This window comes from Actinomadura latina NBRC 106108, from assembly GCF_001552195.1.
Classification (GTDB): domain Bacteria; phylum Actinomycetota; class Actinomycetes; order Streptosporangiales; family Streptosporangiaceae; genus Spirillospora; species Spirillospora latina.
This window is the reverse complement of sequence record NZ_BCQS01000020.1, coordinates 115,002-172,672: the sequence shown is the minus strand read 5'-3', so window position 1 is coordinate 172,672 and position 57,671 is coordinate 115,002. Positions and strand designations below refer to the sequence as shown.

The 57,671-nt window shown below is 71.1% G+C and carries 43 protein-coding genes, 1 other RNA gene and 1 pseudogene (2 of these 45 cut by a window edge); 30 read left to right on the top strand and 15 right to left on the bottom strand.

Annotated features, from left to right (window positions below):
- Positions 1–40, top strand: the 3' end of a protein-coding gene (locus AL2_RS25595) for a winged helix-turn-helix domain-containing protein (protein WP_067637792.1). Its footprint begins 1,241 nt before the window's first position; 40 of the gene's 1,281 nt are visible here — the last part of the coding sequence; the start codon falls outside the window, past its left edge; its stop codon occupies positions 38–40.
- Between the two features lie 38 nt (positions 41–78).
- Here AL2_RS25595 and AL2_RS25590 read toward each other — a convergent pair whose 3' ends face one another.
- Positions 79–414, bottom strand: coding sequence for an HGxxPAAW family protein (locus AL2_RS25590; RefSeq protein WP_067637789.1), 336 nt, complete (start codon positions 412–414; stop codon positions 79–81).
- Between the two features lie 185 nt (positions 415–599).
- Between AL2_RS25590 and secA the strand changes: the two genes are divergently transcribed.
- Positions 600–3,479: a preprotein translocase subunit SecA gene (gene secA / locus AL2_RS25585; protein ID WP_067637787.1), complete on the top strand. Its 2,880-nt coding sequence runs from the start codon at positions 600–602 to the stop codon at positions 3,477–3,479.
- 45 nt (positions 3,480–3,524) lie between these two features.
- On the opposite strand, the gene AL2_RS25580 is transcribed toward secA, so the two are convergent.
- The 3 genes from AL2_RS25580 to AL2_RS25570 all read right to left on the bottom strand — a co-directional run bounded on the left by AL2_RS25580 (position 3,525) and on the right by AL2_RS25570 (position 6,377).
- On the bottom strand, positions 3,525–3,893 hold the full coding sequence (locus AL2_RS25580; protein ID WP_157438358.1) for an Rv3235 family protein: 369 nt from the start codon (positions 3,891–3,893) through the stop codon (positions 3,525–3,527).
- Positions 3,894–4,244: 351 nt separating this feature from the next.
- Positions 4,245–5,615 carry a PTS transporter subunit EIIC gene (locus AL2_RS25575; RefSeq protein WP_067637782.1) on the bottom strand — a complete coding sequence of 457 codons (1,371 nt, stop codon included), beginning with the start codon at positions 5,613–5,615 and terminating at the stop codon, positions 4,245–4,247.
- A 21-nt stretch (positions 5,616–5,636) separates the two neighbouring features.
- On the bottom strand, positions 5,637–6,377 hold the full coding sequence (locus AL2_RS25570; RefSeq protein ID WP_067637780.1) for a GntR family transcriptional regulator: 741 nt from the start codon (positions 6,375–6,377) through the stop codon (positions 5,637–5,639).
- A gap of 389 nt (positions 6,378–6,766) precedes the next feature.
- Here AL2_RS25570 and nagA point away from each other — a divergent pair, with 389 nt between their 5' ends.
- The 7 genes from nagA to ptsP are packed head-to-tail and all read left to right on the top strand — an operon-like array spanning position 6,767 to position 12,361.
- Positions 6,767–7,927, top strand: a complete 1,161-nt coding sequence (gene nagA, locus AL2_RS25565) for an N-acetylglucosamine-6-phosphate deacetylase (RefSeq protein ID WP_067637778.1) — start codon at positions 6,767–6,769, stop codon at positions 7,925–7,927.
- On the top strand, positions 7,924–8,964 hold the full coding sequence (locus AL2_RS25560) for an SIS domain-containing protein (RefSeq protein WP_083946893.1): 1,041 nt from the start codon (positions 7,924–7,926) through the stop codon (positions 8,962–8,964). Before nagA ends, AL2_RS25560 begins: the two co-directional genes overlap by 4 nt.
- Before the next feature lie 29 nt (positions 8,965–8,993).
- Positions 8,994–9,227, top strand: coding sequence for a PTS sugar transporter subunit IIB (locus tag AL2_RS25555; RefSeq protein WP_067637776.1), 234 nt, complete (start codon positions 8,994–8,996; stop codon positions 9,225–9,227).
- A gap of 17 nt (positions 9,228–9,244) precedes the next feature.
- A complete protein-coding gene (locus AL2_RS25550) occupies positions 9,245–9,694 on the top strand; it encodes a PTS sugar transporter subunit IIA (protein ID WP_067637774.1) in 450 nt (149 codons plus the stop codon).
- Between the two features lie 16 nt (positions 9,695–9,710).
- A complete protein-coding gene (locus AL2_RS25545; RefSeq protein ID WP_067637772.1) occupies positions 9,711–10,391 on the top strand; it encodes an HAD family hydrolase in 681 nt (226 codons plus the stop codon).
- 11 nt (positions 10,392–10,402) lie between these two features.
- Positions 10,403–10,675 (top strand): HPr family phosphocarrier protein, encoded by a 273-nt coding sequence (locus AL2_RS25540; RefSeq protein ID WP_067637769.1) that lies wholly within the window; start codon positions 10,403–10,405, stop codon positions 10,673–10,675.
- Positions 10,676–10,678: 3 nt separating this feature from the next.
- Positions 10,679–12,361, top strand: coding sequence for a phosphoenolpyruvate--protein phosphotransferase (gene ptsP / locus AL2_RS25535; RefSeq protein WP_083946892.1), 1,683 nt, complete (start codon positions 10,679–10,681; stop codon positions 12,359–12,361).
- A 77-nt stretch (positions 12,362–12,438) separates the two neighbouring features.
- Here the strand turns inward: ptsP and AL2_RS25530 are convergent, their stop codons facing one another.
- The 4 genes from AL2_RS25530 to AL2_RS36755 all read right to left on the bottom strand — a co-directional run bounded on the left by AL2_RS25530 (position 12,439) and on the right by AL2_RS36755 (position 18,611).
- Entirely contained in the window at positions 12,439–12,936 is a 498-nt protein-coding gene (locus tag AL2_RS25530) for a hypothetical protein (protein WP_067637765.1), read from the bottom strand.
- A gap of 74 nt (positions 12,937–13,010) precedes the next feature.
- The gene (locus tag AL2_RS25525; RefSeq protein WP_067637762.1) at positions 13,011–14,660 is read right to left on the bottom strand and encodes a glycoside hydrolase family 3 protein; all 1,650 of its coding nucleotides are present in this window, start codon (positions 14,658–14,660) and stop codon (positions 13,011–13,013) included.
- Positions 14,661–14,761: 101 nt separating this feature from the next.
- Entirely contained in the window at positions 14,762–16,939 is a 2,178-nt protein-coding gene (locus AL2_RS25520; protein ID WP_067637760.1) for a transglycosylase domain-containing protein, read from the bottom strand.
- Positions 16,940–17,309: 370 nt separating this feature from the next.
- The gene (locus AL2_RS36755) at positions 17,310–18,611 is read right to left on the bottom strand and encodes an N-acetylglucosamine kinase (RefSeq protein ID WP_245666912.1); all 1,302 of its coding nucleotides are present in this window, start codon (positions 18,609–18,611) and stop codon (positions 17,310–17,312) included.
- A gap of 61 nt (positions 18,612–18,672) precedes the next feature.
- On the opposite strand from AL2_RS36755, the gene AL2_RS25510 reads away from it, so the two are divergent.
- Both AL2_RS25510 and AL2_RS25505 read left to right on the top strand, forming a co-directional pair.
- Positions 18,673–19,650 (top strand): MurR/RpiR family transcriptional regulator, encoded by a 978-nt coding sequence (locus AL2_RS25510; protein ID WP_245666910.1) that lies wholly within the window; start codon positions 18,673–18,675, stop codon positions 19,648–19,650.
- Complete coding sequence (locus AL2_RS25505) at positions 19,647–20,543, top strand: N-acetylmuramic acid 6-phosphate etherase (protein WP_067637758.1); 897 nt, start codon at positions 19,647–19,649, stop codon at positions 20,541–20,543. Before AL2_RS25510 ends, AL2_RS25505 begins: the two co-directional genes overlap by 4 nt.
- A 230-nt stretch (positions 20,544–20,773) precedes the next feature.
- Here the strand turns inward: AL2_RS25505 and AL2_RS25500 are convergent, their stop codons facing one another.
- Positions 20,774–21,970 carry an acyl-CoA dehydrogenase family protein gene (locus tag AL2_RS25500; protein ID WP_067637756.1) on the bottom strand — a complete coding sequence of 399 codons (1,197 nt, stop codon included), beginning with the start codon at positions 21,968–21,970 and terminating at the stop codon, positions 20,774–20,776.
- Positions 21,971–22,030: 60 nt separating this feature from the next.
- On the opposite strand from AL2_RS25500, the gene AL2_RS25495 reads away from it, so the two are divergent.
- The 5 genes from AL2_RS25495 (at position 22,031) to AL2_RS25475 (ending at position 28,363) form a co-directional block, all read left to right on the top strand.
- Positions 22,031–22,678, top strand: a complete 648-nt coding sequence (locus AL2_RS25495; protein ID WP_067637753.1) for an HAD family hydrolase — start codon at positions 22,031–22,033, stop codon at positions 22,676–22,678.
- A 24-nt stretch (positions 22,679–22,702) separates the two neighbouring features.
- Entirely contained in the window at positions 22,703–23,254 is a 552-nt protein-coding gene (locus AL2_RS25490; protein WP_067637751.1) for a DUF6912 family protein, read from the top strand.
- A 290-nt stretch (positions 23,255–23,544) separates the two neighbouring features.
- Positions 23,545–25,176, top strand: coding sequence for an L-glutamate gamma-semialdehyde dehydrogenase (pruA, locus tag AL2_RS25485; RefSeq protein WP_067637749.1), 1,632 nt, complete (start codon positions 23,545–23,547; stop codon positions 25,174–25,176).
- 198 nt (positions 25,177–25,374) lie between these two features.
- Positions 25,375–26,085, top strand: a complete 711-nt coding sequence (locus AL2_RS25480) for an HAD family hydrolase (protein ID WP_067637747.1) — start codon at positions 25,375–25,377, stop codon at positions 26,083–26,085.
- Between the two features lie 322 nt (positions 26,086–26,407).
- Complete coding sequence (locus AL2_RS25475; protein ID WP_067637745.1) at positions 26,408–28,363, top strand: acetoacetate--CoA ligase; 1,956 nt, start codon at positions 26,408–26,410, stop codon at positions 28,361–28,363.
- Here AL2_RS25475 and AL2_RS25470 read toward each other — a convergent pair.
- Positions 28,353–28,952 (bottom strand): hypothetical protein, encoded by a 600-nt coding sequence (locus AL2_RS25470; RefSeq protein ID WP_067637742.1) that lies wholly within the window; start codon positions 28,950–28,952, stop codon positions 28,353–28,355. The genes AL2_RS25475 and AL2_RS25470 overlap by 11 nt on opposite strands.
- Before the next feature lie 202 nt (positions 28,953–29,154).
- Between AL2_RS25470 and AL2_RS25465 the strand changes: the two genes are divergently transcribed.
- Positions 29,155–30,741, top strand: a complete 1,587-nt coding sequence (locus tag AL2_RS25465) for a serine/threonine-protein kinase (protein ID WP_067637738.1) — start codon at positions 29,155–29,157, stop codon at positions 30,739–30,741.
- 179 nt (positions 30,742–30,920) lie between these two features.
- Positions 30,921–35,762 carry an NAD-glutamate dehydrogenase gene (locus tag AL2_RS25460; RefSeq protein WP_067637736.1) on the top strand — a complete coding sequence of 1,614 codons (4,842 nt, stop codon included), beginning with the start codon at positions 30,921–30,923 and terminating at the stop codon, positions 35,760–35,762.
- Between the two features lie 52 nt (positions 35,763–35,814).
- Here the strand turns inward: AL2_RS25460 and AL2_RS25455 are convergent, their stop codons facing one another.
- The 3 genes from AL2_RS25455 to prfB form a co-directional block, all read right to left on the bottom strand.
- Positions 35,815–36,717: a DUF8094 domain-containing protein gene (locus AL2_RS25455; protein WP_157438357.1), complete on the bottom strand. Its 903-nt coding sequence runs from the start codon at positions 36,715–36,717 to the stop codon at positions 35,815–35,817.
- A 143-nt stretch (positions 36,718–36,860) separates the two neighbouring features.
- The gene (locus tag AL2_RS25450; protein ID WP_067637732.1) at positions 36,861–37,835 is read right to left on the bottom strand and encodes a DUF8094 domain-containing protein; all 975 of its coding nucleotides are present in this window, start codon (positions 37,833–37,835) and stop codon (positions 36,861–36,863) included.
- Between the two features lie 113 nt (positions 37,836–37,948).
- Complete coding sequence (gene prfB / locus AL2_RS25445; protein ID WP_067637730.1) at positions 37,949–39,058, bottom strand: peptide chain release factor 2; 1,110 nt, start codon at positions 39,056–39,058, stop codon at positions 37,949–37,951.
- A 148-nt stretch (positions 39,059–39,206) separates the two neighbouring features.
- Between prfB and AL2_RS25440 the strand changes: the two genes are divergently transcribed.
- Positions 39,207–40,265, top strand: a complete 1,059-nt coding sequence (locus tag AL2_RS25440) for a DUF8094 domain-containing protein (RefSeq protein WP_067637728.1) — start codon at positions 39,207–39,209, stop codon at positions 40,263–40,265.
- A gap of 15 nt (positions 40,266–40,280) precedes the next feature.
- Here the strand turns inward: AL2_RS25440 and AL2_RS25435 are convergent, their stop codons facing one another.
- Positions 40,281–40,466, bottom strand: coding sequence for a hypothetical protein (locus AL2_RS25435; RefSeq protein ID WP_067637909.1), 186 nt, complete (start codon positions 40,464–40,466; stop codon positions 40,281–40,283).
- Between the two features lie 411 nt (positions 40,467–40,877).
- On the opposite strand from AL2_RS25435, the gene ftsE reads away from it, so the two are divergent.
- The 8 genes from ftsE (at position 40,878) to AL2_RS25395 (ending at position 49,204) form a co-directional block, all read left to right on the top strand.
- Positions 40,878–41,567: a cell division ATP-binding protein FtsE gene (ftsE, locus tag AL2_RS25430; protein ID WP_067637726.1), complete on the top strand. Its 690-nt coding sequence runs from the start codon at positions 40,878–40,880 to the stop codon at positions 41,565–41,567.
- Positions 41,568–41,697: 130 nt separating this feature from the next.
- On the top strand, positions 41,698–42,603 hold the full coding sequence (gene ftsX / locus AL2_RS25425; protein WP_067637724.1) for a permease-like cell division protein FtsX: 906 nt from the start codon (positions 41,698–41,700) through the stop codon (positions 42,601–42,603).
- A gap of 91 nt (positions 42,604–42,694) precedes the next feature.
- Positions 42,695–43,894, top strand: a complete 1,200-nt coding sequence (locus AL2_RS25420; RefSeq protein WP_245666908.1) for a S41 family peptidase — start codon at positions 42,695–42,697, stop codon at positions 43,892–43,894.
- A 4-nt stretch (positions 43,895–43,898) separates the two neighbouring features.
- Positions 43,899–44,402, top strand: a complete 504-nt coding sequence (gene smpB / locus AL2_RS25415; RefSeq protein WP_067637722.1) for an SsrA-binding protein SmpB — start codon at positions 43,899–43,901, stop codon at positions 44,400–44,402.
- A 9-nt stretch (positions 44,403–44,411) separates the two neighbouring features.
- Positions 44,412–46,355 carry a penicillin-binding transpeptidase domain-containing protein gene (locus AL2_RS25410; RefSeq protein ID WP_083946890.1) on the top strand — a complete coding sequence of 648 codons (1,944 nt, stop codon included), beginning with the start codon at positions 44,412–44,414 and terminating at the stop codon, positions 46,353–46,355.
- A gap of 306 nt (positions 46,356–46,661) precedes the next feature.
- Positions 46,662–47,034, top strand: a transfer-messenger RNA (tmRNA) gene (gene ssrA / locus AL2_RS25405).
- A 346-nt stretch (positions 47,035–47,380) separates the two neighbouring features.
- Complete coding sequence (locus AL2_RS25400) at positions 47,381–47,905, top strand: GNAT family N-acetyltransferase (RefSeq protein WP_067637720.1); 525 nt, start codon at positions 47,381–47,383, stop codon at positions 47,903–47,905.
- A gap of 36 nt (positions 47,906–47,941) precedes the next feature.
- Complete coding sequence (locus tag AL2_RS25395; RefSeq protein WP_312032889.1) at positions 47,942–49,204, top strand: FxsB family cyclophane-forming radical SAM/SPASM peptide maturase; 1,263 nt, start codon at positions 47,942–47,944, stop codon at positions 49,202–49,204.
- Positions 49,205–49,210: 6 nt separating this feature from the next.
- Here AL2_RS25395 and fxsT read toward each other — a convergent pair whose 3' ends face one another.
- A complete protein-coding gene (gene fxsT / locus AL2_RS25390) occupies positions 49,211–51,748 on the bottom strand; it encodes an FxSxx-COOH system tetratricopeptide repeat protein (RefSeq protein WP_245666906.1) in 2,538 nt (845 codons plus the stop codon).
- A gap of 637 nt (positions 51,749–52,385) precedes the next feature.
- Between fxsT and AL2_RS25385 the strand changes: the two genes are divergently transcribed.
- The 3 genes and pseudogenes from AL2_RS25385 to AL2_RS25375 form a co-directional block, all read left to right on the top strand.
- On the top strand, positions 52,386–54,038 hold the full coding sequence (locus AL2_RS25385) for an nSTAND1 domain-containing NTPase (protein ID WP_369688517.1): 1,653 nt from the start codon (positions 52,386–52,388) through the stop codon (positions 54,036–54,038).
- Positions 54,039–54,258: 220 nt separating this feature from the next.
- Positions 54,259–55,894: pseudogene (locus AL2_RS25380) on the top strand (IS1634 family transposase).
- A gap of 411 nt (positions 55,895–56,305) precedes the next feature.
- Positions 56,306–57,671: the 5' portion of an MFS transporter gene (locus tag AL2_RS25375; protein ID WP_083946889.1), read on the top strand. It continues 128 nt past the right edge of the window; 1,366 of the gene's 1,494 nt are visible here — the first part of the coding sequence; it begins with the start codon at positions 56,306–56,308; its stop codon lies off the right edge, out of view.

Genomic DNA, 57,671 nt, shown 5'->3' with positions numbered 1-57,671 from the left:
CTTGATCGACACCGCCCTGAAGGCCGCCGAACCGTCCTGAACACTCTCGCCGTGGGCCGGCCTCAGGTGGGGGACGGGTCAGCCGTGCGGGGTCTGCTCGGTGTCGGTCGAGACCGGGGTGTTGATGACCTCGCCCTGGTCGCCGCCGCGGCGCTTGGCGGAGCGCGAGCCGAACAGGGAGTAGTCGACGATCTCGGGGATGACGCGGGGCGCGTCCACGACGACGTCGGCGAACAGGTGGACCATCCAGCTGACGATGAAACCGGCGACCACGATGCCGGCGCCGACCCAGAACATGATCCACAACGGGCCGAGGCAGAGTGCGACGCCGCCGACGACGAAGCCGGCGAAGATGATGGTGACGGCGATCCACGAACTGAGCTGGCCGGCGTGCGAACCTGACCCTTCGGACATTGCGCCTCCCCTCCTGTGCGGTGTGAGAGATCCTCTCCGGGACCCGGAAAGTCAAACGGAACGCGCTGTGGATTGCGCTGCGGAGTGACCTAGACCATTCTGGGTCTCGCCTACGATGGGCATCGTACGTGTGGTGTGCGTGCCGCCTTGAGCGGTGAACCACGATCTGCAAGGAGCCTTCGAGAGTGCCGCCAGTCATCGACAAGATCCTTCGTGCGGGCGAGGGACGAACCCTGCGCAAGCTCAAGAAGCTCGCGGATCAGGTCAACTCGATCGAGGATGACTTCCTCGAGATGAGCGACGCCGAGTTGCGCGAGCTGACCGACAAGTACCGGGAACGAATCGCCGACGGCGAGTCCCTGGACGACCTGCTCCCGGAGGCTTTCGCGACCGCACGCGAAGCCGCCAAGCGCGTCCTCGGCCAGCGCCACTACGACGTCCAGCTCATGGGCGGCGCGGCGCTGCACCTCGGGAACATCGCCGAGATGAAAACGGGTGAGGGCAAGACCCTGACCTGTGTGCTCCCCGCCTACCTGAACGCGCTCTCCGGCGGCGGCGTCCACGTGGTCACGGTGAACGACTACCTGGCCAAGCGCGATGCCGAGTGGATGGGGCGCGTCCACCAGTTCCTCGGTCTCGAGGTCGGCGTCATCCTCCCGCAGATGACCCCGGACGAGCGCCGCGTGGCCTACAACTGCGACATCACCTACGGGACGAACAACGAGTTCGGCTTCGACTACCTGCGCGACAACATGGCGTGGAGCCTGGAGGAGTGCGTCCAGCGGGGCCACAACTTCGCGATCGTGGACGAGGTCGACTCCATCCTCATCGACGAGGCCCGGACCCCACTGATCATCTCGGGTCCGGCCGAGCAGAACTCCAAGTGGTACTCGGAGTTCGCCAAGATCGTCCCGCGGCTGAAGCGCGCCGAGCTCGTCAGCACCGCCGGCCAGGTCGACGAGTACGGCCCCGGCGACTACGAGGTGAACGAGAAGAAGCGCACGGTCGGCATCACCGAGTCCGGCGTCGAGAAGGTCGAGGACTGGCTCGGCATCGACAACCTGTACGACTCGGTGAACACGCCGCTGGTGAGCTTCCTCAACAACGCGCTGAAGGCCAAGGAGCTCTACAAGCGCGACAAGGACTACGTCGTCATGAACGGCGAGGTCCTGATCGTGGACGAGTTCACCGGCCGCATCCTGCACGGCCGCCGCTACAACGAGGGCATGCACCAGTCCATCGAGGCCAAAGAGGGCGTGGCGATCAAGGACGAGAACCAGACGCTCGCCACGATCACCCTGCAGAACTACTTCCGCCTCTACAACAAGCTGTCCGGCATGACCGGCACCGCCGAGACCGAGGCGGCGGAGTTCAACAAGACCTACAAGATCGGCGTCGTGCCGATCCCGACGAACAAGCCGATGATCCGCGACGACGTCGCGGACGTGGTCTACAAGACCGAGCAGGCCAAGTTCGAGGCCGTTGTCGACGACATCGCCGAGCGGCACGAGAAGGGCCAGCCGGTGCTGGTCGGCACCACGTCGGTGGAGAAGTCCGAGAAGCTGAGCAAGATGCTCAAGCGGCGCGGCGTCCCGCACCAGGTGCTGAACGCCAAGCACCACGAGCAGGAGTCGGCGATCGTCGCGGAGGCGGGCCGCAAGGGCGGCGTCACCGTCGCGACGAACATGGCGGGCCGCGGCACCGACATCATGCTCGGCGGCAACCCCGACTTCCGCGCCGACCTGGAGCTGCACCAGCGCGGCCTGAACCCGCTGGAGACGCCCGAGGAGTACGAGTCGGCCTGGCCGGAGGCGCTGGAGAAGGCCAAGGAGGCCGTGAAGGGCGAGCACGAGGAGGTCGTCGACGCCGGCGGCCTGTACGTCCTCGCGACGGAGCGGCACGAGTCCCGGCGCATCGACAACCAGCTGCGCGGACGGTCCGGCCGGCAGGGCGACCCGGGCGAGTCCCGGTTCTACCTGTCGCTGGAGGACGACCTGATGCGGCTGTTCAACTCGGCCCGCGTCGAGTCGATCATGACCCGGCTGAACATCCCGGACGACACCCCCATCGAGTCCAAGATCGTCAGCAACGCCATCAAGTCGGCGCAGAGCCAGGTCGAGCAGCAGAACTTCGAGATGCGCAAGAACGTCTTGAAGTACGACGAGGTCCTGAACCGGCAGCGCAAGGTCATCTATGCCGAGCGCCGCAAGGTGCTGGAGGGCGAGGACCTGCACGAGCAGATCCGCGGCATGATCGACGAGGTCGTCGCGGGCTATGTCGCGGGCGCCACCGGCGAGGGTTTCGCGGAGGACTGGGACCTCGACAAGCTGTGGAAGGCGTTCAAGCAGCTCTACCCGATCTCCATCTCCGCGGAGGACCTGGCCGAGGGCGACGAGGGCGACATCTCCGGGCTGGACGCCGAGACCCTTGCCGAGAAGATCCGCGAGGACGCCCAGGCCGCCTACGCCAAGCGCGAGGAGGAGCTCGGCGCGGAGGTCATGCGCGAGCTGGAGCGGCGCGTCATCCTCTCGGTGCTGGACCGCAAGTGGCGCGAGCACCTCTACGAGATGGACTACCTCCAGGAGGGCATCGGCCTGCGGGCCATGGCGCAGCGCGACCCGCTGGTGGAGTACCAGCGCGAGGGCTACGACATGTTCAACGCGATGCTCGACGGCATCAAGGAGGAGTCGGTCGGCTACCTGTTCAACCTCGAGGTCGAGGTCGAGGACCAGCCGGAGGCTCCGACCGTCGGCGCCGCGCCCGTCTCCGTCGCCAAGTCGGCCCCCGCGGCCGGCGCGGACGAGGACGAGGCGGAGGCCGCCGCCGCCGACGTGGCGGAGGCGGACGAGCACCCCTCGATCAAGGCGAAGGGGCTGGAGAAGCCGTCCCGTCCGAAGAAGCTGGAGTACTCGGCCCCGACCGTCGACGGTGAGGGCGGCGTCGAGCTGCACAGCGAGGAGACCGGCGACGAGTACGCGGGCGTGAACCGCAACGACCCGTGCCCCTGCGGCTCGGGCAAGAAGTTCAAGCGCTGCCACGGCGACCCGCGCAACAAGAGCAAGTAGCACCGCGCGAAGCGGCCTCCCACTGAGGGAGGCCGCTTCCGCGTGTCAGGGGGCGGTCGTCTCCAGCGCCGTGCACCGCCACCGTCCCCGCATGTGCTCAAGCCGCAGCGCCAGCGCGTGGACGCGCCCGGACACGGCCACCACGGCGACGGCCTCCGCGACCGCCGGCGACGGCCGCTGCACCCTGCTGGACAGCACCTTCGGCGGGACGACCCGCCCGCCGCGCGATCCCGCGCCCCCGTGCGGGGCCACCGCGCGGCACACCGCCGGGACGGCGACCAGCGACAGCTGATGCGCGGGCCGCGTCCCCGCCAGCACCTCCACGACGAGCCGCACGGCAGCGTCGGCGACGGCCCGGACCTCGGCCTCCACCCCGTCCCCGGGCCGCACGACCCGCAGTCCGGGCCCCCGCACCGGCGCCACCGCGGGGCGAAGCGCCAACGCACCCTGCGTGGCCCCCACCGGCTGATACCGGATGATGCGAACCGCCGCGCCCGTGCTCGTACGTCGACGCATGAGAACCTCCCGACTCGTTTATGAACAGGAGTCGGAAGCGCGCCGGAAAATACGTCCTGGCCACCTCCGGCCTCTCCTGTAACACAAGAAGGCGGCGGGACGCTGGGGGCGTCCCGCCGCCTTCTTGGGAGCAGGTCCCGGATGGGTGCGGGGAGTCCGGGACCTGTGGGAGCCGGGCCGGTGGTCCGGCCGGCCCTGGGCGGGGCGCCGCGGACGAACGAGGGGGTTCGCGGCGCCCCGGGGAGCGGGTCAGCCGGCCGGGGCCTCCTCGGGCTCGGCGGTGCCCTTGCGGCCCCGCTTCTTCTTCTCGCCGCCGGCGAGGTCGGGATCGACGGCCGGGTCGATGGCGCTCGACTCCTCGTCGTCGGGTTCCCGGCCCGGCGTCGCGAAGTTGAACTTCGTGATCATGAACTTGAAGATGAAGTAGTAGAGGAAGAAGTACAGGACGCCCATGCCGAGGATCAGCCAGATGCCCTCGGTGTTGTCCTTGCGGGCGTTCAGCAGCAGGTCGATGAGGCCCGCGGAGAAGCCGAAGCCGAGTTGCGCGCCGGCCGCCTCCAGGATCGCCATCGAGATGCCGGTGAGGACGACGTGCACGCCGTACAGGACGGGCGCGACGAACATGAACGCGAACTCGATCGGCTCGGTGACGCCGGTGACGAACGCGGTGAGCGCGGCGGACAGCATGATGCCGCCGACCGCGGCACGCCGGTGCGGGGGAGCGGTGCGCCAGATGGCGAGGGCGGCGCCGGGCAGGCCGAACATCAGGACCGGGAAGAACCCGGCGAGGAAGCCGCCCGCGTGGGGGTCGCCGGCCAGGTAGCGGTTGATCTCGCCGTGGACGGCGCCGTCCGGGCCGTTGTAGGTGCCGAACACGAACCAGATGAGCGAGTTCGGGATGTGGTGCAGGCCGAAGGGCAGCAGGAGGCGGTTGATGACGCCGTAGATGCCGGCCCCGGCGGCGCCCGCCCCGGTGATCCACTCGCCGAAGTCGGTGAGCCAGTTGCCGAAGACCGGCCAGATGAAGCCGATGGCGATGCCGAGCGCCAGGCCGGCGACGGCGGTGATGATCGGGACGAACCGGCGGCCGCCGAAGAACGCGAGCCAGGTCGGCAGCTTGATCCGGTAGTACCGCTGGTACAGCAGGGCGGCGATGAGGCCCATCAGGATGCCGCCGAGCACGTCCGTCGGGTTCTTGGCGCCCCAGTCGATGACCTGCGCCTGTGCCCCGTCCGCCACCTTGGTGATGAGGACGTTGCCCTGCAGTTCGTCGGAGTGCGAGAACATGATCTTGGAGACCCGGTCGAAGACCAGGTAGCCGACCACGGCGGCCAGTGCCGTGGAGCCGTCGGACTTCTTGGCGAAGCCGATCGCGACGCCGACGGCGAAGAGCAGCGGCAGGGCGGCGAACAGCGCGTTGCCGGCCTCACCGACGATCTCGGCGACGCGGTCCCAGCCGAGGCCGTCCGCGCCGAGCATGTCGGCCTGGCCGAAGCGCAGCAGCAGCGCGGCGGCGGGCAGCACGGCGATCGGCAGCATCAGGCTGCGGCCGATCCGCTGCAGCACCGCGAGGGCGCTCGACCCTCGGCGCGGTGCGGAGTCCACTGTTGTCGCAGTCATCGCGAGGTTCCTCCTCAGGGGTTAGGAGTGCGGCGGGGGGTTTCCGAGGGCCGTGTGGATCTGGTAGCGGTCCGCCCTGTAGGTCGACACGCCCAGCTCGGCGCACACACCTCCGGTGTACGAGCGGCGTTGCAGGAGCAGCACGGCACTGCCCCGGGCGATCTGCAGGTGCCTGGCGTCCGCGGCGTCGGCCAGGCTGGCGTCGATGGTCTGGTCGCCCGCGTCGAAGACCAGCCCGTACACCGCTTCGAGGACGCCGTACAGGGAGCGGTCGGCGAGCCGGCGGTCGAGCAGGTCGGGGGCGAGGGCGGCCAGGATGTGCGCTCGTTCGAGGGCCATGGGCTCCCCGTCGGCGGTGCGGAGGCGTTCGATGACGTGGATCTCGGTGCCGGGTTCGACATCGAAGATCCGGGCGAGCCGCGCGTCGGCCGGGACGGTCCGGCGGTCGAGGTCGATCGCGCCCGGCCGCAGCCCGCGGGCCAGCATGTCCTCGGTGAACGAGACGAGCCGCAGCGGCATCTCGATCTTGGGACGGGCGACGAACGTGCCCTTCCCCGGGACGCGGTAGAGCCGCCCCTCGGAGACGAGCTGGTCGACGCCCTGCCGGACGGTCATGCGGGACAGCTCGTACCGGACGCACAGCTCGCGCTCCGAGGGGATCGGGGCGTCGACGGGCAGTTCCGCGCTCTCGATGAGGTCGAGCAGGATCGCGCGGAGCTGGAAGTACTTCGGTACGGGGCTGTGCGGATCGATGGTGGTCACGGGGGTCCTCGATGGCCGGGGGCCGGATCGACGGGGTTCGCCGGGTTTCGACGGATGCGGTGGATGCGGTGGATGCGGTGGACGGGGTGGACGGGGTGGATGGGGTGGTGGTCAGACGGCATGAATTCGGTTTGTACTGGTCTAGGCCGGACTAGACCACAGGTCCGAAAGGCATGTCAATGCACGAATTTGTAACAACCCGATCACGTCGTCACGACGTCAAGATCGGAGAACTCGCAGGTCAGGACGGCCTCGCGGACGAGTTTCGCCTCGCATCTTCTTCTCCATCCGATTCGTGGAGTATGGTGCGTACTGGTCTAGTCCGGACTAGACCAGTTGAACTCGGAGGAAACGACCCGCGATCATCGCGTCACAGAGAGCGCGCACCCATGGCATCACTCCTGATCACGGCCGACCGCATGATCATCACCCCCGCGGGCAGTTCTACCCGCGTCGTCTCCCCGGGATACGTCCGGCTGGCGGATGGAGTGATCGCTGAGGCCGGCGAGGGCCGTCCCGCCGCGGAACCCGACGTCGACCTCCCCTCCGGCCTGCTCGCGCCCGGCCTCGTCGACCTCCAGGTCAACGGCTTCTTCGGATACGACATGGCCGACGCCGGCGAGGAAGGCTGGCGGACCGTCGTCTCCCGCCTCCCCGAGACCGGCGTGACCGCGTTCCTCCCCACGTTCATCACCGCGCCGGTCGAGTCCCAGGCCGCGGCCCTGCGCAGCACGCGCGACCTCCTGCCCGGCCTGCCGGACGGGACGCGGGTCCTCGGCGTCCACCTTGAGGGCCCGTTCCTGTCCGAGAAGCGCAAGGGCGCGCACAACGCCGTGTACCTCACCGACCCGGTGCCCGGCGCGATCGACACCCTGCTGGAGACCGGCCTCGTCAAGCTCGTCACCCTCGCGCCCGAACGGAACGGCGCGCTCGACGCGATCCGCACGCTCACCGGGGCGGGCGTCCTGGTCAGCGTCGGGCACAGCGACGCCACCGCCGCGCAGACCGGGGCCGCGGCCGACGCCGGCGCCCGCATGGTCACGCACATCTTCAACGCGCAGAGCGGCGTCCACCACCGCGATCCGGGCGTCGCCGCGCAGGCGCTCATCGACGACCGGCTCAGCCCCGGCCTCATCCTCGACCTGCACCACGTCGCGGCCGAGGTCGCGCGGCTGGTGTTCCGCGCCGCGCCGGGGCGGGTCGTGCTCGTCACCGACGCCGCGGCGTCCGCCGGGATGCCGCCCGGCGTCTACGACCTCGGCGGCGAGCCCATCACGATGCCCGCGGAGGGCCCGCCGCTGCGCGCCGACGGCACCATCGCGGGCTCCGGCCTGCGGCTGGACGAGGCGGTCGGCAACGCGATCGGCCTCGGCCTCGACCCGGCCGCCGCGGTGGACGCCGCGACCCGGGTTCCGGCCGACCTCATCGGACGTTCCGACCTCGGCCGGATCGCGCCCGGCGCCGCCGCCGACCTCGTCTGGCTGGGGCCGGACCACCGGGCGCGTACCACGTGGGTCAACGGGCAGAAAGTCTTCGGAGGGGGATCATGACCAGTCAGATGCGCGCCGAGATCGGTGAGCAGCCGGACGCGCTGCGCCGGACGATCGACGCGCTTCTCCCGCGCACCGCCGACGTCGCGGCGCTCGCGCGGGAGACCCGGCAGGTGCTGTTCATAGCGCGCGGGTCGTCCGACAACGCCGCGGTGTACGGGCGTTACCTGGTGGAGTCGCACGCCGGCCGGCTGGCCACCCTCGCCGCCCCGTCCATCGCGACGACCTACAAGCGCAGACTGGACCTGGACGGCGTGCTCGCCGTGGCGATCAGCCAGTCCGGCAAGACCGAGGAGATCGTCGAGACCCTCGACTGGGCGAAGGACTGCGGCGCCCGGACGGTCGCGGTCACCAACGGTGCCGGCTCCCCGCTCGCCGAGGCCGCCGAGGTCGCGCTGGTCACGGACGCGGGCGACGAGATCGCCGTCCCCGCCACCAAGACGTACACGACGCAGCTCGCCGCGCTGTCGGTCGTCGGTCTCGGGCTCGGCGCCGACGTCGTCGCGGACGACCTGCGCCGCGTCCCCGACGAGGTCGCCCGCGTCATCGCGCTGACCGAGGAGTCCCCGGCGCTGCCGGAGGTCGTCGAGGAGCTGGCGAAGGTCCCGGGCGCGGTCGTGTCCGGGCGCGGCATCGCGTTCGGCACCGCGCTGGAACTGGCGCTGAAGATCAAGGAGGCGTGCTACCTGCACGCCATGGGCCTGTCGTACGCCGACCTGCTGCACGGCCCCATCGCCGTCGTGGACGCGCAGACCCCCGCGCTGCTGGTCGCCGCCGACTCCGGCCCGACGCTGGCCGGGACCGTCGCGCTGGCCAGGCGGGTCGAGGGCGCCGGCGCCCGCGCGTACGGCGTCGGCGGCGGCGCCGAGCTGGCGGACGCGTGCTCGGCCGCGCTGCCCGGCCCGGCCCTGCCCGAGTGGCTGGCGCCGCTCGGCCTCATCGTCCCCGGCCAGATCATGGTCGAGAATCTGGCCCGCAGGCTCGGCGTCGACCCCGACGTCCCCAGGGGCCTGAACAAGGTCACCCAGACCGACTGACAGCCCACCCCGAGCGAGAGAAGAGAGACATGGACAAGGCCGAGGCCATCGTCGCCGCGCTGGGCGGCGCCGACAACATCATCGAGATCGAGCCGTGCGCGACCCGGCTGCGCACCGAGGTCGAGGACGCCGCCAAGGTCGACGAGGCGGCGCTGAAGAAGGCGGGCGCGCACGGCGTCATGCGCAGCGGGACCGTCGTGCAGGTCGTGGTGGGTCCCGAGGCCGACACCATCGCCACCGACATCGAGGACATCCTCGACTGACCCGGAAGGCCCCTCCAATGACCCGAGTACTGTCCCCCGTCACCGGCCGGGTCGTCGGCCTCGCCGGCGTCCCGGACCCGGTCTTCGCCCAGGCCATGGTGGGTCCGGGCACGGCGGTCGACCCCGAGCGCGGCCCCGGCCACGCCATCGCCCCCGTCACCGGGAAGATCGTCAAGCTGCATCCGCACGCCTACGTGGTGGTGGACGCGGAGGGCCACGGCGTCCTCGTCCACCTCGGCATCGACACCGTCAAGCTGAAGGGCGAGGGGTTCGACCTCCTCGCCGCCGAGGGCGACGAGGTCGCCGCCGGCCAGCCGGTCATCGGCTGGAACCCCGCCGTGATCGAGGCGGGCGGCCGCTCGCCGATCTGCGCGGTCGTCGCGCTGGACGCGAACGCCGACGCCCTGTCGGACGTGCTGGAGTCGGGCGAGGTGACGAAGGGGGCCGAGCTCTTCACATGGAACTGAGCACGGAGCTGATCGCATGGCGGTGATCGGGCTCGGCGCGGCGGTGTTCGACCTCGACGGCACCCTCATCGACACCGAACCGCGCAACCGCGTGATGTGGTCCCGGCTGTTCGACGCCCACGGCGTGCCCCGCGACGACGCGCTGATCGCGTCGTTCGCGGGGCGGCGCGGGCCGGAGGTGCTGCGGGACCTCGCGCACCTGTTCCCCGGCCGGACGGTCGAGGAGCTGTTCGAGCAGGTGATCTCCTACGAGTCGCTGCCGGGGATGCCGGCGGCCGTGCCCGTCCCCGGCGCCGTCGCCCTCGTCCGGTCGCTGGCCGGCGCGGGCGTGCCGCTCGCGGTGGTGACCTCGGGCCAGCGCCCGTACGCCGAGCGGCTGCTGGACGAGTTGGGCGTCCGCGACCTGCTCGACCTCGTGGTGACCGGCGGGGACGTCGTCACCGGCAAGCCGCATCCGGAGGGCTACCTGGCCGCCGCCCGCGACCTGGACGTCCCGCCGGCGGAGGCGATCGGGTTCGAGGACGCCCCCGCCGGCGTGGCGGCCGTGAAGTCCGCGGGCATGACCTGCGTGGGCGTCATCACCACGCAGCCGGCGGTCGCGCTCGCCAGGGCCGACCATGTGGTGGCCGATTTTCAGGAAGTCGACGTCGTCCCGGGCCCGGCGCTGCGCGTGCCGAGCCTGGGCCTGACCAAGTAGGAGTGTGTGCGGTGAGCGAGCGGAACGTGAAGATCGAGTCCCGGGTCGGGCTCCATGCGCGGCCGGCCGCGCTGTTCGTCCAGACCGCGGCCAAGGCCCCGATGGACGTGACGGTGGGCAGGCGCGGCAGCGACCCGGTGAACGCCAAGAGCATCCTCGCGGTGCTGGGGCTGGACGCCCGGCACGGTGAGGAGGTCATCCTGTCCGCGGACGGTGACGGCGCCGACGCGCTGCTGGATGATCTGGAGAGGCTGCTGTCCACGCCGGAGCCCGAGGGAGCCTGAGCGGTGCCGGACGTATTGCAGGGGACGGGCGTCAGCCCGGGAGCCGGCGCCGGGCCGGTGCGGGGCATCGCCGGGGCCGTCCCGGAGCCGCCCGCCGGTGACCGGCACGGCGGCGACGCCGCCGCCGAACGCGACACGGCGCTCGCCGCGCTGGAGGCCGTCGCCGCCGACCTGGAGGAGCGCGGGGAGCGCGCCGCCGCGGCCGGCAACACCGACGGCCGGGACGTGCTGAGCGCGCAGGCGCTGATGGCCCGCGACCCGGGCCTCGCCGACGGCGTCCGCGCCAAGGTCGGCGAGGGCGTGGCCGCGGCCCGCGCGGTGTTCGAGGCGTTCGGCGTCTACCGGGAGATGCTCGCCGGGGCGGGCGAGTACCTCGCGGCCCGGGTCACCGACCTGGACGACATCCGCGACCGCGCGATCGCCCGGCTGCTGGGCCTGCCGATGCCCGGCGTCCCGGAGTCCGACGAGCCGTTCGTGCTCGTGGCCCGCGACCTCGCGCCGGCGGACACCGCCGTCCTCGACCCGGCGAAGGTCGTCGCGTTCGTGACCGAGGAGGGCGGGCCGACCAGCCACACCGCGATCATCGCCCGGACGCTGGGCGTGCCCGCCGTGGTGGCGCTGCCGGGCGCGACGTCGCTCGCCGACGGGACCCGCGTGCTCGTCGACGGCACCGCCGGGACCGTGCGCCTCGACCCGTCCGGCGAGGAGGTGACGGCGGCCCGTGCGGCGGCCGCGGCCCGCGTGTCCGCGCTCGCCGAGTTCACCGGGCCGGGCGCCACGGCCGACGGCCGTCCGGTGCCGCTGCTGGCGAACATCGGCGGGCCGAAGGACCTGGCGGCGGCGCTGGACGCCGGCGCCGAGGGCGTCGGCCTGTACCGCACCGAGTTCCTGTTCCTGGACCGCGCGGCGCCGCCGTCCGACGACGAGCAGGAGGAGGCGTACCGGAAGGTGCTGGCGGCGTTCCCGGCGGGCCGCGTGGTCGTCCGGACGCTCGACGCCGGCGCCGACAAGCCGCTCGCGTTCCTGCCCGCGCCCGGCGAGGAGCCGAACCCGGCGCTCGGCGAGCGCGGCGTGCGGATGTCGCTGCGGCACCCGGACGTCCTGTCCGCGCAGCTCGCCGCGCTCGCCCGCGCCGCCGCCGGCCTGACCGCCAAGCTGCAGGTCATGGCCCCGATGGTGACGGACGCCGACGAGGCCGCCTGGTTCGCGGCGCAGTGCCGGGACGCCGGCATCGAGCATCCCGGCGTCATGATCGAGGTGCCCGCCGCCGCGCTCCGCGCCCGCGACGTCGCGGCGGAGGTGGAGTTCTTCAGCATCGGCACCAACGACCTCACCCAGTACGCGTGCGCGGCCGACCGGCAGGTCGGCGGCCTCGCCCGCCTCCAGGACCCGTGGCAGCCCGCCGTCCTCGACCTGATCGCCCCCGCCGCCGGCGCGGGCGTCCCGTGCGGGGTCTGCGGTGAGGCGGCCGGCGACCCGGCGCTTGCGTGCGTACTGGTCGGCCTCGGGGTGACGTCACTGTCGATGAGCGCCCCGTCCCTGCCGCTGGTACGCGCCGCCCTCGCCCGCCACACGCTGGACCAGTGCCGCCGCGCGGCGGCCGCCGCGCGGGAGGCCCGCACGGCCGACGCGGCCCGCGACGCGGCCCGCGCCCACCTCCCCGCCCTCACCGACCTCGGCCTGTGACCGCTGCGTTGATCTGCGGCATGTTGTTGTTCTGAGCGCCCGGATAGCAACGACACGCCGCAGGTCAACGAGGCGGGTCAGGGGGTGATCTGCCAGTAGGGGCCGGACTTGCGGAGGGTGAAGGTCGCCGTGAGCAGGCCGCCTGGACGGGCGGGCTCGCCCTTCCAGGCCAGGTCCTCGAAGCGGACCGTGTAGCCGCCCTCGCCCGGCCCCGGTTCGCAGACCGGGACCGTCACGCCGCGCAGGGCCGCGAGGTCCTGCGGGCTCAGCTTCGCGCGGGCCTTCGCGAACCCGGAGCGGCACGCGGCGGGCCCGCCGAACGCCGCCCGCTGGTAGGCGGGCGTCAGGTAGGCGCAGGCCTTGGCGTTCCCCGCCGCGATGCCGCGCAGGTACCTGTAGAGCGCCAGCCGGGCCGGGAAGCTCTCCTGCGCGGTCCTCGCCGCCGCCGTGTCGGCGAACTGCGAGTCGCCCGGCTCCGGGGTGAGCGGCGGCATCGTGACCTCGCCCTGCCCGCCGCAGCCGCCCAGCAGCGGCAGCACGATCAGGACGCCGGCGAGAAACGGACGGACGGGCACGGAGACCTCCCGGGGGGAAGAAGGCGGCCCGATCCTCCCAGGAAGCGGCCGTCCGCGTCCATCGAATCCCCTGGCTACGAGCCGCCCAGGCCGTAGCCGACCGGCTTGCCGCCCGCGGGCACCGGGAGTCTCCCCGCCGGTTTCACCGCGCCGCTCAGCACCTTGGCCAGGGCGTCCACCGAGACCGCGCTGGAGGAGTAGGTGGCGAGCGCCGCCGCCGCGCCGCCCGCGGCGTCGAGGTCGTACGGGCGGCCGAGCGCGGCGACGACGACCGGTTTCGGACCCAGCGCCCGGATGCGGGACGCGGTCGCGGACCCGGCGTTCTCGGTCGTCAGTACGGTGACGTCGGCGGCGCCCCGGGAGACCGTCGTGACGCCCTGGCGGCGCAGCGCCGCCAGGAGGCGGTCGCCGCCCGGCCCCGACACGGCGACCTTCTTGCCCTTCAGCGGCAGCAGCCCGCCCTTGTTGCGGACGAGGGTGACCGAGTGCTCGGCGACCTGCCGCGCCGTGGCCTTGTGCGCGGACGTCCCGATCGACGCGCTCGCCTTGGCCGGGTCGGCGAGCGTCCCCTGGAACAGGCCGCGCCGCTGCTTGAGCTTGAGGATCCGGGTGACCGACTCGTCCAGCCGCTTCTCCGTGATCTTCCCGGACCGGACGGCCTTCACCACCGCCCGGTACGCGCGCGGCAGGCTCGGCGGCATCAGCAGCTGGTCGGCGCCCGCGTTGATCGCCCGGACCGGGACGGCCGCGTCGCCGTACTTCTCCCGCACGCCCGCCATCTGCAGCGAGTCCGTCGTGATGACGCCCTCATAGCCGAGCTTGCCGCGCAGCAGCCCGGTCAGCACCGTCTTCGACAGCGTCGACGGGTCGCCCGACTTGTCGAGCTTCGGGACGACGATGTGCGCGGTCATGACGACGTCCACGCCCGCCGCGATCGCCGCCTGGAACGGGGGCGCGTCGAGCCGCTCCCACTGCGCCGGCGAATGCTTGATCACGGGCAGGCCGGTGTGGCTGTCGACGGAGGTGTCGCCGTGCCCGGGGAAGTGCTTGGCGGTGGCGGCGACCCCGGCGTCCTGGTAGCCGCCGACCGCGCCGGTCGTCATCCTGGACGCGAGCGCCGGGTCGGACCCGAACGAGCGCAGCCCGATCACCGGGTTGCGCGGGTTCACGTTGACGTCGGCGTCCGGCGCGTAGTCGAGGTTGATGCCGACCGCGCGCAGTTCGGCGCCGGTGACGCGGGCGGCGGCGCGCGCGTCGGCCGGGTTCCGGGTCGCGCCGAGCGCCATGTTGCCGGGGAACCGGGTGATGAACGGGGTGCGGGACACGATGCCCTGCTCCTCGTCCACGCCGAGCAGCAGCGGGATCTTCGACGCCTTCTGCAGCGCGTTCGACTGCGCCGCGGTCCGGGCCGGGGAGCCGAAGTTCTCCGGGAAGTAGATGAGCCCGCCGACGCGGTACTTCTTGATCTTCGCGAGGGCGTCGGCGCGGCTGGAGAAGGCCGGCACGAACAGCTGCCCGACCTTCTCCGCGACGCTCATCTCCGCGACCCGGCCGGGGATCCACGCGTCCGGCGCCGGTGTGCGCGCGCCCGGCGAACCGGACGGCGTGCCGGACTCGGCGGACGGCGCCCGCCCGCCCTCGCCGTTCCCGCCGCCGCCGCAGCCCGCGACCCCGCAGATCAGCAGGGCCGCCGCCGCGAGCGCGAGGGGACGTGAAGCACGCACCTGACCAGGCCCCCCGACGTGGTCTCGGTTCCTCGCTCGCATCGGACGCCCGCGACGCTAGCCGCTCCCCGTCCCGCTGTCGACTCGATCTCCGGCGGGGCTCAGCCGGCGCCCGACCGGGGTGCGTCCGTTGTGCGGACCTTGCCGCCGGTGTCCGGCCGGTCGCCCGGCTTCTCCGGGAGCTTGCGCGGATCGGTGCCCGCGGGCGGCGGCGTCGCGCCCCCGGGCCGTCCGGGATCCGGGGCGGCGGAACTCCCCGCCGCGGCCTTCCCGGCCGGGTCGGTGTCGACCCAGTTGGCGGCGGCCCCCTTGAACAGGGGCCGGGGGAACGGCTCGGCCGGCAGGTCGGGGGCGACCTTCTCCATGAACGCGTGCCAGATCGCGGCCGGCACGTTCTCCCCGGCCACCTTCCCGGGGAAGCCGGGCAGGTTCCGCAGCGTGGCGGGCTTGGCGTTGCCGACCACCACCGCCGCGGAGAGTTGCGGGACGTACCCGACGAACCAGGCGGCGCGGTTGTGCTCGGTCGTGCCGGTCTTGCCCGCCGCCTCGCGGTCGGGCAGCGCCGCGCGCGTGCCCGTCCCGTCCCGGACGGTCGCCCGCATCGCGAAGGTGGCCTGCGCGGCCTGCTCCGCGTCCAGCACCCGGCGCCCCGGCCGGTCCCAGGGCAGCGGGATCCGCCGGCCGTCCGCGTCGACGACCTTGGTGACGAGGTGGGGGACGACCGCCGTGCCGCCGTTCGCGAACGCCGCGTATCCGGCGGCCTGCGTGACCGCCGAGACGTCGGGGATGCCGAGCGCGACGCCCGCCTGCCCCTTGAACGGCCTCAGCGCGGAGTCCGGCACGCCGAACAGCCGCGCGGTGTCCAGGACGTTCGCGATGCCCGTCTTCAGCGCCGCCTTCACGTATCCGGTGTTGACCGACAGGGCCGTCGCCCTGACCATGTCGACCACGCCGAGCGAGCCGATCTCCTCGTCGTTCTCGACCTGGTAGCCGGGGGCGGCCGGCGGCGTCACGTCGCCGTTCGGGGCGAACTTCTGCGGCGACCGGCCGCTCACCTTCGTCCGGACGCTGAAGCCCTTGCGCAGCATCGCGGCCAGCACGTACGGCTTGAACGTGGAGCCCGCCTGCGCGACCGGCGCGAACACCGAGTCGACCTGGCTGCGCTCCGGGTCGCCGCCGTAGAACGCCCTGACCGCGCCGGTGCGGGAGTCGACGGCGACGAGCCCGGCGCGCACCGTGCCCGGCCACGCGGGCTCCTGCGCCCGGCGCATGGCCTGCTCGGCGTGCCGCATCCAGCGCTGGTCGAGCCCGGTGTAGATCTTCAGCCGGCCGTTGACGACGCCGTCCATCGGGATGCCGATGCCCGCCAGCTCGGTTTCGAGCCGGTGGCGGACGAGGAGGTCCTGCCCGGACAGGCCGACGCCCGTCCACTCGTCCTGCGTCCGGGGGAAGCGCTGCCGGTCGGCGTCGGCCCGGCTCAGCCTGCCCATCGACACCATCCCGTCGAGGACGTACGCCCAGCGGTCGCGCAGCGCGCGGGCGGCCGCGTCGCCGCCCCGCGTCCGGAAGTACGCCGGCCGCTGGATCATCGCGGCGAGCAGTGCGCACTGGGCGACGTCCAGCTGCCAGACGTCCTTGTCGAAGTAGGCGCGGGCCGCCGCCTGCGCCCCGGACGTCTGCCGGCCGAAGTAGATGGTGTTGAGGTAGAGATCGAGGATCTCGTCCTTGCCGCGGTTCCGGTCGAGCTTCAGCGCGATGAAGATCTCCTTGACCTTGCGCCGCATCGTCCGGTCGCGGCTGAGGCCCTTGAAGTAGTTGCGGGCGAGCTGCTGGGTGATGGTGGAGCCGCCCTGCGTGTCGCCGCCGGCGACGTTGTTCCACAGGGCGCGGAGCGTCCCGGTGGGGGAGACGCCGTGGTCGTCGTAGAAGCCGCGGTCCTCGGCGGCGAGCACCGCCCAGCGCAGCCGGTCGGGGATCTGGTCGTGCCGGACGGCCTCGCGGTTGGCGCCGAGGCGGAACAGCGGCGTCCGGCCGTCGGCGTAGTAGACGGTGGAGCCCTCGTCGGTCACGCCGTCCTGCGGCTGCGTCGGCACCGGCGTGCGGATATAGGCGACCACGGTGACGGCGGCGATCAGCACGACCGGTGTGATGATGATCACGATCAGCCGCCGCCCGGGTCGCCACCGGGGCGGAACCGGACGAAGCAGCCGGGACGGGACGATGCGGAGCAGGCGGGTGAGGGCCGGCCGGACACGGCGGGCCCTGGGCAGGGAATGCATGCGACCTCGTTCGACGTGGAGTACGGAGTCGGCCGTCGTCCGGGCATGGGAGGGCGCGAGCGGGCATGCCGCCTGAGGGCATGCGCGAGGTGGAGATGCGCCTGCGGGTCGGGGAGAGAGAGTCCCGCGCGGACGACGCTGCGGAGTAACGCAGCCTTATCGGTACGAGCCACGTCTGTGGCCGGTGGTCCCGCCGGACACGGCCCCAACGGGACCGCTCTGACGGCTCTGGTGCCACCGTGGTAACAGCTTAATCACGATGGACCCCGGACTCGCAAGCGATTGCGGAATCGGTGGGGTCCATCGCGATGAACCCGGACGGCCGCGGTGCCGTCCTCCGGGGGCCTTCCGCCGCTCGGGGCGGGACGGCTCAGCCGGGCAGGGGGTGGCCGAGGCGGCGCAGCGCCATCCCGGCCGCGCCGACGGCTCCGTCGCCGGCGCAGCGCGGCGCCTCGGCGAAGCGGGCGCGCAGGCCGGTGCGGACGGCCTCGGCGACGGGGCCTTCACGGAGCACCGAGCCGTGCATGACGACCGGTGCGCGGGGGTCGGACAGGGCCGGGCGCACCGCGTCGACGTCGCGCAGCAGCCACTGCGCGGCCTCCTCGGTGATGCGTCTGGCCACGGGATCGCCTGCGGCCGCGGCGGCGGCGACCACCGGGCCGAGGCGGCCGAGGGCCGCGGGCGGGCGGCCGTACACCTCCTTGATGATCGCCTGGGCGAGCCGGGGGTCGGGCGGGTTTCCCGGCAGTTCGGGGTGCCCCGGCGCACCGGGGGCCGCCGGGTGTCCCGGCGGCCCCAGCGAGCCCGGTGGCCCGGTATGGCCCGGGGGTCCGTGCGGGCCCGGGGGTCCGGCCGCGTCGCCGGACGGGTAGCCGCCGGACGGGTAGGGGACGGGGGACGGGGAGCGGGGGTCGCCGGGGAACAGGACGGCGGTACCCGTCCCGCCCCCACCGTGGGGCGCCCCTCCGGAGGCGAGGGAAGCGGCATGCGGCAGCACGGAGACGCCCGGGGACGGGGAAGGGGCGCCGGCCATGGCCAGCGCCCTCGGGCGGCGGGGTCTTCTCCGTTCCGCGTCGATCTCCGCGACCACCGTGGCGCCGAGCAGCGCACGGGGGACCGAATCGGTGAGCAGGGTCGGGGAGCCGCGGCCGTCGTAGGCGGCGAGCGCCGCCCGGACGGCCTCCTTCCCGAGCCAGACCGCCGAACCCTCGTCCCCGACGAGCCAGCCGTAACCGTCCGCGCGCTGCACGATCGTCCCGTCGCTGATGACCGCCGCGCCGGCGCCCGTGCCGGAGAACACCACGATGCCCTTGGGCTCGCTGGTTCCGGCGGCGAACGCCACCGCGATGTCGGTCACCACCGCGGGCGAGCCGCGCAGGCCGACGGCCTGCCAGGCCTGCCGCGCCGCCGTGACGGCGGCGGGCCGCCCGGCGGAGCCGGCGCCGGCGATGCCGAACACGCCGGTGAGGATGTGGGTTCGGTCCAGGTCCCCGAGCGCCTCCCGCAGGGCGGTGGTCAGCGCCCCCGCGGTGTCGCCTCCGGAGTTGGGGTTGGCCCCCGGGCCGGTGCCGGAACCGGCCAGGGCACCCCCTAGCGTCAGCACGACGCAGCGGGTCTTCGTGCCACCCGCGTCGATACCGACCACGTAAGGACCGGCCAAATGGGTCAACACATGGCGACCGTAGCCTTTCCTACCGTTGACGTGACATCCTGTCCGTAAGAAAATTTCCTCCATGAGGAAACCCATCGGCCCTGACCAGGGCCCCGAGCGGGGGATCACGGGGGAGCACGGCGCACCGCCGGAATCGGCGGCGTCCGGCAGGGACGCCACGCCGCTGAGCACCGTGGTGCGGGTCCGCTCGCTGCTGCCCTCGCTGCCCCCCGCCGAGCGACGAGTCGCGCAACGCGTCATCGACGACCCCGAGGGGGTCGCCAACTCCACCATCACCGAACTCGCCCAGAACTGCGGCACGTCCGAGACCACCGTCATCAGGTTCTGCCGGGCGATCGGGTTCCACGGCTACCCGGAGCTGCGGCTGACCCTCGCCACCGAGGCCGGACGGGCGCAGAGCGCGTCCGGCGGCAGGGTCATCGGCAGCGACATCAGCCCCGACGACTCCCTCGAACAGATCGTGGAGAAGGTGACCTTCGCCGATGCCCGGGCCGTCGAGGAGACCGCCGCGCAGCTCGACATCAAGATGCTCGAGCAGGTCGTGGACGCGGTCGTCGCCGCCGACCGGGTCGACGTCTACGGCGTCGGCGCCAGCGCGTTCGTGGCGGCCGACTTCCAGCAGAAGCTGCACCGGATCGGCCGGGTCTGCTCGGCCTGGGCGGACGCGCACATCATGCTCACCAGCGCGGCCGTCCTCAGCAGCGGCGACGTGGCGATCGGCATCTCGCACACCGGCGCGACGGTGGAGACCATCGACGCGCTGGAGGTCGCCAAGACCAGGGGCGCCAAGACCGTGGCGCTCACCAACTTCCCGAAGTCCCCGATAGCGGACGCGGCCGACCTGATCCTGACGACGGCGGCGCGGGAGACGACCTTCCGCTCCGGCGCCACCGCCAGCCGGCTGGCGCAGCTCACCGTGGTCGACTGCCTCTTCGTCGGGGTGGCGCAGCGCACGTACGGGCCGACCCGCAAGGCCCTGGAAGCCACATTCGAGGCGGTCCGCGGGCGGACCGTGCGACCCGACCGGAGGCGTCGGTGATCGATTGCGAGCTCCCCACCGAGGGCCGGAACCCCCGGACCCTCGACGTCGACACGCTGCCGACCATGGAGGTGCTGCGCCTGATCAACTCGGAGGACGCGACCGTGCCGAAGGTCGTCGCCGCCGTCCTGCCGGAGGTCGCCCGGCTGGTGGACCTCGCCGTCGACTCGCTGCGCGGCGGCGGCCGCGTGCACTACTTCGGCGCCGGCACGTCCGGCCGGCTCGCGGTGCTGGACGCCGCCGAGCTGCCGCCGACGTTCGGCATCTGGGGCCGGGTGGTCGCCCACCACGCCGGCGGGCCGGGGGCGCTGTCCCAGGCGGTCTCCGACGTCGAGGACGACGCCGACCTCGGCCGCCGGGACGCCCGCGACGTCCGGTCCGGCGACGTGGCCATCGGCATCGCGGCGAGCGGCCGCACCCCGTACGTGGTGGGGGCGCTGCGCGCCTCCGCCGCGGTCGGGGCGCGCACCGCGCTGATCAGCTGCAACCCGGGCACGCCGTACGGGGGCGAGGTCGAGGTGCACATCGCCCTCGCCACCGGGCCCGAGGTGATCAGCGGGTCCACCCGGATGAAGGCGGGCACGGCGACGAAGCTCGTGCTCAACTCCTTCTCCACCACGCTGATGATCAGGATGGGGCGCACCTACTCCAACCTGATGGTCAGCGTGAACGCGCTGAACTCGAAGCTGCGCACCCGGCTGGTGCGCATCCTCACCGAGGCGACGGGCATGGACGCCCGCACCTGCGAGAACGCGCTTGCCGAGGCGGGGGGGAACACCCGCGTCGCGCTGGTCTCGCTGCTCGGCGAGGTGCCCGCGGCGCGGGCGACGACGGTGCTGGAGGAGACGGACGGCGGCGTACGCGAGGCATTGCAGCGCCTGCGCTCGGCCTGACCGCCGGGCGCCCGGCCGCGTGCGAAGCGCGGGCGACGGGACGACGGGGCGACGCGACCAACGGGGTTGACCAACGCCCGGGACCCGGCCGTGCAGGGCCGGCTCCCCGGCACCCCGGCACCCCGCGACCGGCCCGGCCCGCACGGGCGGGTGCCCCGGCACCCCGCGACCGGGCCCGGCCGCACGGGCGGGTGGCCCGGCGACCCGCGACCCGGGCCGGCCGTGCGGGCTCAGCGCTCGTAGCGGCGCAGTTCCTGGCGGGCGACGGTGCGCACGTGCACCTCGTCCGGGCCGTCGAAGATCCGCATCGCGCGGACCCACGTGTACATCGCGGCGAGCGGGGTGTCGTCGGACACCCCGGCGCCGCCGTGCACCTGGATCGCGCGGTCGAGCACCTCGTGGGTGATGCGCGGCACGATCACCTTGATCGCGGCGATCTCGGACCGGGCGCCCTTCGACCCGTGCCTGTCGATCAGCCAGGCGGTCTTGAGGGTGAGCAGCCGGGCCTGCTCGATCGCCATCCGCGACTCGGCGATCTGCTGCCGGACCACGCCCTGCTTCGCGAGCGGCCCGCCGAACGCGACGCGGTCGACGGCGCGGCGGCACATCAACTCCAGCGCCCGCTCCGCCATGCCCAGCGCCCGCATGGCGTGGTGGATGCGGCCCGGCCCGAGCCGCGCCTGCGCGATCATGAACCCGTCGCCCTCGCCGGCGATCAGGTTGGACACCGGTACCCGGACGTCCTCGAACACGATCTCCGAGTGGCCGTGCTGGTCCTGGTAGCCGAAGACCGGCAGATGCCGGACGATCTTCAGGCCGGGGGCGTCGCGGGGGACGAGCACCTGCGACTGCTGCCGGTGGACGGGCCCGTCCGGGTCCGTCTTCCCCATCACGATGAAGATCTTGCAGCGCTCGTCGGCCGCGCCGGTGATGAACCACTTGCGGCCGTTGATCACGTACTCGTCGCCGTCCCGGACGATCGAGGTCGTGATGTTGGTGGCGTCCGAGGAGGCGACCTCGGGCTCGGTCATCGCGAACGCGCTGCGGATCTCGCCGTTCAGCAGCGGCTCCAGCCACTGGCGCTTCTGCTCGTCCGTCCCGAACATGTGCAGGACTTCCATGTTCCCGGTGTCCGGCGCGGCGCAGTTGACCGCCTCCGGCGCGAGATCCGGGGACCGCCCGGTCAGCTCGGCGAGCGTCGCGTACTCCAGGTTCGTCAGCCCGGACACGTCCGGCAGGAACAGGTTCCACAGCCCGCGCTCGCGCGCCTCGGCCTTCAGCCCCTGGACGACCGGCGGCAGCGCGTGCGGGTCGTTCTCCGCCCGCCACGCCGCGTACACCGGCTCCGCCGGGTAGACGAACCCGTCCATGAACTCCTGGAGGCGTTCCTGGTACTCGCGTGCCTTCGGGCTGAGTTCGAAGTCCATGGCGGCATTCTGGCAGAACGGGATTCGGTTAACGGGGCCGGGATCGTTTACCATCGGGCCGTGCCCTCGCAGCGACCGGTCAAAGCCGTCATCACCGACTGGGGCGGCGTGCTCACGTCCCCCCTCGCCGACGCCATCGCCGTCTGGCTCGCCGCCGACCGCATCGACGCCGAGCACTACAAGAACGTCATGCGCGCCTGGGTGAAGCAGGCCTACGACGGCGCCGGGACGAACCCGATCCACGGGCTGGAGGACGGCTCCCTCACCACCGCCGAGTTCGAGCGCCTCCTCGCCGCCGAACTGCTCACCATCGACGGCGGCCCGGTCGAGGCGGCCGGCCTCATCGCCCGGATGTTCGGCGCGTTCAGCCCGGTCGAGCCGATGTACGCCGCGCTCCGCGCCGCCCGCGCCGCCGGGACCCGCACTGCGCTGCTGTCCAACTCGTGGGGCAACGAGTACCCGCGCGACCTGTTCGCCGACCTGTTCGACGCCGTCGTGATCTCCGCCGAGGTCGGGATGCGCAAGCCCGACGAGCGGATCTTCCGGCACGCCCTGGACCTCCTCGGCCTGGACGCCGCCGACTGCGTCTTCATCGACGACATCGAGCACAACATCCGGGCCGCCGAGGCCCTCGGGATCCGCGGCATCCACCACGCCGACCCCGACACCACGATCGCCGAACTGCGCGACCTCGACCTCCTGCCCTGACGGTCTGGCAGACTGCTGCTCGTCATGCGCGTCTACCTGCCGTCCACGCTCACGCTCCTCGCCCGCGTCCACGCCGCGCGGGAGATCGGCCCCGCGCCGCTCACCGCCCACGCCGTCACGCCCGCGCTCCGCGAGTGGTACGCGAGCGGCGACCTGGAGGAGCTGGAGTACGCGGCGATGTCCGCCGCCGCCCGCGCCTCGCTCCGGCTGCTCGCCGCCGACCCGTCCGCGCCGCGCCGCCGCGTCGTCCTGGCCGCCGAGATGCCCGACGACGCGATCACCTGGTCGAGCCCCGGCCCTGCCGGTCGAGGGGGGACGCCCTCCCCGGGCGTCCTCGGCGCCGACCTGGGGCACGGCGACCGCGCCCAGGTCGCGCTCTCCACCGCCGTCCCGTGGAAGAAGATCGCCTCCGGACACGTGGACGACCCGGACGCCGCCCCCGACATCGCGACCGCCGCGGCGGCCCTCGCCGCCGCCGACGCGGGCGACGACGACGCCCGCTTCACCGTGGACGGCGCCGAAGGCCACGAACTCCTCTGGTACGCGACCCAGGAACTCGCCCACCTCCTCGACTAGCCGCCACCCGCACACCACCGAAGCCCCCGGCCCCTGTGGCGCGCCCGGCCGGCCCCTGAGGTGTGCCCGGCCTCGTCGGCCTGTGCGGTGCGCCCGGTGTCGCCGGCCTGTGTGGTGCGCCTGGCCTCGTCGGCCTCTGTGGTGCGCCCGGCCTGTGCAGTGCGCCTGGCCTCGTCGGCCTCTGCGGGTGCGTCGGCGGCGGGCGGGGGCGTGGCGGGGGATTGCGGGGAGCGGGGCGGGTAGGTCCTCCGGCAGGTCGACAACGCCGTCGGATCGCAGGGAGCCGTGAGATGGACGCCGTCGCGAACGTGCCGGTACCGGTGAACGAGCCGGTGAAGGGGTATGCGCCGGGCAGCGCCGAACGCGCTGCGCTGGAGGCGCGGATCAAGGAGCTCGGCGGGACGCAGACCGAGCTGGCGATGACCATCGCCGGGGAGCGGCGCATGGGCGCGGGCACGCCGGTCGACGTCGTGGAGCCGCACGACCACGGGCACGTCCTCGGCCGGATGGGCGACGCCACCGAGGCGGACGTGACCGAGGCCGTCGTCGCGGCGCGGGAGGCCGCGCCCGCGTGGCGGGCCATGGCGTTCGAGGACCGCGCCGCCGTCTTCCTGCGCGCCGCCGACCTGCTCGCCGGGCCGTGGCGGGCGACGCTGAACGCCGCGACGATCCTCGGCCAGTCCAAGTCGGTGCAGCAGGCCGAGATCGACGCCGCCTGCGAGCTGATCGACTTCTGGCGGTTCAACGTCGGCTACGCGCGGCAGATCCAGGAGCAGCAGCCGCTGTCGCCGCCGGGAGTGTGGAACCGGCTGGAATACCGGCCGCTGGAGGGGTTCGTCCTCGCCATCACCCCGTTCAACTTCAGCGCGATCGCCGGCAACCTGCCGACGTCGGCCGCGCTGATGGGCAACGTCGTCGTGTGGAAGCCGTCCCCCACGCAGCAGCTCGCCGCGCACTTCACGATGCTGCTGCTGGAGGCCGCGGGCCTCCCGCCGGGCGTGATCAACATGGTCACCGGCAACGGCCGCGCCGTCTCGAACGTGGCGCTGCGCCACCCCGACCTCGCCGGCCTGCACTTCACCGGCTCGGTCGCCACGTTCCAGAACCTCTGGCGGACGATCGGCGAGAACATCGCCGGCTACCGGGCCTACCCGCGGATCGTCGGCGAGACCGGCGGCAAGGACTTCGTCATCGCGCACCCGTCCGCCGACCCGGCCGTGCTGAAGACGGCCCTCGTCCGCGGCGCGTTCGAGTACCAGGGGCAGAAGTGCTCCGCCGCGTCGCGCGCCTACATCCCCCGCTCCCTCTGGGGCCGCATCCGGGACGACTTCTGCGCCGAGACCGAGTCCCTCACCATGGGCAACGTCGCCGAGGATCTCTCCGCCTTCATGGGCGCCGTCATCGACGAGCGCGCGTTCGCCAAGCACCGCGCGGCCATCGAACGCGCCCGCGGCATCGACACCATGAAGGTCTTGACCGGCGGCGAGCTGGACGATTCGCGCGGCTATTTCGTCCGCCCCACGGTCCTGGAGTCGTCCGACCCGGCCGACGAGATCTTCACCCGCGAGTACTTCGGCCCGATCCTCGGCGTGCACGTCTACGACGACGGCGACTACGACAGCGTCCTCACCCAGATGGAGGGCGTCTCGGAGTACGGCCTCACCGGCGCGATCATCGCCGACGACCGCGCCGCCGTCGCGGAGGCCACCGAGAAGCTCCGCTTCGCCGCCGGCAACTTCTACATCAACGACAAGCCGACCGGCTCGATCGTCGGCCAGCAGCCCTTCGGCGGCGCCCGCGCGTCCGGCACGAACGACAAGGCCGGCTCCGTCTTCAACCTGACCCGCTGGACGAGCGTCCGCTCGATCAAGGAGACCTTCGTCCCGCCCACCGACTACCGCTACCCCCACATGGACCACTGAGCCCGCACACCCCCTTCCCGAAAACGGCCACGAGCACCCGCCGGGCGCGGCTGGGCCGGCAGTACTTGAGATGGGAGTGGCTGGTCTGGCACGGGTGCTTGCGGGCGGGCGGCGGAGGCCGGACGATAAGCTCGCTGACCGCCGCGGGTGCCGGGAACGGCGCCCGCCCACGCTCCTCCGACCGCGCATGGGAACGGGATGTCGACACTGAACCGGCTGGTGCTGTGGAACATCGATCACACCCTGGTCGACGTCGGTCGGGTCACCCGGGACGCCTACGCCGAGGCCTTCCAGCGGACGATCGGGCGGCCGCTCGTCCGGCTCCCGCCCACCCCCGGCCGCACCGAGTCCGAGATCATCTTCGAGACCCTCGCGTTCAACGACGTCGTCACCACCGACGACCACCTGCCCGCGTTCTTCGACGCGCTCGCCGAGGCGTTCGCGTCCCGCCGCGCCGACCTGCGCGCCCACGGCCGGGTCCTGGCCGGCGCGGGGGAGGCCGTCGAGGCGCTCGCCCACGTCCCCGGCGTCGTCCAGTCCGTGCTGACCGGCTCGATCCAGCCGAACGCCATGCTGAAGGTGACCGAGCTGGGCCTCGCCGGCCGCCTCGACCTGGGCGCGGGCGGCTACGAGAACGGCGTCTACAGCAAGGCCGCCCTCCTCGAACTGGCCCGCACCCGCGCGGGCGACCGCCATGGCACCGCGTACCCCGAGTCCGCGACCGTCTACATCGCCGACTCGCCCCGCGACGTCCAGGCCGCGCACATCGCCGGCTCCCCGATCATCGCCGTCGCGACCGGCAGCGCCACCGAGGCCGAACTGCGCGCCGCCGGCGCCGAGACCGTCCTCGCCACCCTTTCCGACACCCACGCCGTGGTCACCGCCGTAGCGGACCTCACCCGCCTCTGACCACGCCGGGCAGGCGGCCCTTCCCCGCCGCTGTGATTCCGGCGCGGCTTCTGTTCCCATGTGCATGTCCCCCAGTCTCCGGTGGTGCGGAGGGCGGCGTAACTCGAATTCGGTTCTGTGGAAAACCCGGGTTGTGTGGACGGCGAGGATGCCGCGGGCGGGTGGTGTGTGGGTTGCCCGGGTTGCTCGGAGTGGGGGCTTCACCTGGGATGGGACAGGGTCCGCGCGTAGTGGCGGGTGGAACGGGCAGGTTGCGCGGGGAGCGGAGCCGGGCCGATATTTGGGAGGGTCGCGCACCGTGGCGCGGAGTGGAGGGAGCGAGATGGCCGGTGGGGTTTCCGAGGGTTCGGCGCTGTGGGAGCCGTCGGAGGAGGTCGTCGCCGACGCGCGGGTGACCCGCTTCGTTCACTGGCTGTGGGAGCGGGGCGTCCGGACGGAGTCCTACGACGAGCTCTGGCGCTGGTCGGTCACGGAGGTCGACGCGTTCTGGGACGCGATCTGGTCGTACTTCGGGGTGGTCGGCGAGCGCGGTGACGGTCCCGTCCGGTCCGGCGGGCCCATGCCGGTGGACGGCCTGAAGTGGTTCCCCGGCGCGACCCTCAACTACGCCGCGAACGCGCTGAGGCGGGCCGGGGAGACGCCCGACGAGACCGCCGTGATCTTCCGGTCGGAGGCCGGCGGGCACCGGGTGCTGTCCTACCGGGAGCTGGCGCTGCACGTGGCGGAGGTCCGCGCGGGCCTGGCCGACCTGGGCGTCGGCAAGGGCGACCGGGTCGCCGCCTACGTCCCGAACATCCCCGAGGCGCTGATCTGCTTCCTGGCGACGGCGTCGCTCGGCGCGATCTGGTCGTCGTGCTCCCCCGACTTCGGGTCGTCCTCGGTCATCGACCGGTTCGCGCAGATCGAGCCGAAGGTCATGATCGCCGTGGACGGCTACGCCTACAACGGCAAGCGGTTCGACCGGCTGGAGATCGTGCGGGAGATCGAGGCCGCGCTGCCGAGCCTGGCCGCCACGGTGCTGATCCCCTACCTCGACCCCGCCGCGACCCCTGACGGCCTGCGCGTGGGCGTGCACTACGGCGAACTGCCCCGCGCCGGCTGCGACACGCTGGAGTTCGAGGACGTCCCGTTCGACCACCCGCTGTGGGTCGTCTACTCGTCCGGTACGACGGGTCTGCCCAAGCCGATCGTGCACGGGCACGGCGGTGTGGTGCTCGAACACCTCAAGGCCCTGTCGTTCCACCAGGACCTCGGCCCGGAGGACGTGTTCTTCTGGTTCACCACCACCGGCTGGATGATGTGGAACTACCTCATCGGCGGCCTCCTGGTGGGCTCCACCATCGTCATGTACGACGGCGCCCCCCTCGACCTGTGGTCGCTGGCCGCCGACAACGGCGTCACCTACATGGGCGTCGGCGCGCCCTACATCACGGCCTCCGCCAAGGACGGCCTCCGCCCAGGCGAGGAACACGACCTCTCGGGCCTGCGCGGGATCGGGTCCACCGGCTCGCCGCTCCCGCCCGAAGGGTTCGCGTGGGTGTACGACGCCGTCGGCAAGGATCTTCTGCTCGGCTCCTTCTCCGGCGGCACCGACCTGTGCACCGGGTTCGTCGGCCCGTCGCCCCTCCTCCCGCTGCGCGCGGGCGTCATCCAGTGCCGCGGCCTCGGCGCGAAGGTCGAGGCGTTCGGCGAGGACGGCAAACCGGTCACGGACGAGGTGGGCGAACTCGTCATCACCGAGCCGATGCCCTCGATGCCCGTCTTCTTCTGGAACGACGAGAACGGCGACCGCTACCGCGGCTCCTATTTCGACATGTATCCGGGCGTGTGGCGGCACGGCGACTGGATCAAGATCCTCCCGGACGGCGGCTGCGTCATCTACGGCCGCTCCGACTCGACCCTCAACCGCGGCGGCGTCCGCATGGGCACCTCCGACTTCTACCGCGTCGTCGAGGCGTTCGACGAGATCACCGACAGCCTCGTCATCGACACCGGCCGCCTCGGCCAGGAGGGCCGGCTGCTCCTCTACGTCCAGCTCGCCGAGGGCGCGGACCTCACCGACGAACTGGTGCAGAACCTCCGGCGTGAGATCCGGTCGTCGCTGTCGCCCCGGCACGTCCCGGACGAGATCACCGCCGTCCCCGGCATCCCCCGCACGCTGTCCGGCAAGAAGCTGGAGGTCCCCGTCCGCAGGATCCTCCAGGGCACCCCGGTCGACAAGGCCGCCAATCGCGACTCCATGGCCAACCCCGAGGTGCTCACCCACTTCACCCCTTAGCCCGTGCGGCGGCGTAGGCGAGGACGTCGCGGCGGCGGTAGAGGCGGCGGACGCGGCCGCCGCCCAGCGGCTCCGTCCGGGCCGGTTCCGGCCAGCCGGCCGGGGGCCGCCCGGCGTAGACGGTGACGCTCGTCTGGGCCAGGCCGAGGATGCGGGCGGCCTCCGCCAGCGTCACGAGGTCGTCCGGCCCTTCCGCCGCCGGACGCTCCTCCAGGGCGCGGTACCAGGCCGCCCATTCGGCCTCGTCCCAGTACATGGCCTTGCCCGCGCGGTGGGCGGCGTCGGGATGGCCGTTGGCGGCCCGGTCGGCCCACAACTGCTTGAGCCGGTGGCGGCTGACACCGTGCCGCGCGGCCAGCTCGTCGCGGGTCACCAGGCCGGACGGGACGCCGCGGGAGCGCCGGCCCGCGTACCATCGGTCCCACTCGGCGGCGTCCCAGGCGAGCTGGGAGCCGGCCGTCCCGGCCGGTTCGGGGTGGCCGTTGGACGCGCGTTCGCGGTACCACTTCTCCAGCGTGCTGCGTCCGAGCCCGTATTCGGCCATGAGGTCGGCGCGCGTGTAGACACGGCGGCCGTCGAGCGTTGTCATGGATCCAGTTTCGCTTGTGTGACACCCGGCTCGGCTGTATCGCTGTGCGAAGTGGCGGCATTAAAGTGGTTCACCGGTCAGATCGCTCTGTAAGTCGCAGGATCGGGTGAACTTCCCTCGGGTCTCGGGCGTCACATAGTCGAAGGGTGATCCGGGCTCGTAACGACGCGGCTCGTCGATCAAGAGAGGGACGGTTCCACGCATGGAGGTTGGGGCGCTGCGGTCCGGGGATCCGGACCGGCTGGGGACGTACGCCCTGATCGGCCGGGTGGGCGAAGGCGGCCAGGGGACGGTGTTCCTCGGCGCGGCCGAGGACGGCCGGCAGGTCGCGATCAAGCTGCTGCACGCCGATCTGACGTCCGACGACAAGGCGCGCGCCCGGTTCCTGCGGGAGCTGGACGTCGCCAAGCAGGTCGCGCCGTTCTGCACCGCCCAGGTGATCGACGCGGACGCGGACGGCGACCGGCCCTACATCGTCAGCGAGTACGTGCGCGGACCGTCGCTGAACCAGCACGTCCTGGACGACGGCCCGCTCGACGGCGCCGGCCTGGACCGGCTCGCGGTCGGCACCGCGACGGCGCTCGCGGCGATCCACCAGGCCAAGATCGTCCACCGCGACTTCAAGCCGCACAACGTGCTGCTCGGCCCGGACGGCCCGCGCGTCATCGACTTCGGCGTGGCCCGCGCGATCAGCGCCGGCACCACGCTCACCAGCCGGGTGATCGGCACCCCGTCCTACATGGCGCCCGAGCAGATCAGCGGCGACGCCGTCGGCACGCCCGCGGACGTGTTCTGCTGGGCCGCGACGCTGGTGTTCGCGGCGACCGGGGAGCCCCCGTTCGGGCAGGACACCATCCCCGCCGTGATCAACCGGATCCTGCACGAGGAGCCCGACCTCGGCGACCTCGACGGGTCGCTGCGCGAGCTCGTCCTCGACTGCCTGGAGAAGGAGCCGGGGCATCGGCCCGGCGCGCGGCAGGTGCTGATGCGGCTGCTCGGGCACGAGGAGTCCGCGGGCACGGCGCGGCCGGCGGTCCGGTCCGGCGCCCCCGACGAGACCGCGATGCTCGCCGCCGGGTCGGTGCGGGCCGCCGAGGCCGACGACGCCGACGTGTTCGAGCCCGACCCGGTGTTCGGCGACGACCCCGTCTTCGACGACGACGCAGACAGGGACGACGACGTGTTCCGCGACCCGGAGGCGTCGCCCGCGGCCGCCGCCTTCCACGACGCCGGCGTGCCCGGCGACGAGGACGAGCGGCCGCCCACCCCCGCCGGCTGGAGCGCCGGCACCACGCTGCCGCCCGATCTCGTCGTCGTCGGCGAGGGCGGCGGGCTGCGGCGGACGCTCGCCGGTTCCGGCCGCTCCGCGCTGCTGGCCGGGGCCGCCGCGCTGTTCGTCGCGATCGTCGTGGTCTCCTCGGTGCTGGTGCTCGGCTCCCGGGACAGCGGCAAGGCCGGGCAGAAGGTCAGCGACCCGAGCGCGCCGCCCGGGTCGAGCAGCGTCGCGCCGAGCATGGCGCCGCCGGCGAGCCACTCGCCCGTGCAGCAGTCGACGTCTCCGGCGTACTCGCAGAACCCGACGGGCAGCGTCTCGCCGACCGGGAGCCCGACCCCGTCCGGCAGCCCCACCCCGGCGGACACCCCCACCAAGCCGACGCCGACGAAGACGAAGACGACGAGTCCTCCGCCGACGGACCCGTCCACCCCGCCGGACCCGTCCGGCCCGCCGGGCACCCCGGGGCCGGGCGGCGCGGGCGGCACCGGCGGCGAGGGGACGGGCACCGGCTGACGTCCCCGCCGAGACGGCACGGCATGGGAACCGGCGCAGGGCCGGGACGTGCTGGCAGGGTGGCGTAGGCCACGGTTGCCTTGCTGCATAGCAGGTCGGCTTTGCGGCGATTCCTGGCTACGCTCGTGCAGTGAGCGGCGCCACAACGAGGTGGCGAAGGGTCTCAAGGGGAGTTGTTGATGAGCGGCATGCTCGATCAAGCGAAGGACGACCTGCTCCGGCGGGCCGCTGAGACGTGCGCGCAGCGCCCGGGGGGGCGCGGCGGGGACGCGGGGGAGGTCTTCGACTACCTCCGGCTCTACTACCGGCACGTCGCCAACGAGGACCTGATGGCGCGGGACCCGGCCGACATCTGCGGCCCGGCGATGGCGCACCGGTCGCTCGGCGAGGAGCGTCCGCAGGGCCGCGCGAAGGTGCGCGTCTTCACGCCGACGCTGGAGGAGTACGGCTGGGACCCCGGCCACACGGTCGTGCAGGTCGTGACCGACGACATGCCGTTCCTGGTCGACTCGGTGACGATGGAGCTGACCCGCCACCAGCTGACCACGCACCTGATCGTCCATCCGCTGCTCGGTGTGGACCGCGACGTCGCGGGCCACCTGAAGGCGTTCCGCCACAAGCTCGACAGCGGCACCGACCTCGACGAGTCGTGGATCCACATCGAGGTGGACCGCACCAGCGACCGGGCCGCCCTGGACACGCTGGAGAGGGACCTGCTCCGCGTCCTGCAGGACGTCCGGGTCGCCTTCGAGGACGAGCCCAAGATGCGCGCCCGCGCCGGCCAGATCGCCGCCGCGATCCAGGAGACGCGGCCCCCGCTGCCGGAGAAGGAGCTCGCCGAGGGCGTCGAGCTGCTCGACTGGCTGGCCGACGGGCACTTCACGTTCCTCGGCTACCGCGACTACACGCTGACCGACGGCGACACCGTGCTGCGCCCCGAGCCGGGCACGGGCCTCGGCATCCTGCGCAGCGACAAGCGCGAGTCCGCCAGCTTCGCCGCGCTGCCGCCCGAGGTCCGCCGGCGGGCGACGGAGAAGCACCTGCTGGTGCTCACGAAGGCGAACTCGCGCTCCACCGTCCACCGCCCCCTGTACCTCGACTACATCGGGGTGAAGAAGTTCGACGCGTCCGGCGAGGTCGTCGGCGAGCGCCGCTTCCTCGGCCTGTTCACGCACGTCGCCTACAGCGGGTCGCTCTCGCACGTCCCCGTCCTGAAGCGCAAGCTGGACGAGGTGCTGGAGCGCGCCGGGTTCACCCCCGACAGCTACGACGGCCAGGACCTCATCGAGGTGCTGGAGAGCTACCCGCGCGAAGAGCTGTTCCAGATCTCCATCGACGACCTGCTGCACATCTCCCTCGGCGTGCTCCGGCTCCGGGAGCGCCGCCAGCTGAAGCTGTTCCTGCGCAAGGACCTGTACGGGCGCTTCATGTCCTGCATGGTCTACCTGCCGCGCGACCGCTACACCACCAAGGTCCGGCTGCGCATCCAGGACCTGCTGAAGCAGGCGTTCGAGGGCGTCAGCGTCGACTACAGCGCGAACGTGACCGAGTCGCTGCTGGCGCGGCTGCACGTCGTCGTCCGCGGCGAGCGCGGCCGCCCGCTGCCGGACGTGGACGTCGCCGAGCTGGAGGAGCGGCTCGCGAACGCCACCCGCTCCTGGGAGGACGACCTCGCCGACGCGGTCATCGAGCAGTGCGGCGAGGAGCGGTCCGGGACGCTCGGCCGCGCGTTCGGGGAGGCGTTCCCCGAGGGCTACAAGGCCGACTTCCCCGCTCGCACCGCAGTCGCCGACCTGCGCCGACTCGACGAGCTCACCGAGGACGGCGACACCTCCATCAACCTGTACGAGCCGTACAGCGCCGGGCCCGGCGAGCGGCGGCTGAAGATCTACCGGCTGGGCGAGCCGATCTCGCTGTCCCGGGTGCTGCCGCTGCTGCAGAACATGGGCGTCGAGGTGATAGACGAGCGCCCGTACGAGATCTGCACCTCCGACGGCCGCGGGTTCTGGATCTACGACCTCGGGCTGCGGTACGTCCCGCCGGAGGACGTCCCCGAAGAGGCCATCAAGGACCTGTTCCAGGACGCGTTCACGGCGCTGTGGCGCGGCGACATCGAGAACGACGGGTTCAATGCGCTCGTCCTGCACGTCGGGCTGAACTGGCGCGAGGCGATGATCCTGCGCGCCTATGCCCTCTACCTGCGGCAGATCGGCACGACGTTCTCCAAGCGGTACGTGGAGCAGGTGCTGCTGGCCAACCCCTCCATCACCCGGCTGATCGTCCGGCTGTGGGAGAGCCGCCTCGACCCGACCCTGCAGGGCGGCGAGGACGAGCGCAGCACCGGCATCGGCGAGGAGCTCCAGGGCAAGCTCGACGACGTCGCCAGCCTCGACGAGGACCGCATCCTCCGCGCCTACCTGGCGCTCGTCCAGGCGACGCTGCGCACGAACCACTACCAGGGCAAGCCGTACCTGGCGATGAAGTTCGACCCGGCCCGCATCCCGGACATGCCGCAGCCGAAGCCCGTGTACGAGATCTTCGTGTACTCGCCGAAGGTCGAGGGCGTGCACCTGCGGTTCGGGTCGGTGGCGCGCGGCGGGCTCCGCTGGTCGGACCGCCGCGAGGACTTCCGCACCGAGATCCTCGGCCTGGTCAAGGCGCAGGCGGTGAAGAACACCGTCATCGTCCCGGCGGGCGCGAAGGGCGGCTTCGTCGGCAAGCAGCTCCCCGACCCGGCCGTCGACCGGGAGGCGTGGCAGAAGGCCGGCATCGCCTGCTACAAGGACTTCATCTCCGGCCTCCTCGACCTGACCGACAACCTCGTGGACGGCAAGGTCGTCCCGCCGCCGAACGTCGTCCGCCACGACGGCGACGACACCTACATGGTCGTCGCCGCCGACAAGGGCACCGCGACGTTCTCCGACATCGCCAACGGCGTTGCCGCCGAGTACGGGTTCTGGCTCGGCGACGCGTTCGCGTCCGGCGGGTCCGTCGGCTACGACCACAAGGCGATGGGCATCACCGCGCGCGGCGCCTGGGAGTCGGTCAAGTACCACTTCCGCTCGCTCGGCAAGGACGTCCAGAGCGAGGACGTCACCGTCGTCGGCATCGGCGACATGTCCGGGGACGTGTTCGGCAACGGGATGCTGCTGTCGCAGCACATCCGGCTCGTCGCCGCGTTCGACCACCGGCACATCTTCGTCGACCCCGACCCGGACGCGGCCGCCTCGTTCGCCGAGCGCCGCCGCCTGTTCGAGCTGCCGCGCAGCAGCTGGGCCGACTACGACACCACGCTGATCTCCAAGGGCGGCGGCGTCTTCCCCCGCACCGTCAAGTCGATCCAGGTCACCCCGCAGATCCGGGCCGCGCTCGGGATCGACGGCGGGGTGAAGGCGCTCACCCCGTACGAGCTGATCCGGGCCGTCCTCAGGGCGCCCGTCGACCTGCTGTGGAACGGCGGCATCGGCACCTACGTCAAGTCGTCCCTCGAGAACAACGCCGATGTCGGCGACAAGGCCAACGACCCGGTCCGGGTGGACGGCGCCGAGCTGCGCTGCAAGGTCCTCGGCGAGGGCGGCAACCTCGGCGTGACCCAGCTCGGCCGCATAGAGTTCGCCCGCGGCGGCGGCATCGTCAACACCGACTTCATCGACAACTCCGCCGGCGTCGACACGTCCGACCACGAGGTCAACATCAAGATCCTGCTCGACCAGGCCGTGCGGGACGGCGAGCTGACCGGCAAGCAGCGCGAGGGTCTGCTCTACGACATGACCGACGAGGTCGGGCGGCTCGTCCTGCGCGACAACTACGCGCAGAACGTGGTGCTCGCCGCGGCCCGCGCGCAGGCGCCCGCGATGCTGCACGTCCACGCCCGGTACATGCGCAAGCTGGAGCGCGACGGCCGGCTGAAGCGGCGCCTGGAGTTCCTGCCCGACGACAAGGCGCTCGCGGAGCGGCGGCAGTCCGGGCGGGGGCTGACCGGCCCCGAGTTCTCCGTCCTGCTCGCCTACGCCAAGCTCGCGCTGGACGCCGAGATCGTCGCCGCCGACCTGCCCGACGACCCCTACCTGGAGTCGTGGCTGGTCGACTACTTCCCGACCCCGCTGCGCGAGCGGTTCCGCGCCTACATGGACCGGCACCCCCTGCGCCGCGAGATCATCACCACGGCCGTGGTGAACGACGTGGTCAACGCGAGCGGCTCCACGTTCGTGTTCCGGATGAACGAGGAGACGGGCGCGTCGTCGTCCGACATCGCCCGCGCGTACCTCGTCGCCCGCGAGGTGTTCCAGATGCCCCGCTTCCGGGCCGCGGTGGAGGGCCTCTCCCACCAGGTGGAGGAGTCCACGCAGGTCGCGATGCTGCTGGAGGCGCGCAAGCTGACCGAGCGCGCCGCCCGCTGGCTGCTGCACAACCGGCGGCCCCCGTTCGACATACAGGAGAGCATCGACTTCTTCAGAGGCGGCGCCGCGACCCTCGGCGCGCACGTGTCGAAGCTGCTCATCGGCCTCGACCTGGCCGCGTTCGAGCAGCGCCGCGACGGCTTCGCCGAACTGGGCGTGCCGGACGAGCTCGCCGAGCAGTGCGCCGCGTTCGTCCCGACCTACTCCGCCTTCGACCTGGTCGGCATCGCGCACGACACGGGCCGCCCGGTGGAGGAGGTCGCCGAGGTCTACTTCGACCTCGCGGACCGGCTGCAGCTGTCCCGGCTCCGGGAGCGCATCATCGCGCTGCCGCGCGACGACAAGTGGCGGTCGATGGCCCGCTCGGCGCTCCGCGACGACCTGTACGCGGCGCACTCCGCCCTCACCCGGGACGTCCTCGTCACCAGCGAGCCCGGCGGCCGCCCCGAGGAACGCCTGATCCACTGGACGGAGAAGAACAAGCCGGCCGTCCAGCGCGCCCAGCAGACGCTGAGCGAGATCTGGGAGAGCGACAGCTTCGACCTGGCCACCCTCTCCGTGGCCCTGGGCGCGATCCGCACCCTGGTCACGGCCAGTTCGCTGCCCTCCAGCGAAGCGTAAGAGGCCGTACGGCGGCGCCCGTCTCCCTCGCGGGGGCGGGCGCCGCGCGTTCTCAGCGGGCGGACGTCAGGGAGACCGACTCTCCGAGGACGCGGGCCTTGCCGGATGGCGGCGCGTACCCGATGGCCAGCCACTGCCAGGACGTGTCGAGCGTCTTCCCCGGCTTGTCGTCGTCCTTGCCCAGGTAGTCGCGGATGCCGGCCGGCAGCGTGGACGCCTCGCCGCCGCTGAGCTCCTGCTCCTGCCTCAGGCCGTACCACACCAGCGAACCGCCGTCCTGGGTGCGCAGGGCATAGGACGGTCCCGGCCCCGGCGTGAACTTCCCGGGCTCGGACGTCCAGTCACCGATCTTCTTGGTGCGGGCGTCCCGCGAGTAGGGGTCCGGCACCACGGCGGACTCGTCACCGTCCGCGAGGTACTTCGCGTGTGCGGCGGGCAGGCCCCGATCAGGGGCCGGGACCGCGTAGCCCTGCGGGTCGTAGTCGAGCTGCGGCGGCTTGCCCTGGAACGTCAGCCAGTGCGCGGCGAGCCAGTCGTCCGCCTTCTTCGCCTTCACGAACACACCGAGAACCTGCTGGTCCCTGCCGCCCGACCGCTCCAGCCCGGCAATCCCGAACCACTTGGGGAATCCGTCCAGCCGCGGCACGTAGAACACCGGGTTCGACAGCGAGATCTCCGCAGACTCGGGCAGCTTCCCGTAGGTGCGCACGCGTGCGCTGACGGGAGCTTCCAGGGCACCCGTCACGGTGTCGCGCCACTGGCGTTCCTCACCGGACGTGATGGCCTTGTTGTGCCGCTCCGTCCAGTCCTTGAGGACGTCGAGCGACTCCTCGGCCGTGACCGCGGGCTTGCCGCTCGGTTCCGTCGCCTCGGTGCCCGTGCCCGAAACGGACCCGGAGCACCCGGCGACCGCGAGCAGGAGCGCGGCCACAGCCACGAGAGGCGCACGGCGCACGACCCACCTCGGCGGACGAATTGTCGGACTTGCCGCGCCAGTGTATGGGCCCGAAGAGGAGAGGGGGCAACAAGCACCGCCGGGTGCCGGGGCGGTCCTGCGCAGCGGTCAGAAGAGCGGGACCGGCCGGCACCCGGCGGAGTTCAGGAGCCGTGCACCGCGACGGCCTTGCGGTACATGCCGCTGACCGTGGCCCGGCCCTTGGGCGGAACGGTGGCCAGGTACTGCACGAGGACGGTCGTGTCCAGGCGCGTCCTGGCGGTGCTGGCCGGGGCGAGCCCGACAAGATCCCCGCTCACCGCCAACCTGCCCCGTTTCGCCGCGGAATACGCCTCGTTCTGCTTCAGGACATACCAGACGACCGCCCCGCGGTCCTTGGTGCGCAGCGCGAACACCGTGTACGGCGCGGCGGAGAACCGGGACGACAGCGTCACGCCGCGTCCGGCCAGCGCCCGCTCGCCCTGCTTGAGCGCCTTGTACGTCTCGCTGGTCTTCGCCCCGTCCGCGAGGAGCGAGGCGCCGGACGCGCGCGGCCCGCCGGTGAGCAGCGCGGCGTGCGCCTGCGGCAGCTTCCCGGGGGCGACGCCGAGGTCCCGCGCGCCGGGGTCGACCGGCGTGGCGTACCCCTCCGGGTCGAGGGCGATCTTGCTCAGCGCCGCCTCGGACGGATACGGGTCGGCGGCGAGCAGCCACGGCGCCCCCGCCTTGGCCTGCGTGAACAGCAGCGCGTGCCGCAGCGCCCGGTCGCCCTGGCCGGTGGCGGCGTCGGCCGCGAACCAGTGCGGGTAGCCGGCCAGCCGCGGGATGTAGAACGTGGCGTTGGAGAAGGCCAGCTTCGGCGGACGCTGCCGGACGGCGCGCCGCAGCTTCAGTGCGGCCGCGTCCATCGACAGCTGCGGGTCGGCCTCGACAGCGCGCAGCGCCCTGCCGCCGAACCGCCTTCCCGCGCGGTTCGCGCCCCGGGTGTAGGACGCGAGGACCTGCTGCGCCTGCGCCTTGGTCAGCGCGGGCGTCCCCCTGGGCTTCGCCGCCTCGGCGGGCGAGCCGCTGGAGCACCCGGCGGCCAGTGCCGCGGCGAGCAGGCCGGGTATGAGGATCGGAGTGAGAGTGCGTGCCATGAGGCCCCCCGAATGGCGACGGTGATGCGGATCACACGCCATCCTCGCAGAGTGACCGCACAGTCACTCTGTGAATGCGGAACTCCGCCGAAGGCCACGGCGGGCCGCAGGGGTCAGGCCGTCTCCTGCTTGCGCATCCAGCGGATCTCGGCCTCGATGAACTCGTCGAGGTCGCCGTCCAGCACCGCGGTCGGGTTGCCCGCCTCGACGCCGGTGCGCAGGTCCTTGACGATCTGGTATGGGTGCAGCACGTAGTTGCGGATCTGCGTGCCCCAGCTGCCGGGGCCGTCGCCGCGCAGCTCCGACATCTTCGCCGCCTCCTCCTGGCGCTGGCGCTCCAGGAGCTTGGCCTGCAGGACGTTCATGGCCGTGGCCTTGTTCTGCAGCTGGCTGCGCTCGTTCTGGCAGGACACCACGATGCCGGACGGGAGGTGGGTGATCCGCACCGCCGAGTCGGTCGTGTTGACGCCCTGCCCGCCCGGCCCGGACGACCGGTACACGTCGATCCGCAGGTCGTTCTCGTCGATGTCGACGTGGTCGCTCTGCTCCACCACGGGCACGACGTCCAGGCCCGCGAACGACGTCTGCCGGCGCCCCTGGTTGTCGAACGGGGAGATCCGCACCAGCCGGTGCGTGCCGTGCTCGCCGCGCAGCGTCCCGTACGCGTAGGGGGTCTTCACCGCGAAGGTGGTCGACTTGATCCCGGCCTCTTCGGCGTAGGACGTGTCGTAGATCTCCGTCGAGTAGCCGTGCCGCTCCGCCCAGCGCAGGTACATCCGCTGCAGCTGCTCGGCCCAGTCGGCCGCGTCCACGCCGCCGGCCTGCGCGTTGATGGTGACCAGCGCCTCCCGGGCGTCGTACTCGCCCGACATGAGCGTGCGCACTTCCATCTGCTGGACGGCCTTCCGCAGCGACGCGAGCTCGTCGTCGGCCTCCGCGCGTGTGTCGGCGTCGTCCATCTCCCGGGCCATCTCGTACAGCGTGTCGGCGTCGTCGAGCCGCTGCCGCAGGCCCTCCACCCGGCCCAGCTCGCTCTCCAGGTGCGAGAGGCGGCGGGTCACCGACTGGGCGCGCTCCTGGTCGCTCCACAGGTCGGGGTCGGCCGACTGCTCGCGCAGGTCCGCGATGTCGCGCCGCATGCCGTCGAGGTCCAGCACCTGCTCGATGCTGGTCAGTGTCGCGCCGAGTTCCTTGAGCTGCTCTTCCGGATCGATGCCTGCCACGGTCCGAGCTTAGCGCCGTCCCGGCACTGCTCTTCGCCTCGTGTGCGGCGCCTGGTCGTAGGGCCAATATCATGTTGATGGCAGAATCACGGGCCGAGGAGGCCGGCCGACGACGGCCGGCACGGAGTTCGGTCCGGGGGACGGGTCTTTGCACAGGTTCCTGCGGGTGATCGCGGCCGCGGTGCCGCTCATCCTGGCGCTCGCGGCCGCGGGCTGCGCCGAGGGCAAGACCGAGGCGCGGCCCGCCGTCAGCGTGCCCGAGACGTCCCCGCCCGCTCCGGTGCCGCTGACCCCGGACGTCGCGGAGCAGGCGTTCCGTACCTATGTCACCGACGAGGACGTGGCCCGCGCGGCCGGCGACGAGCGGCTCGCGCTGACCTGGACGTCCGACGGCCAGTCCCAGCTGACGGCGGCCGAGTTCCGCAAGGCCGCCTACGACGGCGATCCGGTGCGGCGCTTCGGCTACGGCAAGCCGAGGCTGTACGTGCCGAAGCTGAAGGACGCCGCTTATCCGCAGTGGTTCGTGGTGTCGGTCGGCCGCTCCGTCGTGGGCGAGCCCAAGAGCGAGCGCAGGACGTTGATGGCGTTCGTCCTGCGCGGGCCGTCCGACCAGTGGAAGCTCACGCTCGCGGCGCCGTTGCAGAAGAAGGCCAAGGAGCCGAAGGTCGCGATCGACGACGAAGGGTACGCGGAGGCGCTGAGCACCGACGACACGTCCCTGCTGATCCGCCCCCGCGACGTCGGCGGGATCCAGGCGACGATCGCCGCGGAGGGCGGCGGCAGCGTCGCGGCCAAGGTGATGAAGCCGAGCGACGTGACGACCGGTTTCTACCGGGACGACCGGCGTGCGAAGAAGAAGGCCAAGAAGAAGGACCTCACGCTCCAGGTCGTCTACACCGCGACGCCGTTCCCCTACTTCGGGCTGCGGACGGAGAGCGGCGGCGGGCTGGTCGTCTACTCGCTGTTCCGCAACACCTCGCTCGTCGCGAAAGACCCGGACACGCCCAAGCCGGAGATCCCCGAGGACGCCGAGCACCTCCTGGACGGGACGGTCGAGGGCAACGAGGTCGACACGACCAGGACCCTGCACTTCGCCGCCTACGACCCGGCGAAGGCGAAGAAGGGCAAGCCGCAGCCGAAGGCGCACATGATCGCCGATGACGGCGCCGTCACCAAGGCCGCGACGCCGCCGCCGAAGAAGCCCTGACGGGCGGGCCGGGGCTCAGCCGTAGACGCGGCGCAGGACGAGCGCGGCGAACAGCAGCGCCACCAGCGCGGCCAGGACGAGCGCCGGCGGGATGGACGGGCCGTGCCGGTGCATCTCCGACTTCGCCGCCCGGCAGCTGGGGCACCGCCCCTCCACCACCGGGTTCGAGCACCGAGCGCAGATCAGATGTTCGCAGCTCATGTCGTGGGCCCCAATCTCCGGGATCGGCACGTGGGTCCGTCCGGGGGAAGCGTCCGCTTCTTCGGTGTCCGTCCACTTATTAGGTATCTTTCCCCGTCATCCAGCGTAGCCGGACTGTATGGTCGTTCCGGCAAGTCCGGGACCTGGATGGTAGGAAACGGCCGGACGTCGGGAGACGGAGCACATGGCACTGATCGGAAGGAACACACCGATCGGGCTGAACGACGTCTTCGGAAGCCCGTACCGCGCCGAGTGGGACGAGGTAGTTCCCGGTCCCCTCTACACTGCTCGAAGGCTACGCGTCCCACCCGGTCGTGAAGCCGGGCGGCGCAGGCAAGTGCTCACGGACGCGTCCGTGGCCGCTGGCCGGGCCGCTCCCCAACCCCTACAGCGAACCGCCGTGATGCAGCCGTGATCCATTTCGACAACGTCACCAAGGTCTACCCGAGCCAGAACCGGCCCGCCCTGCAGCATGTGAACGTCGCCATCGAGAAGGGCGAGTTCCTGTTCCTGGTGGGCCCGTCCGGCTCCGGCAAGTCGACCTTCCTGCGCCTCGTCCTCAAGGAGGAGCGTCCTTCCCAGGGTCACGTGCACGTGGCGGGCAAGGACCTGAGCAGGCTCACCAACTGGAAGGTGCCGCACCTGCGCCGCAGGATCGGCTGCGTCTTCCAGGACTTCCGCCTCCTGCCCAACAAGAACGTCTTCGAGAACGTCGCGTTCGCCCTCGAGGTGATCGGCAAGCCGCGGCGCTTCATCGGCAAGGTCGTCCCGGAGGTCATCGACCTCGTCGGTCTCGAGGGCAAGGCCCACCGGATGCCGGACGAGCTGTCCGGCGGCGAGCAGCAGCGCGTCGCCATCGCGCGGGCGTTCGTCAACCGGCCGATGATCCTGCTCGCGGACGAGCCCACGGGGAACATCGACCCCGCCACATCGATCGGCATCATGAAGGTGCTGGACCGCATCAACCGGACCGGCACCACCGTCGTCATGGCCACCCACGACGCCGCTATCGTCGATGCGTTCCGCAAGCGCGTCGTCGAGCTCGAGGACGGCCGGGTCGTCCGCGACCAGTCCCGCGGCGTGTACGGCCAGGCGTACTGACCATCTGAACCAACGATTCCCGCCGGGGCGTACGACAGCCGGAAGGCGGGAACCGCCCGCTTCGGGCCGCGTTCCCTCACGAGGCCGCCCGGGTTCCGGGCGGACCAAAGGCGATCAAGGACAGCGAGGCATGCGCGTACAGTTCGTTCTCCAGGAGATCTGGATCGGTCTCCGCAGGAACATGACGATGACGATCTCCCTCGTCATCACCGTCGCCATCGCCATGGCGCTCTTCGGCACCGGGCTGCTCCTGCGTCAGCAGGTCGACGCGTCCAAGGGCTACTGGTACGACAAGATCGAGGTCTCGATCTTCCTGTGCGCCAAGACGAGCTCCAACCCCGCCTGCCAGAAGCAGGACGTGACCGACCAGCAGCGGCAGACGCTCCAGGCGAGCCTGAAGAAGATGCCGCAGGTCTCCGACGTCGAGTACGAGAACAAGCAGCAGGCGTACGAGCGCTTCAAGGACCGCTTCTCCGGCTCGCCCGGCTTCGTGGAGAGCACCCGTGAGGGCGACATCCCCGACTCGTTCCGGGTCAAGCTGAAGAACCCGGAGGAGTACAAGGCGGTCGCGCAGGCGATGCTCGGCCAGCCCGGCGTCGACACGGTGATCAACGAGCAGGAGATCCTCAAGCGGTTCTTCCGGATCCTGAACGGCCTGCAGGTGGCCGCGCTGACGATCGCGCTGATCCAGGTGATCGCGGCGGTGATGCTGGTCGGCAACACCGTCCGGCTGTCGGCGTTCAACCGGCGCCGGGAGACCGGCATCATGCGGCTGGTCGGCGCGTCCAACACCTACATCCAGATGCCGTTCATCCTGGAGGGCGCGATCGCCGGCCTGATCGGCGGCATCTTCTCCTCGATCCTGCTGGTGTTCAGCAAGAAACTGCTGATCGACCGATTGGCCGGGGACGTCCAGCTCGTCAGCCAGCTCGGCTGGAGCACGGTGATGGCCGTCATCGTCGTGTCGATCTGCTTCGGCGTGCTGCTCTGCGCCGTCGCATCGTTCCTGACGCTGCGCAGATACCTGAAGATCTGAGGTGCCGGCCGGATCCGGGCCGAGTGCCGGTCCGGGCCGTCCGGCCGCCCTACACTTGCCGCATGTCCCGGTCCGCGCCGCCGCTGAGCCCGTGCCTCCGCTGAGGAGGCGGCCGGGGTCGGCGCTGCGCGGGTCGGCCGTCGCGGCGGCGATCCTCTGCGCGTACGGCCTCGGCGTGGCGAGCGGCTCCGGCTCGCAGCGGCACGCGGCGGTCGCGGGCGGCGGGTCCGTGCTGGACGAGGCCGCGGCGCAGATCGCCCGCCGGGCCGCGAAGCCCGTCGGCCGCGGCGAACTCGACCGCGCCGCCATCGAGGGCATGCTGCGCGGCCTCGGCGACGAATGGGCGCGGTACTACCCGGCCCGCGAGTACGACGACGTCGAAGGACGCCTCACCGGCCGCTACAGCGGCGTCGGCCTGTGGCTCGGAAGCTCCGACGGCGGCACCGGCGTGCTGGTCGCCAGCGTCCAGCCGGGCACGCCCGCCGCGCGCGCCGGGGTCCGGGCCGGGGACGCCGTCACCGCCGTCGGGAGCAGGCCCGTCGCCGGCTGGGGCGTCTCGCGGGTGGCCGAGGCGCTGCGCGGACGTCCGGACGAGGCCGTCGAACTAACCGTGGAGCGCGGCCGTCGAACCAAGCGGTTCCATCTCGTCCGCACGCCGGTTCCTGGAGGAAACGTCACCGTGACCGCTCTCCCGGAGCACGCGCGCCTGATCCGCGTCGGCGCCTTCACGCGCGGGACGGGACGGGACGTCCGCGACGCCGTGACCGGGCGGTCGCCGTCCGGCCGGCCCACCGGCGGCGTCCTGCTGGATCTGCGCGGCAACCCCGGCGGGCTGCTGGACGAGGCGGTCGAGACGGCGTCGTCCTTCCTGCCGGGCGGCCCCGTCGTGACCTACGAGCCGCGCGGCCGGCCCGTCCAGCGGCGGACGGTCGGCACGCCCGGCGACCCGGACGTCCCGTTGGTGGTGCTGGTCGACGCCGGCACCGCGAGCGCCGCGGAGATCGTCGCGGGCTCCCTGCGCGACCGGGACCGCGCGGTGATCGTAGGATCGCGTACATATGGGAAGGGCTCGGTCCAGGAACCGATCGAGCTCGCCGACGGGTCGGTCATCGAGCTGACCGTCGGTCGTTACCGCACCCCGGGCGGCCGTAACCTCGACGGGGTCGGGATCGAGCCCGACGTGGCGGTGTCCGCCGACCGCCCGCCGGCCGCGGCCGAGTGGCGCGCCCGGACGGTGCTGCGCGGCCTGCACGCGACCGTGCTCGACAGACGAACGCCGGACAAGGACTGATGACGTGGCACGGGACACCGGGCGCAAGAAGAAGGACAAGAAGGACACCGGGCGCAAGATCATCGCCCAGCACAAGCGCGCCCGCTACGACTACCACATCGACGACACGTGGGAGGCGGGCATGGTGCTCACGGGCACCGAGGTCAAGGCGCTGCGCGCCGGGCGCGCCTCTCTCGTCGACGGCTACGCCCACGTGATGGACGGCGAGGTGTGGCTGGAGCACATCCACATCCCCGAGTACACGCAGGGCACCTGGACGAACCACGCGCCCCGCCGGCGCCGCAAGCTGCTGCTCCACAAGCGCGAGATCCAGAAGATCATCGCCGCGTCGTCCGAGCCGGGCTGGACGCTGATCCCGCTCTCCCTGTACTTCAAGGACGGCAAGGCCAAGGTCGAGATCGGCCTTGCCCGTGGTAAGAAGACCTACGACAAGCGTCAGGCCATCGCCAAGCGGGAAGCCGACCGCGAGATGCAGAAGGCGGCGGCGGCCCGGTTCAGGAGACGGTGAAGGGTGTTGATGAAGAACCGAGGCCGGCGGGGTGGCCCGCCCAGGATCCCGCGCCGGGCGATCGCGCTGGCGGCCGGCGCCCTGATCGCCTGCGGCGCCGTCGGCGCGACGATGATGCCGGGCGCGCTGGCCGAGCCGTCGGCGATGCCGGCCGTCCGCGACTTCCTGATCGCCTGGCAGGTCGGCAACTACGAGGCCGCCGCCGCCCGGACGATCGGCGCCGACAAGGAGGAGGTCGCGGACGCCCTCGCCCGCGTCGGCCGGCAGCTCGACGCCGCGTCGCTGCGGCTGTCCCTCGGCACCGAGGTGCAGGGCAGCGACGTCGACCAGATCGTCAAGAAGGGCGACGAGGCCGACGCCCGCTTCACCGTCAAGATCGACCTCGGTGAGAACGGCCAGCCGTGGGAGTACCCCGGCCTGATGCACCTGCGGCGCACCGGCGGCGAGTGGAAGGTCGTCTGGAGCCCCTCCATCATCAACACGAAGCTGAAGCCGGGGCAGCGGCTCGCCGTCGTGACCGAGGTGCCGAAGCGCGCCCCCATCACCGACACGCAGGGCCGCCCCGTCCTGCGCGAGGTCGGCGCCTACAACGTCGGCGTGTACCCCGGCCAGCTCGCCGACCCGCAGAAGACCCTGGAGCAGCTCGCCAAGCAGACCAAGATGGACGGCGGCCGCCGCCTCGACGCCGAACGCCTCCTCGGCCGCGTCCGGTCCGCCCCGCCGCAGGACTTCCTGCCGCTGCTGACCCTCCAGATCCCCACGCACAACGCCCTCATCCAGCGGCTCAACACCATCCCCGGCCTCCAGCTCCACCTGACCAGGGCGCCGATCGCCCCCGCGTACGCGCCCGAGCTGGTCGGCCACCTCGGCCCCGCCACCGCCGACCGGCTGCAGCAGGTCGGCGCCCCCTACCAGCCGGGCGACACGATCGGCGTCAGCGGCGTCCAGCTGCTCCAGCAGCGCCGCCTCGCCGGCACGCCGACCGTCCGGGTCGTGGCGCAGGACGAGACGGGCAAGAACACCGAGGAGCTGCGGTCCTGGCCGGGCCAGGAGCCGCAGGGCGTCCAGACCACCCTCGACCCCGGCTACCAGACGCGTGCCGACTTCGCGCTCCAGGGGCTGACCGTGCCGGCGTCCATGGTGGCGGTGCGGCCGAGCACCGGCGAGGTGCTGGCGGTGTCCAACCACGGGACGAACGGCGAGAACCGCGCGTTCGAAGGCCACTACCCGCCCGGCCTGACGTTCGGGATCGTGTCCGCGGAGGCCCTGTTCTCCCACGTGACCGGGATGAACCAGAACACTGAGACCACCTGCCCCGGCACCGCCACCGTCGGCGGCACGACGTTCACCAACAAGGCCTACGGCGAGACCACCCTCGCCAACGCGTTCGCCGCGTCCTGCAAGACGACCCTCGCGCAGCTCGGCGCCAAGCTGGACGCGCAGACCCTCGTCCAGGAGGCGGCCCAGTTCGGCATCGGCAAGGACTGGGGCCTGTCCGTCCCCGCGTTCACCGGCACCGTGCCCGCCCCCGCCGACGAGGGCCAGAAGGCCGCCACGATGGTCGGTGAGGGCAACGTCGAGGTGAGCCCCCTCGCCATGGCCCTCGTCGCCGCCGCCGCGCAGAACGGTACGTGGAAGCCCCCGTACGTCCTCAAGGACAAGGACCTCGCGAAGACCGTCCAGGCGCCGGCGCCGCAGAGCCTCCAGTCCGAGTCCATCGTGAGCCTCAAACGGGTCCTCACCCGCACCGCCACCCACGGCAACGCCAAGTCCGCCCGCGTCTCCGGCGACGTCGTCGGCGTCGCTGCCCTCACCACCTACGTGCGCGGCGGCGACAACAAGACCGTCTCCTGGTTCGTCGGCTCCAGCGGCGACCGCGCCTTCGCCATCGCCGTCGAAGGCAGCGTCAACACCGCCAAGCTCGCCGCCAGGTTCCTGACCGGCCACTCCTAGAGTTGGGGATCCCTTTACGAGCGGGACGCAACCATCCCGCCGGCCCCGGGCGTCTTCACGGGTGACTGGGACACCGCTTGGGGGTTGCGGACCCAGTCGACGTGATGAGACCGGAGCCTCGACTCGGGGGAGGCTCCGCCGTCCGGACCGGCCCGACCCTGCCGGTCGACCCCGGTGGGCGCGGTACAGCACGCGCCCACCGGGGTTCACGTCCGTCCGGGCGGGAATCACATTGCCCGCGTACGCGTTAACCTAGTAACGTCATCGTGCGGACGTCCCAGGACGACCGTTTTGACAACTCAACATGGGGGTGACCGGCTTCGACTTCGGTCGTTCGAGCCAGGGGAAGCGGGTCGAGGGTTGCTGTCGTGACCTCGTAAATCCTGTGACAGCAAACCAATAACTGCCAACAAGAAGCAGTCCGAGTTCGCCCTCGCCGCCTGAGCGAGGAGCGAACTCTGTCAGCCCGGTAGCGTCTCCGAGCCGGGGTCTGGCATCGTAAGGAGACTCCACCTATCGACCCGGTCGCGGGGCCGGTAGGGAAAACAAACAGCGACTGAGTCCGTCGGCGACACGCCTGCGTGAGCGCCGGGACTGAGAAAGCGCCAAGCAGGCTGCACCCGGAGAAGCCCTGACCCATCACCGAAGGACGCGGGTTCGATTCCCGCCACCTCCACTCGGAGTAGGGAGTGGTGTGTCTGCGGACAACGCAGACACACCACTCCTTCGTCATGTCGACCTGGGGGGCGCCCCCCAGACCCCCGATGTGAGGGCTACGCACATCAGCGGCGCGCCTGCGAGACACGCAGCGCGCCGCTTTCTCATGTCTACTGTCGATGCCGGGGCCTTCCCCGCCGAGTTGTTTCGGTCACCGCGCCTTGACGCGTGGCGGGGTCTGAGTGCGGCTCGGGCCGCTGCTCGTGGTGTCGTCTGTGCTGGCTGAAAGCTGGTGCTGATGCTGATGCTGATGCTGCTTGGTGGGCGCGCTGGTGGTGGGGGGTTGGCGTAGATTTCGGCGGGTGGATATGGAGTTGGGGGTGGGGGCGCGGGTCTTGGTACGGCGAGTGCAGGAGGAGGATGAGGCGCGGTTCGTCGCGTTGGCGAAGGAGAGCGCTGCCTTCCATCACCCCTGGGTCGTACTGCCCGCGTCGGCAGGGGAGTTCCGGGAGTATCTTGAGCGGTTCGACCAGGTCGCTGCGGTGGGGTTGGTGATCTGCCTGCGTGAAGGCGGGGACCTTGTCGGGACCGTCAACATCAACGGCATCGTGCGCGGCTGCTATCAGCGCGGCATGCTCGGGTATTCGGCCTTCTTGCCTTATGCGGGACGGGGGTACGTGGGCGAAGGAGTCGGGCTCGCGGTCGAGTACGCCTTCGGGGAGTTGGGTCTGCATCGGGTTGAGGCGGACATCCAGCCAGGGAATACGGCGTCCGTGCAGTTGGTCCGGCGGCTTGGTTTCCGCAAGGAAGGGTTCTCGCCGGGGTTCATCAAGATCGACGGGGTGTGGCGGGACCACGAGCGCTGGGCCCGTGTGGTTGATCATGTTTATTGATCTTGCAAAACAGACATATCACTGCAAAGTATCTCCGTGTCGTTGATCTCGGTGGGAGGTCGGCTGGTGGGCGTCCGCAACGCGGAGTGGCCGGACGCCTTGGATGTACGCGGGCTTCTGGAGGACGGGTGGCGGCCCACGCCGATCCGTGACTTCATCCTCAAGGTGCATAGCCGCTGCAACCTCGCATGTGACTACTGCTACATGTACGAGATGGCCGATCAGGGCTGGCGGCGGCAGCCGCGGCGAATGTCACGGCAGGTCATCGAATGGACGGCGCAGCGCATCGCCGAGCATGCCCGGATGAACCTGTTATCCGAGGTCCAGGTCGTCCTGCATGGCGGGGAGCCGCTGCTGGCCGGCGCCGATCATCTGCGGCATGCCATCGAAACCGTCCTAGCCGCTTGCCGGCCGGATGTGCGTGTCGGATTCAGCGTGCAGACGAACGGTGTCCTGCTCGATGAACTGTTCCTGGACCTGTTCGCCGAGTACGGCGTCACCGTCGGCGTGAGCGTGGACGGTGACGAGGAAGGCCACGATCGGCACCGGCGGCGTGCCGATGGGCGCGGGAGTTACGCGGCGGTGCGGGACGGGCTGGAGCGGCTCACCGGGCCGCGGTACCGGGACCTGTTCGGCGGCCTGCTGAGCACGGTCGAACTGCGCAACGACCCGATCGTCACCTACGAGTCGCTGCTCGACTTCGGGCCGCCCGAGATGGACTTCCTACTGCCGCATGGGAATTGGGACGAGCCGCCACCGGGGCGCCTCCCGGACGAGTCGACGCCCTACGGGGACTGGCTCATCGCCATCTTCGACCGCTGGTACGCCGTGGAGGCCGCCGACGTCCGCATCCGGCTCTTCAGCGAGATCATCCGGCTGCTGTTCGGCCGGATGTCGGCGAGCGAGGCCGTCGGGCTCTCACCGGTGGCCGTGGTCGTGGTGGAGACGAACGGTGAGATCGAGCAGGTCGACTCGCTGAAGTCCGCGTACGAGGGCGCCGCGGGTACGAGGCTGCACGTTTCTCGTGACACGTTCGACACCGTGCTGGAGCTGCCGTCCGTCGCCGCGCGGCAGATCGGCCGGCGGGCACTCTCGGACCAGTGCCTGGCCTGCCCCGCCCAGGAGGTGTGCGGTGGTGGCCTCTACCCGCACCGGTACCGGTCGGGCACCGGATTCCGCAACCCCTCGGTGTACTGCCGGGACCTGTTCAAACTGATCAGCCACATCCGGGACGTGCTCAGCCGCGAACTGGCAGCTGAGCCCGAACCCGAGGCCGAGGCCGTGGCCACGGTCGGTTGATCTGCGTCAGATCGGCGGCGGGTCGAAGTCGGCGTCCAGCCTGCGTCCTTCCAGGAACACCTGGGCGTCCGGGTGATCGAGGGTGAGCGTGCGGCGGTAGCCCTCCTCGGTCGTGGAGAACAATTCCGCAGCCTCATCCTCCCTGCCGAGAGCCCGTAGATTCACGACGGTGTTCGCCGCTGCCGTCAGGGTCGTCGGGTGGGTGTCGCCCAGCAGCGCCTGAAGCCGACGGAGACTGCCGGCGCACAGCCGGTACGCCGGTTCCGTCTCGCCGAGGTCGGTCAGGTCGCCTGCCAGGTTGACGGCGACGGTGAGGGAGTAGTGGTGGTCCCGTCCGAGTTTCAGTTCCAGCCCCGTCAGCGCCTCCTCGTTGATCTTCCTTGCGACCCCCGGGTCGCCGGTGATGCGCCGCAGGATGGCCAGGTTCCCCGCACAGGCGTGGAAATAGGGGTGCTCGGAGGTGTAGATGCGCGGATAGCGGCGGACGGTGTCATCGGCGAGCAGCAGCGCCTCCTGGAGTTGGCCGATCGTGCGCCGGATGTTCGCCAAGCAGATCGCGGCCGCCAGCGTGTCGGGATGGTCGAGCCCGAAGATTCGCACATAGCGCTGATGAATATCTTCGGCGAGCTCCAGGGCGCGGTCGTAGTCTCCCGCTCTGCGCGATGCGATGGCCAGGTCCTTGCCGGTGCGCAACGTCCAGGCGTGTTCGGGGCCGAGGTGCTCGACGCCGTAGGCGTAGGCGTCCTCGCCGAGGTCGCAGGCCTCGGAGAAGTCCCCGCTGAGCCGTACCGCCCTCGCCAGCCCGGTGTAGATGTTGAGGTATGAGGCGGGGTTGGGGGACGGGTCGCTCGCACGGATCCCGCGGATCACCTCTTCGAGGAGCGTCCGAGCGTTCTGGTAGTCGCTCTTGAGACCGTGGTCCAGCGCAACGCTGTTGGCGGCGCGCCAGGTGTTCCAGTCCTTCTCTCCGGACTTCGACCGGAACCGGCGCAGCGCCTCCTCATCGATCTCGTGCGCCTGCTGGAAATCGCCGCTCGCTCTGAGGTCCGCCGCCCGTCCGCGCAGTGCGCGCAGGGTCGTGTCGTGATCGCGGCCGAGAGCCTTCTCGGCTGCCTGGTGCGTCTCCGAGTCGTGTCTGGCAGCCTCGTCGTACTGGCCCAGTTCGCGCAAGAGGTTGCCGAGTTGCACCTTCAGTTCCAGGACGTTCTCGTGATCGGGGCCGGAGGCCGCCGACCAGTTCTCGATGAACGACTGCACGAAACCCTGGGCTGAGAGGTAGTCGGCCGAGGCGTACAGAAACGTGATCATGTTCAGTGCTAGTTCACGTACCGCCGGTTCCTGGCAGCGGGCCACTCCGGCCGGCTCCAGGTGCCCGAGAGCGTTCAGATAAGTGTCCCAGTTGCCGGCGTTGCCCGGGTCGGACGGGATGTAGTTGGCCAGCAGCAGGTGAACCTCATGGCGGAGCCGGTTCTGCTCCGCTTCCGGCAGTTCGTCGCGGACGAGGGCCTGGATCAGCCGGTGCACCTGCATCGTCCGGGCGGGAATGTCCAGCCGGGCGAGCGCGAAGCGCCCTAGCTCACCGATGGCCCGGCCGAGCCGGATGGGGTCGGCGATGAGGCCGGAGAGTTGCGGGCCCAGCCCCGGGAGGACCCTGCTGAAGGCGTCTCTCGGAATCGGCTCGGGACCGAAGAACGAGCAGTAGCGCAGGAGATCTAGCGCCTCGGGCAGTTTCTCCTCGAGGCTGGCGACCGAGAGCGCCCAGGCGGCCGTCATCGACGCGGGATACTCGCTCGGCTTGCCCTGAGACAGCAACTGGCTCGTGCGCTGCGCCAAGAGTTGCAGATACTCCGATACCGCGATTCCGGTCTCGGCGTGGAGTGCGCCGGCCTGCTCCAGGGCGAGCGGAAGGTCTCCGAGTTCCTCGGCGAGCCGGTCCGCGTCTTCGGGGGTCATCCCGCGCGGCACCCGCTTGGTGAGGAACTCCAGGCTTTCCTTGCGGCTGAACACGTCGATCGGAACGGCGTCGACGACACCCGCCCAGCGGTGGTTGCGCGACGTGATCAGCACGTGCCCAGGGCCCTGCGGCAGGATGTCGGAGAGTTCCTCCGGCTCGTCGGCGTTGTCAAAGATCAACAGCCAGTCGGTATAGGGCTCCCCCCGGCGCAGCGCCTCCAGCACGGCGTTGGCCGCCTCCTCGACGCCGCTCACCGAGGCCGATGGAAGGCCGAGGCGCGGCGCCAGACTCGCCAGCGAGGACCGCACCAGGACGGGCTGGTCCGCGGGGATCCACCAGACGAGGTCGTAGTCGGATTGGTAGCGATGGGCGTACTCGACCGCCATGTGGGTCTTTCCCACGCCACCGAGTCCGTGCAAGGCGTGCGGCAGCACCGCCGTTACCCGGCCGCCCAGACCTGCGCGCAGCCGTGCGAGCAGATCCGTGCGGCCGGTGAAGTTCTTGTTCCGGGGAGGGACCTTGCCCCAGACCTGGGGAATCCTTGGTGATGGGTCGGGTTGCGTATTGATCACTCGATCCCCTTGCGTCACGCTGAATCCTGTGGAGCAAGCCGCATCACGTCGCCGTCAAACAAATGCGTCAACCAAGACAGTATATTGAAGTCGGCGGTTTAGATATGTGTCAGATTACACTGAGCCGCCCACGGATTTCGGTCCCCCGCGATCCTCCTCCTTGGCTGCCCGATTTGGCGAGGCGGATAGCGTCTGGCGGCGAAGCCTTCCGTCTGAAATCATGGTGACGGCGGCTCGACGTGATCCGGCGACGAAGTCGCAGCGGTGCCCACGGCAGGGAGAGACGATGCTGAAGCCCAGCTTCCTACTGTCCAGCGATGATGTCCCGGCAGGATCCCAGGTCACCCCGAGCCCCGGTCTTCAGCGGATGCGAATGGAGTTGACCAGGCGCGGTTCACTGGGACGCTCGTTCGACAATAATTGCGCTCACGGCCCGGGAGGCCCGGGTGTCGCGCTCGATGACGGGGCATGGCGCGCCGAGGACGCCCTCGTGCGGGCCGACGGCTAATAGCGGTTGACCGACTCGCGCTTTTCGGATGGTCGGGACCGGTGTTCTTCCGTCGCATTACCCGGCCGTTTCGACTGGCCGTGCGTTACGCTCGGGTGAGCCAGTCGGCACCATCTGCCAACGGGTGCCTGGTCATGGGACGGAACGATGATCGCGCAGTCTCCGCTCGGCCCGCAGAGTCCCCATGTGGGCATGCGCGCTTACGACGAGGCCGATCGGGAGATGTTCCGCGGCAGGGGCCGGGAGACCCGCGATGTCGCCATGATGTGGGCGAGTAATCGGCTCGTTGTTCTTCATGGCGGCGCCGGTGTCGGCAAAACCTCGTTGCTGTGCGCGGGCACCGTCCCGTTACTGAGAGGCGAGGGCGCACACGTCCTCCCGATAGCGCACATGGCGTACCGGCCGGCGTTCCCCGTCGCCGCGCTGGCCGACCACGATCCGTTCCGGCTCGCCGTGCTCGCCTCGTGGTACACGCGTGCATCACCCGTCCATGTCTCCGAGGTGACGATCGGGACGTTCCTGCGCAGGCAGCGCCGCATGGACGGGTTCGACCGCCAACCGCCGATGCTCGGTGCCATCGACGGGGCGGAAGTCATGCTGCGCAGGTCCGGCCGGCGCGAACGACACCGCCGGAGCTTCCTCGATGAGCTGGCGACGGCCATGCATGAACTCCCCGACTTGCACCTGCTGCTCGTCGTCCGTGACGACGCGCTCGGCGAGGCGGTGGAGTTCGCTGCCCGGCTGGGCCAGGAGCCGCCCGCCACCTATGCGCTTGAGCCACTGACCCCCGAAGCGGCGTACGAAGTGGTCGAGCCGCTCGGCCTGACCGGGCGTTCCGGTGAGACCGCCGCCGGGGCTCTGGTCCACGAACTGCGGACGGTACGGGCGGGGAGCGGCGTGCAGACCACCTCGCGCGTCCAGCCGGTGCTGCTGCAACTCGCCACCGGGCGCCTGTGGGAGCACTTGGCCGGCGATTCCGGGATCGCAGCGGAGCGCCTCCGCGCCGAAGTGAACCTCGCACTCAAGGATTTCTGCGCGCACAACCTCTCGACGATCGCCGCGGACCACAGCCTCCCGGCGGCCACCCTCTACTCCTGGTTCCGTTCCATGTTCGGCGGGCCGCAGGGGCGTGCGGGGGTTCCCGCGGCCCGGTCCCGCGAGGATGTGCCGAGCGCAGTCGTCGACGCGGTGCAGGACTCCCACCTCATCCGGGCTCGGGTCCGTGACGGCGGCCTGTATTACGAGCTCCTGCACCCCAGGCTCGGCGAACCGCTCGGGCAGATCGGCGATGCCGCGATCCCGATCCGCAGGCCCGGCCCTTCGGCCCGGCTGCGCCAGGCGCATCGGGCGTTGGCGGACGGCGATCTCGAACTGGCGCGCCGCCACGCGGAAGCGGCGGTCCGGGGATGCAGCGAGAGGAATCTGAGGGATCTCGCCGTCATGACGGCCTTCCTCGGCGACATCGCTTACGAGCGCGGGGACGCCGACAGGGCCGTGGCGCGCTATCGGGACGCCGCGGCGATCTTCGAGGCGGTTCCGGACAATGCCGCGGTCGGCTGGCTGCTGACCGGAATCGGCCGGATCCTCTTGGAGGACGACCCCGTCGAAGCGGTGCGGCAGCTCCGGGCGGCGGCCGGCCGGCTCCCGCATGAACTGTCGGTTCAGACCGCCCTCGGGCGGGCCCTCGGGCGGGCCGGACGGACGCGCGCCGCCCGGGCGGTGTTCGAGGACGTCCTCGGACGGGACGGCGCCAACCGCGAAGCGCTCATCGCCAAGCGGACCCTGTCCGGTACCGCGTAGCTCGGCGAGCCACCCGGTACTCATCTCGCCGAGTGTTCCCTCTGCGACGAGTATCCGTATATGTACAGACTTCGACCTAAAAGGCCGGAGTCTCCTTTGTCTGGCCTGACTTGGCTCACTCGCTTGGATGTCGTCAGACCTTGAGCCCTGTTGACCTGTGGATACGTGTTCGGGTGAGTGTGGTTTCACGCACTGAGCGGGGTGCTCGTAGGGTCGCGGGGTGGCGTTCATCCGGCGGGTTCGTACGGCTTCGGGAGCGACGGCGGTGCAGATCGCCGAGTACACCGGTGGACGGCAGCGGATCCTCAAGCACGTCGGCTCGGCACACACCGAGGCCGAGCTCGGGGTGCTGCTCGAGCGTGCCCGTGGCCTGCTGGTCGATCCGGGGCAGGTGATGCTGGACCTGGACGTCGAGCCGGCGGTGCCGGTGGCCGGTTTGGCGCAGCCGGCGGGCGAGGCTGCGCTCTTCGAGAACCTGGGGAACGAGCCTGCCCGTGCTCGTGACGGGGCCGGACGGGTTGTGGCGACCGGGTCGCGTGTGCTGTTCGAATCGCTGGCGGGCGTCTACGCCGGCCTCGGGTTCGACGCGCTGGGCGATGAGGTGTTCCGCGACCTGGTGATCGCCCGCATCGTCGAGCCGACCTCCCTGCTGGACACCGGTCGGGTGCTGACCGACCTGGGCGTCGCGCCGGCGAGTTACGCGACGATGAAACGCACCCTGAGCAAGGTCAAGACGGCCGAGTACCGCGACCGGATCGCGACCGCCTGCTTCGCCCATGCCGCCAGGGCCGGTGACGTGAGTTTGTGTCTCTACGACGTCACCACCCTGTATTTCGAGGCCGAGAGCGAGGACGGCCTGCGCAAGGTCGGCTACTCCAAGGAACGTCGCGTCGATCCCCAGATCGTGGTCGGGCTGCTGGTCGACCGGTGCGGGTTCCCCCTGGAGATCGGCTGTTTCGAGGGAGACCAGGCCGAGACGACCACGATCGTGCCGATCATCGAGCAGTTCGCCCGACGCCACGGCCTGGCACACATGGTGGTCGTCGCCGATGCGGGGATGCTGTCGGCCAAGAACCTGACCGCACTGGACGAGGCCGCACTGAAGTTCATCGTCGGCTCGCGGACCACCAAGGCGCCCCATCGACCTGGCCTCCCACTTCCGCTGGCACGGCGACGCCTTCACCGACGGGCAGGTCGTCGACACCATCACCCCCAAGAACTCCCGGATCGTTGAGAACGACGTCGCCAAGAAGGCCGAACCGGTCTGGAACCCCCAGGAGCACACCGCGTCGTGGCGGGCGGTGTGGGCCTACTCCGCCAAACGCGCCGCGCGGGACAACAAGACGCTGACCATCCAGGAGAACCGTGCCCGTGAGGTCATCTTGGGTGAGAAGAAGGCCAAGACCACCAGGTTCGTCAAGACCAGCGGGGACAAGCGAGTCCTCGACCAAACCTCACTGGCCCGTGCCCGCAGACTGGTCGGGCTGAAGGGATATGTCACCAACATCCCCGCCACCTGCATGGACGCGGCCGAGGTGATCGCGTCCTACCACGACCTGTGGCACGTCGAGCAGTCCTTCCGGATGAGCAAGACCGACCTGAGGGCACGGCCAATGTTCCACCACACCCGCGACGCGATCGAAGCCCACCTCACTATCGTCTTCACCGCCCTGGCCGTCAGCCGCGAGGCCCAGAACCGCACCGGGCTCGCGATCCGCAACCTCGTACGCCAGCTACGGCCACTGCGCAGCGCGACCATCGCGGTCAACGGCACCCAGCAGACCTTCCCGCCCGCCGTCACCACCCGCCAACGCAAGATCCTCGACGCCCTGAACACCCCACGCGCCACGCACTAACCAATTGAGCCAACTCAGGCGCTCATCGCCAAGCGGACCCTGTCCGGTACCGCGTAGCTCGGCGAGCCACCCGGTACTCATCTCGCCGAGTGTTCCCTCTGCGACGAGTATCCGTATATGTACAGACTTCGACCTAAAAGGCCGGAGTCTCCTTTGTCTGGTTTGCGTAATCCGATCGTTGTGGTTTCGGTGCCATCCTATTTCCACTGCTGCTAGTATTCCTGCCCTGTCGGGTTAACCCGCTAGTCCGATCGTGAAAGGGCAAGAGGCGATTTACTTGGGGGACTCCTGGCAGAGTTTTTTGTCCGTCGCGACTTTACGTCCCCCTTTGTTGGGGGAGGTCGATCGTGAACGGTCAAGGTCATGAGGCCGGGGTGGTGACCACGGTCCGGAACGAGGAGAAGCCAGAAGGTGACCGCCACCTCACCGGGATTGGACCTTCACGTTGGTGGCGGGAAAGCCGAGCCAAATGGCGAGAATGACGATGACTGGCGTCGTAATTTTCGTTTGCTGCTAAGCGGGTCGGTCTTCTCCCAGTTGGGCACGATCGGTGCCGCTGCGGCGAATCCGCTGCTCGCCCTGGCGTTGACGGGATCGCCGATCGTCGCGGGCTGGGTGGCGGCCGCGAGCACACTGCCGGGGCTGGTCCTCCACCTGCCGGTCGGCCTGCTCGTCGATCGCTATGACCGCTGGCGCATCATGATGGTCAGCCAGGTGGCTCGCGTGCTCAACTCGATCGTCCTGGTCATCGGGCTCTGGGTCCTCGCCGCACCGTGGCCCATGCTCGTGGTGGCGGCGGTGATCGATGGCTCGTGCGCCGTCTTCTTTCGAATCGCCGAACTCGCCGCGGTACGTTGTGTGGTCCCGGACGGCAAGGTCGAGAATGCGATGGGCAAGAGTGAGGCCCGGCATCATATCGCCGTTGTCTTCGGTCGCCCGGTCGGTGGTCTGCTATTCACTCTCGGGCGCACTTTCCCATATGTATTAGATGGATTGACCTCTGTTGTCTCGGTCGCCTCTCTGCTGTGGGTAAAAGCTAGCATGCGATCCTTTGAGTCGCAACGAAAGAAGTCACTGGAGGAGTCGCGGGAAAAAGTCCTCGACTCTTTCAAGGAGGGGTTTCGCTGGATATACCGTGACCGTTTTCTCTCTGTTTCTCTGGGTGCCTGCGCGGTAGCGAACACCGGTTTTCAGATCACCATTCTCCTGCTGGTGGTCGAGGCTGAGCGGCGGTTCTCCGGATCCGTCATCGGCATAATGCTCGCAACGTCCGGTGTCAGCGGGTTCTTGGGCGCGCTGACGGCTCCCACCGTGGTGCGGCTCCTGACACCGGTGGAGACGGTCAAGTACTGTGTTGCGCTCTGGATCCCGCTTCTGGTGATCGTGGCCGCCGCGCGCGACCCACTGATCGGCCTGTGCGCATGGGGCGCATGCAGTTTCATCGGGGCCTACGTCAACGTCGCTCTGGCGGTGTACCAGGGCAAGGTCATTCCCCGTCGAGTTCTGGGCCGAGTTGAGGGAGTCCACCGGTTCACCACAACGGGTGCGGTGACGCTCGGGGCCTTTTCCGGCGGCTATGTGATCACCGTCCTCGGGACCCGGTCCGCGGCGGCTCTCGTGGCCACCGCATTCGTAGCGATCGGGATCGCGGTACCCGTCCTTATCCGGAAGCCGGGCCCACACGGTGGTCCGAACCCTGTGCAAAACGGTGCGCAGCGGACGGGAGGAGAGAAGCCTGCCGAGGGCCCGGAGCCACCGGTTGGCGGGGACTCCCGGC

Coding starts and splice junctions, on each gene's coding strand:
- AL2_RS25590 (WP_067637789.1), bottom strand. CDS start 414: ATGTCCGAAGGGTCAGGTTCGCACGCCGGCCAGCTCAGTTCGTGGATC.
- AL2_RS25575 (WP_067637782.1), bottom strand. CDS start 5,615: ATGACTGCGACAACAGTGGACTCCGCACCGCGCCGAGGGTCGAGCGCC.
- nagA (WP_067637778.1), top strand. CDS start 6,767: ATGGCATCACTCCTGATCACGGCCGACCGCATGATCATCACCCCCGCG.
- AL2_RS25560 (WP_083946893.1), top strand. CDS start 7,924: ATGACCAGTCAGATGCGCGCCGAGATCGGTGAGCAGCCGGACGCGCTG.
- AL2_RS25555 (WP_067637776.1), top strand. CDS start 8,994: ATGGACAAGGCCGAGGCCATCGTCGCCGCGCTGGGCGGCGCCGACAAC.
- AL2_RS25550 (WP_067637774.1), top strand. CDS start 9,245: ATGACCCGAGTACTGTCCCCCGTCACCGGCCGGGTCGTCGGCCTCGCC.
- AL2_RS25545 (WP_067637772.1), top strand. CDS start 9,711: ATGGCGGTGATCGGGCTCGGCGCGGCGGTGTTCGACCTCGACGGCACC.
- AL2_RS25520 (WP_067637760.1), bottom strand. CDS start 16,939: ATGCATTCCCTGCCCAGGGCCCGCCGTGTCCGGCCGGCCCTCACCCGC.
- AL2_RS25510 (WP_245666910.1), top strand. CDS start 18,673: ATGAGGAAACCCATCGGCCCTGACCAGGGCCCCGAGCGGGGGATCACG.
- AL2_RS25500 (WP_067637756.1), bottom strand. CDS start 21,970: ATGGACTTCGAACTCAGCCCGAAGGCACGCGAGTACCAGGAACGCCTC.
- AL2_RS25490 (WP_067637751.1), top strand. CDS start 22,703: ATGCGCGTCTACCTGCCGTCCACGCTCACGCTCCTCGCCCGCGTCCAC.
- pruA (WP_067637749.1), top strand. CDS start 23,545: ATGGACGCCGTCGCGAACGTGCCGGTACCGGTGAACGAGCCGGTGAAG.
- AL2_RS25480 (WP_067637747.1), top strand. CDS start 25,375: ATGTCGACACTGAACCGGCTGGTGCTGTGGAACATCGATCACACCCTG.
- AL2_RS25475 (WP_067637745.1), top strand. CDS start 26,408: ATGGCCGGTGGGGTTTCCGAGGGTTCGGCGCTGTGGGAGCCGTCGGAG.
- AL2_RS25470 (WP_067637742.1), bottom strand. CDS start 28,952: ATGACAACGCTCGACGGCCGCCGTGTCTACACGCGCGCCGACCTCATG.
- AL2_RS25465 (WP_067637738.1), top strand. CDS start 29,155: ATGGAGGTTGGGGCGCTGCGGTCCGGGGATCCGGACCGGCTGGGGACG.
- AL2_RS25460 (WP_067637736.1), top strand. CDS start 30,921: ATGAGCGGCATGCTCGATCAAGCGAAGGACGACCTGCTCCGGCGGGCC.
- AL2_RS25450 (WP_067637732.1), bottom strand. CDS start 37,835: ATGGCACGCACTCTCACTCCGATCCTCATACCCGGCCTGCTCGCCGCG.
- AL2_RS25435 (WP_067637909.1), bottom strand. CDS start 40,466: ATGAGCTGCGAACATCTGATCTGCGCTCGGTGCTCGAACCCGGTGGTG.
- ftsX (WP_067637724.1), top strand. CDS start 41,698: ATGCGCGTACAGTTCGTTCTCCAGGAGATCTGGATCGGTCTCCGCAGG.
- AL2_RS25410 (WP_083946890.1), top strand. CDS start 44,412: ATGAAGAACCGAGGCCGGCGGGGTGGCCCGCCCAGGATCCCGCGCCGG.
- AL2_RS25400 (WP_067637720.1), top strand. CDS start 47,381: ATGGAGTTGGGGGTGGGGGCGCGGGTCTTGGTACGGCGAGTGCAGGAG.
- AL2_RS25385 (WP_369688517.1), top strand. CDS start 52,386: ATGATCGCGCAGTCTCCGCTCGGCCCGCAGAGTCCCCATGTGGGCATG.